49 protein-coding genes and 2 tRNA genes (2 of these 51 running past the window's edge) are annotated in these 55,880 nt (G+C 68.0%); 30 read left to right on the forward strand and 21 right to left on the reverse strand.

Features of this window, described 5'->3' with window-relative positions; translation table 11 throughout:
- Nucleotides 1–980 carry the 5' portion of a cytochrome c gene (locus ACF8ML_RS06885; RefSeq protein ID WP_154834651.1) on the reverse strand. The gene continues 361 nt to the left of window position 1, outside the view, so 980 of the gene's 1,341 nt are visible here — the first part of the coding sequence; its start codon is at nt 978–980; the stop codon falls past the left edge of the window.
- Nucleotides 977–1,804: a c-type cytochrome gene (locus ACF8ML_RS06890; protein ID WP_252651639.1), complete on the reverse strand. Its 828-nt coding sequence runs from the start codon at nt 1,802–1,804 to the stop codon at nt 977–979. Before ACF8ML_RS06890 ends, ACF8ML_RS06885 begins: the two co-directional genes overlap by 4 nt.
- A gap of 168 nt (nt 1,805–1,972) precedes the next feature.
- Here ACF8ML_RS06890 and ACF8ML_RS06895 point away from each other — a divergent pair, with 168 nt between their 5' ends.
- Nucleotides 1,973–2,962, forward strand: coding sequence for a DnaJ C-terminal domain-containing protein (locus tag ACF8ML_RS06895; protein ID WP_016448890.1), 990 nt, complete (start codon nt 1,973–1,975; stop codon nt 2,960–2,962).
- A complete protein-coding gene (locus ACF8ML_RS06900) occupies nt 2,959–3,294 on the forward strand; it encodes a hypothetical protein (protein ID WP_016448891.1) in 336 nt (111 codons plus the stop codon). The genes ACF8ML_RS06895 and ACF8ML_RS06900 overlap by 4 nt, the downstream gene beginning before the upstream one ends.
- An 89-nt stretch (nt 3,295–3,383) precedes the next feature.
- Here ACF8ML_RS06900 and ACF8ML_RS06905 read toward each other — a convergent pair whose 3' ends face one another.
- The gene (locus tag ACF8ML_RS06905) at nt 3,384–3,545 is read right to left on the reverse strand and encodes a hypothetical protein (RefSeq protein ID WP_012204826.1); all 162 of its coding nucleotides are present in this window, start codon (nt 3,543–3,545) and stop codon (nt 3,384–3,386) included.
- A gap of 246 nt (nt 3,546–3,791) precedes the next feature.
- Here ACF8ML_RS06905 and ACF8ML_RS06910 point away from each other — a divergent pair, with 246 nt between their 5' ends.
- The gene (locus tag ACF8ML_RS06910; protein WP_016448892.1) at nt 3,792–4,418 is read left to right on the forward strand and encodes a lipocalin family protein; all 627 of its coding nucleotides are present in this window, start codon (nt 3,792–3,794) and stop codon (nt 4,416–4,418) included.
- A 24-nt stretch (nt 4,419–4,442) separates the two neighbouring features.
- Here the strand turns inward: ACF8ML_RS06910 and ACF8ML_RS06915 are convergent, their stop codons facing one another.
- From ACF8ML_RS06915 to ACF8ML_RS06930, 4 genes are all read right to left on the reverse strand, one after another.
- Nucleotides 4,443–6,131 carry an ABC transporter ATP-binding protein gene (locus tag ACF8ML_RS06915; RefSeq protein WP_026062105.1) on the reverse strand — a complete coding sequence of 563 codons (1,689 nt, stop codon included), beginning with the start codon at nt 6,129–6,131 and terminating at the stop codon, nt 4,443–4,445.
- Nucleotides 6,128–7,270, reverse strand: a complete 1,143-nt coding sequence (locus ACF8ML_RS06920) for an ABC transporter permease (RefSeq protein WP_074924285.1) — start codon at nt 7,268–7,270, stop codon at nt 6,128–6,130. The genes ACF8ML_RS06915 and ACF8ML_RS06920 overlap by 4 nt, the downstream gene beginning before the upstream one ends.
- A gap of 104 nt (nt 7,271–7,374) precedes the next feature.
- Nucleotides 7,375–8,403, reverse strand: a complete 1,029-nt coding sequence (locus ACF8ML_RS06925) for a microcin C ABC transporter permease YejB (RefSeq protein WP_016448895.1) — start codon at nt 8,401–8,403, stop codon at nt 7,375–7,377.
- A gap of 96 nt (nt 8,404–8,499) precedes the next feature.
- Entirely contained in the window at nt 8,500–10,317 is a 1,818-nt protein-coding gene (locus ACF8ML_RS06930) for an extracellular solute-binding protein (RefSeq protein ID WP_016448896.1), read from the reverse strand.
- A 123-nt stretch (nt 10,318–10,440) separates the two neighbouring features.
- Here ACF8ML_RS06930 and fabI point away from each other — a divergent pair, with 123 nt between their 5' ends.
- From fabI to ACF8ML_RS06950, 4 genes are all read left to right on the forward strand, one after another.
- On the forward strand, nt 10,441–11,241 hold the full coding sequence (gene fabI, locus ACF8ML_RS06935) for an enoyl-ACP reductase FabI (protein ID WP_016448897.1): 801 nt from the start codon (nt 10,441–10,443) through the stop codon (nt 11,239–11,241).
- Nucleotides 11,242–11,456: 215 nt separating this feature from the next.
- Nucleotides 11,457–11,582: a hypothetical protein gene (locus ACF8ML_RS06940; protein ID WP_016448898.1), complete on the forward strand. Its 126-nt coding sequence runs from the start codon at nt 11,457–11,459 to the stop codon at nt 11,580–11,582.
- A 67-nt stretch (nt 11,583–11,649) separates the two neighbouring features.
- Nucleotides 11,650–12,285 carry a superoxide dismutase gene (locus tag ACF8ML_RS06945; protein ID WP_043790189.1) on the forward strand — a complete coding sequence of 212 codons (636 nt, stop codon included), beginning with the start codon at nt 11,650–11,652 and terminating at the stop codon, nt 12,283–12,285.
- Between the two features lie 45 nt (nt 12,286–12,330).
- Nucleotides 12,331–13,251 carry a ZIP family metal transporter gene (locus ACF8ML_RS06950; protein ID WP_016448900.1) on the forward strand — a complete coding sequence of 307 codons (921 nt, stop codon included), beginning with the start codon at nt 12,331–12,333 and terminating at the stop codon, nt 13,249–13,251.
- A 24-nt stretch (nt 13,252–13,275) separates the two neighbouring features.
- Here ACF8ML_RS06950 and ACF8ML_RS06955 read toward each other — a convergent pair whose 3' ends face one another.
- Nucleotides 13,276–14,007 carry an IclR family transcriptional regulator gene (locus ACF8ML_RS06955; RefSeq protein WP_034364346.1) on the reverse strand — a complete coding sequence of 244 codons (732 nt, stop codon included), beginning with the start codon at nt 14,005–14,007 and terminating at the stop codon, nt 13,276–13,278.
- 159 nt (nt 14,008–14,166) lie between these two features.
- Between ACF8ML_RS06955 and ACF8ML_RS06960 the strand changes: the two genes are divergently transcribed.
- From ACF8ML_RS06960 to ACF8ML_RS06970, 3 genes are all read left to right on the forward strand, one after another.
- Nucleotides 14,167–15,120 carry a hydroxymethylglutaryl-CoA lyase gene (locus tag ACF8ML_RS06960; protein WP_046240375.1) on the forward strand — a complete coding sequence of 318 codons (954 nt, stop codon included), beginning with the start codon at nt 14,167–14,169 and terminating at the stop codon, nt 15,118–15,120.
- A 39-nt stretch (nt 15,121–15,159) separates the two neighbouring features.
- On the forward strand, nt 15,160–16,407 hold the full coding sequence (locus ACF8ML_RS06965) for a CaiB/BaiF CoA-transferase family protein (RefSeq protein ID WP_074924282.1): 1,248 nt from the start codon (nt 15,160–15,162) through the stop codon (nt 16,405–16,407).
- A 145-nt stretch (nt 16,408–16,552) separates the two neighbouring features.
- Nucleotides 16,553–17,614 (forward strand): Bug family tripartite tricarboxylate transporter substrate binding protein, encoded by a 1,062-nt coding sequence (locus ACF8ML_RS06970; RefSeq protein ID WP_392406751.1) that lies wholly within the window; start codon nt 16,553–16,555, stop codon nt 17,612–17,614.
- An 87-nt stretch (nt 17,615–17,701) separates the two neighbouring features.
- Here ACF8ML_RS06970 and ACF8ML_RS06975 read toward each other — a convergent pair whose 3' ends face one another.
- Complete coding sequence (locus tag ACF8ML_RS06975) at nt 17,702–20,275, reverse strand: Orn/Lys/Arg decarboxylase N-terminal domain-containing protein (protein ID WP_392406752.1); 2,574 nt, start codon at nt 20,273–20,275, stop codon at nt 17,702–17,704.
- 151 nt (nt 20,276–20,426) lie between these two features.
- Between ACF8ML_RS06975 and ACF8ML_RS06980 the strand changes: the two genes are divergently transcribed.
- Both ACF8ML_RS06980 and ACF8ML_RS06985 read left to right on the forward strand, forming a co-directional pair.
- Nucleotides 20,427–20,852: an NfeD family protein gene (locus ACF8ML_RS06980; protein ID WP_016448906.1), complete on the forward strand. Its 426-nt coding sequence runs from the start codon at nt 20,427–20,429 to the stop codon at nt 20,850–20,852.
- A 127-nt stretch (nt 20,853–20,979) separates the two neighbouring features.
- Nucleotides 20,980–21,897 carry an SPFH domain-containing protein gene (locus ACF8ML_RS06985; protein WP_016448907.1) on the forward strand — a complete coding sequence of 306 codons (918 nt, stop codon included), beginning with the start codon at nt 20,980–20,982 and terminating at the stop codon, nt 21,895–21,897.
- A 68-nt stretch (nt 21,898–21,965) separates the two neighbouring features.
- Here the strand turns inward: ACF8ML_RS06985 and ACF8ML_RS06990 are convergent, their stop codons facing one another.
- The gene (locus ACF8ML_RS06990; protein ID WP_252651645.1) at nt 21,966–22,373 is read right to left on the reverse strand and encodes a tautomerase family protein; all 408 of its coding nucleotides are present in this window, start codon (nt 22,371–22,373) and stop codon (nt 21,966–21,968) included.
- A gap of 197 nt (nt 22,374–22,570) precedes the next feature.
- Here ACF8ML_RS06990 and ACF8ML_RS06995 point away from each other — a divergent pair, with 197 nt between their 5' ends.
- The 3 genes from ACF8ML_RS06995 to ACF8ML_RS07005 all read left to right on the forward strand — a co-directional run bounded on the left by ACF8ML_RS06995 (nt 22,571) and on the right by ACF8ML_RS07005 (nt 23,944).
- A complete protein-coding gene (locus ACF8ML_RS06995) occupies nt 22,571–23,530 on the forward strand; it encodes a LysR substrate-binding domain-containing protein (protein ID WP_017403991.1) in 960 nt (319 codons plus the stop codon).
- Between the two features lie 13 nt (nt 23,531–23,543).
- Nucleotides 23,544–23,633 (forward strand) — tRNA-Ser (locus ACF8ML_RS07000).
- Nucleotides 23,634–23,821: 188 nt separating this feature from the next.
- On the forward strand, nt 23,822–23,944 hold the full coding sequence (locus ACF8ML_RS07005) for a hypothetical protein (RefSeq protein WP_016448910.1): 123 nt from the start codon (nt 23,822–23,824) through the stop codon (nt 23,942–23,944).
- 33 nt (nt 23,945–23,977) lie between these two features.
- Here the strand turns inward: ACF8ML_RS07005 and ACF8ML_RS07010 are convergent, their stop codons facing one another.
- Nucleotides 23,978–25,915 (reverse strand): PAS domain S-box protein, encoded by a 1,938-nt coding sequence (locus tag ACF8ML_RS07010; RefSeq protein ID WP_392406755.1) that lies wholly within the window; start codon nt 25,913–25,915, stop codon nt 23,978–23,980.
- An 86-nt stretch (nt 25,916–26,001) separates the two neighbouring features.
- A complete protein-coding gene (locus ACF8ML_RS07015; protein ID WP_016448912.1) occupies nt 26,002–26,295 on the reverse strand; it encodes a DUF2789 domain-containing protein in 294 nt (97 codons plus the stop codon).
- Between the two features lie 202 nt (nt 26,296–26,497).
- Here ACF8ML_RS07015 and ACF8ML_RS07020 point away from each other — a divergent pair, with 202 nt between their 5' ends.
- Complete coding sequence (locus ACF8ML_RS07020; protein WP_016452405.1) at nt 26,498–26,761, forward strand: hypothetical protein; 264 nt, start codon at nt 26,498–26,500, stop codon at nt 26,759–26,761.
- Between the two features lie 181 nt (nt 26,762–26,942).
- Here the strand turns inward: ACF8ML_RS07020 and ACF8ML_RS07025 are convergent, their stop codons facing one another.
- Nucleotides 26,943–27,899, reverse strand: coding sequence for a LysR substrate-binding domain-containing protein (locus ACF8ML_RS07025; protein ID WP_392406758.1), 957 nt, complete (start codon nt 27,897–27,899; stop codon nt 26,943–26,945).
- A 106-nt stretch (nt 27,900–28,005) separates the two neighbouring features.
- Between ACF8ML_RS07025 and ACF8ML_RS07030 the strand changes: the two genes are divergently transcribed.
- Nucleotides 28,006–29,223, forward strand: a complete 1,218-nt coding sequence (locus ACF8ML_RS07030; protein ID WP_392406760.1) for an MFS transporter — start codon at nt 28,006–28,008, stop codon at nt 29,221–29,223.
- Nucleotides 29,224–29,274: 51 nt separating this feature from the next.
- Here ACF8ML_RS07030 and ACF8ML_RS07035 read toward each other — a convergent pair whose 3' ends face one another.
- From ACF8ML_RS07035 to ACF8ML_RS07050, 4 genes are all read right to left on the reverse strand, one after another.
- Entirely contained in the window at nt 29,275–29,688 is a 414-nt protein-coding gene (locus ACF8ML_RS07035) for a hypothetical protein (RefSeq protein ID WP_392406762.1), read from the reverse strand.
- Nucleotides 29,689–29,787: 99 nt separating this feature from the next.
- On the reverse strand, nt 29,788–31,080 hold the full coding sequence (locus ACF8ML_RS07040) for an SAM-dependent methyltransferase (RefSeq protein ID WP_392406764.1): 1,293 nt from the start codon (nt 31,078–31,080) through the stop codon (nt 29,788–29,790).
- Between the two features lie 70 nt (nt 31,081–31,150).
- The gene (locus tag ACF8ML_RS07045) at nt 31,151–32,251 is read right to left on the reverse strand and encodes a peptidoglycan-binding protein (RefSeq protein WP_034364978.1); all 1,101 of its coding nucleotides are present in this window, start codon (nt 32,249–32,251) and stop codon (nt 31,151–31,153) included.
- Between the two features lie 45 nt (nt 32,252–32,296).
- A complete protein-coding gene (locus tag ACF8ML_RS07050; RefSeq protein ID WP_272206221.1) occupies nt 32,297–33,319 on the reverse strand; it encodes a hypothetical protein in 1,023 nt (340 codons plus the stop codon).
- A gap of 592 nt (nt 33,320–33,911) precedes the next feature.
- Between ACF8ML_RS07050 and ACF8ML_RS07055 the strand changes: the two genes are divergently transcribed.
- The 12 genes from ACF8ML_RS07055 (at nt 33,912) to ACF8ML_RS07110 (ending at nt 50,234) form a co-directional block, all read left to right on the forward strand.
- Nucleotides 33,912–34,001: transfer RNA gene (locus ACF8ML_RS07055), tRNA-Ser, on the forward strand.
- A 583-nt stretch (nt 34,002–34,584) separates the two neighbouring features.
- Nucleotides 34,585–35,769 (forward strand): non-hydrolyzing UDP-N-acetylglucosamine 2-epimerase, encoded by a 1,185-nt coding sequence (gene wecB, locus ACF8ML_RS07060; RefSeq protein ID WP_016452411.1) that lies wholly within the window; start codon nt 34,585–34,587, stop codon nt 35,767–35,769.
- 99 nt (nt 35,770–35,868) lie between these two features.
- On the forward strand, nt 35,869–38,100 hold the full coding sequence (locus tag ACF8ML_RS07065; RefSeq protein ID WP_392406766.1) for a hypothetical protein: 2,232 nt from the start codon (nt 35,869–35,871) through the stop codon (nt 38,098–38,100).
- Between the two features lie 42 nt (nt 38,101–38,142).
- Nucleotides 38,143–39,864 (forward strand): glycosyl transferase family protein, encoded by a 1,722-nt coding sequence (locus ACF8ML_RS07070; RefSeq protein ID WP_392406767.1) that lies wholly within the window; start codon nt 38,143–38,145, stop codon nt 39,862–39,864.
- On the forward strand, nt 39,861–42,728 hold the full coding sequence (locus tag ACF8ML_RS07075) for a tetratricopeptide repeat protein (protein WP_392406768.1): 2,868 nt from the start codon (nt 39,861–39,863) through the stop codon (nt 42,726–42,728). The genes ACF8ML_RS07070 and ACF8ML_RS07075 overlap by 4 nt, the downstream gene beginning before the upstream one ends.
- A 54-nt stretch (nt 42,729–42,782) precedes the next feature.
- Nucleotides 42,783–43,817: a twin-arginine translocation pathway signal gene (locus tag ACF8ML_RS07080; protein WP_392406770.1), complete on the forward strand. Its 1,035-nt coding sequence runs from the start codon at nt 42,783–42,785 to the stop codon at nt 43,815–43,817.
- Between the two features lie 3 nt (nt 43,818–43,820).
- Nucleotides 43,821–44,954 (forward strand): cell division protein FtsQ, encoded by a 1,134-nt coding sequence (locus tag ACF8ML_RS07085; RefSeq protein WP_154834665.1) that lies wholly within the window; start codon nt 43,821–43,823, stop codon nt 44,952–44,954.
- A 13-nt stretch (nt 44,955–44,967) separates the two neighbouring features.
- Entirely contained in the window at nt 44,968–46,548 is a 1,581-nt protein-coding gene (locus ACF8ML_RS07090; protein ID WP_016452417.1) for an MBOAT family protein, read from the forward strand.
- A 22-nt stretch (nt 46,549–46,570) separates the two neighbouring features.
- Nucleotides 46,571–46,810 (forward strand): acyl carrier protein, encoded by a 240-nt coding sequence (locus ACF8ML_RS07095; protein ID WP_016449889.1) that lies wholly within the window; start codon nt 46,571–46,573, stop codon nt 46,808–46,810.
- Nucleotides 46,811–46,879: 69 nt separating this feature from the next.
- The gene (locus tag ACF8ML_RS07100) at nt 46,880–48,343 is read left to right on the forward strand and encodes an AMP-binding protein (protein WP_392406773.1); all 1,464 of its coding nucleotides are present in this window, start codon (nt 46,880–46,882) and stop codon (nt 48,341–48,343) included.
- 17 nt (nt 48,344–48,360) lie between these two features.
- On the forward strand, nt 48,361–49,062 hold the full coding sequence (locus ACF8ML_RS07105) for an alginate O-acetyltransferase AlgF (RefSeq protein WP_392406775.1): 702 nt from the start codon (nt 48,361–48,363) through the stop codon (nt 49,060–49,062).
- Nucleotides 49,063–49,088: 26 nt separating this feature from the next.
- Complete coding sequence (locus tag ACF8ML_RS07110) at nt 49,089–50,234, forward strand: acyl-CoA dehydrogenase family protein (protein WP_016452419.1); 1,146 nt, start codon at nt 49,089–49,091, stop codon at nt 50,232–50,234.
- Nucleotides 50,235–50,250: 16 nt separating this feature from the next.
- Here the strand turns inward: ACF8ML_RS07110 and ACF8ML_RS07115 are convergent, their stop codons facing one another.
- The 4 genes from ACF8ML_RS07115 to iolD form a co-directional block, all read right to left on the reverse strand.
- On the reverse strand, nt 50,251–51,225 hold the full coding sequence (locus ACF8ML_RS07115; RefSeq protein ID WP_016449893.1) for a DUF4434 domain-containing protein: 975 nt from the start codon (nt 51,223–51,225) through the stop codon (nt 50,251–50,253).
- 135 nt (nt 51,226–51,360) lie between these two features.
- Nucleotides 51,361–52,458 carry a porin gene (locus tag ACF8ML_RS07120; protein ID WP_392406777.1) on the reverse strand — a complete coding sequence of 366 codons (1,098 nt, stop codon included), beginning with the start codon at nt 52,456–52,458 and terminating at the stop codon, nt 51,361–51,363.
- A 44-nt stretch (nt 52,459–52,502) separates the two neighbouring features.
- Nucleotides 52,503–53,429: a myo-inosose-2 dehydratase gene (gene iolE, locus ACF8ML_RS07125; RefSeq protein ID WP_392406778.1), complete on the reverse strand. Its 927-nt coding sequence runs from the start codon at nt 53,427–53,429 to the stop codon at nt 52,503–52,505.
- Nucleotides 53,430–53,510: 81 nt separating this feature from the next.
- A complete protein-coding gene (iolD, locus tag ACF8ML_RS07130; protein ID WP_392406779.1) occupies nt 53,511–55,394 on the reverse strand; it encodes a 3D-(3,5/4)-trihydroxycyclohexane-1,2-dione acylhydrolase (decyclizing) in 1,884 nt (627 codons plus the stop codon).
- 219 nt (nt 55,395–55,613) lie between these two features.
- Here iolD and ACF8ML_RS07135 point away from each other — a divergent pair, with 219 nt between their 5' ends.
- Nucleotides 55,614–55,880: the 5' end (the start) of a sugar ABC transporter substrate-binding protein gene (locus ACF8ML_RS07135; RefSeq protein ID WP_016449897.1), read on the forward strand. The gene runs 714 nt beyond the window's last position; 267 of the gene's 981 nt are visible here — the first part of the coding sequence; it begins with the start codon at nt 55,614–55,616; its stop codon lies beyond the right edge, outside the window.

Consider the following 55,880-nt stretch of genomic DNA (forward strand, 5'->3'; position numbering starts at 1 on the left):
CCGTGCCCGTCTGTGCCGGCAGATGGGGCAGCAGCGCCCTGCTCCTGCAGATAGGAAGCCAGCGCCTGCAGATCCTTTGGCTGCCAGTGCTGGGTGCTGCGCGCCACGACTTCGGCCATGGGGCCCAGTGCCGAGCCTGAAGGGCCGGACCCCGTCTGCAGCAACTGCACCCAGGCGGATTCCTGGCCGGCACGCACACCCGCCTCGCCGGGATCGAGCAGCGAAGGCGCATACCAGGACTGCCCTGCCACAAAGCCGCCGGACATGGCCTGGCCGGAGGCACCCAGGCCATTGCGCGGCGCATGGCAGGCCGCGCAATGGCCCAGCCCCTGGGCAAGATAGGCGCCGCGATTCCAGGCCGGGGCCTTCCCTGGCTGGTCCTGCCAATCCTTCGGCGAGAAGAACAGCGCCCGCCAGACGGCCAGCGACCCCTGCCAGCCATAGGGAAAGTCCAGCGCATGCGGCGGCGTCTGCGCGCGCACGGCGGGCAGGCTTTGAAGATAGGCGAACAAGGCGTCCGAATCGGCGCGCGTCACGCGGGTGTAGCTGTCATACGGGAAGGCCGGATACAGCAGGCGCCCACCACGCGAGCGCCCGTTGTGCAGCGCACGCCAGAAGTCCTGCGCCGACCACAGCCCCAAGCCCGTCTCCTTGTCGGAGGTGAGATTGCTGGTGTACAGCGTGCCGAACGCGGTGGGCAAGCCCCGCCCGCCCGCATATTCGGCACCTCCCGCCGCCGTGTGGCAGCCAGCGCAGTTGCCTACCCGCGCAAGGTAGGCGCCGCGCTCGACCAGGGCGGCCTGTGTTTCGGTCGATCCCGACCAGCCGCCGTGGCCATAGGCATGAACCCCCTGCTCCCCCCGCAGGTTGAGCCAGACCAGCAGCAGCCCCACCAGGACCAGGGCCAGGACCACAAGAGCCAGCAGGGGCCACCGCCCGCGTACGCTCGCGCTGGCCGGATTTTCCACTTGGACACTCATGGCATGCCCTCCTGACCGCCCACAGCGGCCACCGCACCGCAGCGCAGCGGCAAGGAGCGCGCCAAGGCCTCGCGCCCTCCCGGCGTCGCCGATGCAGGCCGCGACGACAGCCATGCCGTGACGGCCACGACTTCCTGCGGCGTCAGCGCCTTGGCCACCTGGTCCATGCAATCGGGAGCGGCCGCCTGGCGCTGGCCCGAGCGCCAGGCGCCGATCTGGCTGTTGAGATAGTCGCGTGACAGGCCCAGCAGACCCGGGATATCGTCGCCCGCGCCCATGAGCCGCTGGCCATGGCAGGCAGCACAGGCGGGCAGGCCCCGCTGCGCGTCGCCCTGCAGCACCAGCTGCTCGCCACGCGCGAGGTCGGCGGGCGGCAGCTGCGCCGGCACGGGCGGCGCATAGGGCAGCTCAAGGCTTGCGAAATGCACGGCGATCTGGCGCAGATAGTCGTCCGACATGAATTCGATCAGCCGGTTCATGGCCGGATAGCTGCGGCGCCCCTGCTGGAAATTCTTGAGCTGGCGGTAAAGATAGCCCGCAGGCTTGCCCGCAATGCGAGGAAAGTAGCCGCTGGGTGTGGCCCGTCCCTCGGGACCATGGCAGGCCGTGCAGGCCAGCACCCTGGACGCCATGGAGCCCACATCGGGCAGAGGCGCACTGACCACGGCGGGGGGCAGGTCCGCCATCGGCACGCCCGGTGCCGGCTGGGCTGACTGCGCCATCACGCCGCATGCACAGGCCGCCAGCCATGCGCCCAGCAAGCTCCTTGCCCCCTTGACGCCTGAAAGCCCCGTCCCGTACCGCCATCGCCTGCCATGTGCCATGTCCGACGCCTCCTGTTGCGTCCTGCCGACGCGCGAATGTAGCAAACCCGTCACAAGATGCCAGTCCAGCGGGAAAAGGCCCATCGGTTGAGACCCTGCCATGACCGGGCTATGCTGGCTTCTGGCTTGTCCAGAACATCGCCCGCAAGGGCTGGAGGACGGAAATTCATGGAATACAAGGACTACTACCGCATCCTGGCCGTGGACCGGCAGGCCAGTGCTGACGAGATCAAGAAGGCCTACCGCAAGCTGGCGCGCAAGTACCACCCGGACATCAGCAAGGAAGCGGATGCCTCGCAACGCATGGCCGAGATCAATGAAGCCAACGCCGTGCTGTCCGATCCCGAAAAGCGTGCCGCCTACGACGCGCTGGCCGATGCGCCCCGCCGCAGCGCAGGCGCCGGCGGATTCCAGCCGCCACCGGACTGGGAAGGTCAGGACTTCCACTTTCGCAGCGGCGATGGCGCCATGCCGGACGGCGATGCGGATTTCAGCGAATTCTTCTCGCAGATGTTCGGCCAGGGCGCCCGCGCGCGCCATGCGGGCGGCGGGCAGCACCGACCTCCACCCGACCTGCGCGGGCAGGACCAGCACGCCAGCATCGAGCTGGACCTGCTGGACAGCTACCACGGCGCCCAGCGCAGCCTGCACCTGCGCAGCACGGTGCTGGATGAGGACGGGCGGCCGGTGGCGCGGGACAAGGAATTGCAGGTCAGCATTCCCAAGGGGGTGCGCGAAGGCCAGATGATCCGTCTGGCCGGCCAGGGCGGCCAGGGCCTGGGCAAGGGTCCTGCAGGCGACCTGCTGCTGCAGGTGCATCTGCGTCACGACCCGCGCTGGTGGGCCGAGGGCAAGGACGTCTATCAGCCCATCGCGCTCGCGCCCTGGGAAGCCGCGCTGGGCGGCACGGTCCGTCTCGCCACGATTGCCGGCGAATTCGATGTCGGCATCCCTGCCGGCAGCCGCGCAGGCCGCAAGCTGCGGATCAAGGGCAAGGGCTTGCCCGCCGCCACGCCAGGCGATCTGTATCTGGTGCTGGGCATCAGCCTGCCGGAGCCGCAGACCGACGCCCAGCGAAAGGCCTATGAGGCACTGGCCCAGGCCTTCCCCTCGTTCGATGCCCGCCAGCACGGCACGGGCCAAGGAGCCTCGCGATGAGCACGCCGCTGTATCCCTTCTACGAACCTGCAGAACTGCTGGATGAAGGCGCACTGGATCTGCACGATCTCGCCCGCCACTGCCAGCGCAACACCGCCTGGGTGGTGGAGCGCGTGCAGACCGGGGTGCTGTACTGCGAGAACGAGCCGGCCGGCGACGCGGCCGACGCGCAGGCACAGTGGCGCTTCAGCAGCCACATGCTGGTGCGTGCGCGCCGCATAGCCCATCTGGAGCACAGCTTCGATGCCGACCCTCAACTGGCCGCGCTGACGGCGGACCTGATCGAGGAAGTGCAGATGCTGCGCCGCAAGCTCCAGGCACTGCAGCACTGAGCGCATTCGCCCCAAAAGCAAAAGCCCTCTTTCGAGGGCTCTTGCTTTCAGAACGCGGCCGCGGCAGGCACGCACGCGGCCCGCCGTGCTCAGCGGTGACGCTTGCCGGGGTTCTTCTTGGTATGGGTGTGGGCGCCACGGGCGCGGCTCACGCGCTGGCCACGGCCGGGCGTCGGCAGGGTGACGCCGTTGGGCAGGGGAGGCTGGGGAGTGAACTTGCGGTCGGCTTCGGTAACGATCTTGTTGCCCATGGCATTTCCTTCTTCAAAAAAATGAGAACGCGCAATTAGGCCATAGACCTGCAGGCCCGCGCATAAAAAAACACATGGCCTGCTCCGGCATAGGGAAAGTTCCTGCGTTGCGCAGCCCGCACAGCCGCAGTTCCGGCAGCGCCGGCCTACACCGCGGCCCGGCGTTCTGTCCTAAAGTAGGAGCACGCTGCCAAGCGCACATGATGCCCCTGGCATGCGCTCTGCCTGAACACGGAGTTCCGCACGATGTCACCCCGCCAACCACGCACAGAAGTCACCACCCCGTCCACACCCCGCCCTGCCTGGGTTCGGCCCGCGGCAGGCCTGGCTGGGCTTGCCGTCGGGGCCGCTGCAGCCGCCTTGCTTTGGAAGGGCCTGCGCAACCCGCCCATTCCTGCCACAGTGGAGCCCGTACGCGGCTGGGACATCCAGCGCTACATGGGCCGCTGGTACGAAGTGGCCCGCATAGACCACCGCTTCGAAAAAGGCCTGGAGCGCACCCAGGCCGAATACACGCCGCTTCCCGATGGAAGCGTGCATGTGCTGAACCGGGGCTACGACGCAGGCCGCCGGCGCTGGAAGTCCGCTGAAGGCAAGGCCCGCACGGTGCATGGCCCCGGCGTTGCGGCGCTCAAGGTCTCGTTCTTCGGACCGTTCTACGGCGGCTACAACGTGGTGGCCCTGGATGCCGACTACCGCTGGGCCATGGTGGTCGGCTCGGACCTGCGCTATTTCTGGATTCTTTCGCGCACCCCTGAACTGCCCGATGGCGTGGCAGCGCGCCTGCTGGCCCAGGCCCGGCTGCTGGGCGTGCCCGTGGACAAGGTGCAGTGGATTCTTCAGGACGGGGTCAATCCCACAGGCAGCTGGTAGCGGCCCGGCGGCAGGCCGGCGAACTCAGAACCCTTCGGGCATGCCGTCACCCGAAAAGCCAGCAGCCTCCACCAGCCGCTGCGTATAGGCCTCACGCGGCGCGCCCAGCACCTGGGCCACGGGGCCGGATTCGACGATGGCACCATCCTTCATCACCACCACGTCATGGGCCATGGCGCGGATCACGTCCACATCGTGCGTGATGAGCAGATAGGCCAGGCCACGTTCGCGCTGCAGCCGCTGCAGCAGGCCCAGCACCTGCTGCTGAATGGTCACATCCAGCGCACTGGTGGGCTCGTCAAGCACCAGCACTTCAGGCTCCAGCACCAGGGCACGCGCAATGGCGATACGCTGGCGCTGGCCCCCGGAGAACTCATGCGGATAGCGATCGAGCAGACCGGGGAACTGCTCATCCGTCAGCCCGACGGCAGACAGCATGTCCACGACACGGTCACGGCGCTGCCGCCCCGTGAGCGCCGGGGCGTGCACGCGCAGGCCCTCGCCAACGATCTGCTCCAGCGTCAGCCGTGGCGACAGCGATGAATACGGGTCCTGGAACACCACTTGCACCTTGCGCCGCAGCGCAAGATTGGCCGGCGAGTTGCGCGTGGCCGGCTGCCTCCAGGCCTGGCCAGCGATGCGCAGCTGGCCTTCATGCGGCAGCAGTCCCAGCACGGCCTGGGCCAGCGTGGACTTGCCCGAGCCCGACTCCCCGACCACACCCACGGTGCGCCCGGGCATCAGGTCCAAGTCGGCGGACTGCACGGCAACAAAACGCCCCTGGCCAAACCAGCCGCGCACGCCCGTCAACGGCACCGGGTAGCTGACCTTGAGGCCCTGCGCATGGACCAGCGGCTCGGGAGCCGCCCCCGGTGTACCGGCCTGCGCCTCGACCAGATCGCGGCGCGGCACACTGGCCAGCAGCTTGCGCGTGTAGGCATGGCGCGGAGCTGCCATGACCGCCGGCACCTCGCCCTGCTCCACCAGCTGCCCGCGCTCCATCACCGCCACGCGATCGGCAAAGCGCCGCACCAGGTGCAGGTCGTGGGTGATCATCAGCACGGCCATGCCGGTCTGGCGTTGCAGGTCATCGAGCAATTGCAGGATCTGTCCGCGCAGCGTGACGTCGAGCGCCGTGGTCGGCTCATCGGCCAGCAGCAGGCGCGGGCTGCTGGCCAGTGCCATGGCGATCATGGCGCGCTGACGCTGGCCGCCGCTGAGCTGATGCGGAAAGGCGCGGGCACGGCGCACGGGCTCGGCAATGCCCGTGGTCGCCAGCAGTTCGGCCGCCTGGGCCAGGGACTGCGCCCGCGTCAGCCCCTGCTTGAGGCGCAGCACCTCGCCCACCTGTTCGCCCACGGTCATCAGCGGATTGAGCGCCGTCATGGGCTCCTGGAAGATCATGGCCACGTCGCCGCCGCGCACGGCCCGCATCTCGCGCTCGGGCAGGCGCAGGAGGTCGCGGCCGTCGAAAAGCGCCTGCCCGCCCAGCTGGGCGTCACCGGCCAGCCGCAGCAGGGACAGCGCCGTGATGGTCTTGCCCGAACCGGACTCACCCACCAGCGCCAGCTTCTCACCGGCCGCCAGATCGAAGCTCACGCCGTGCACCACGTCCTTGCTGCCAAAGCGCACGCGCAGGTTGCGCACAGACAGCAGCGTCCGGCCGCGACCGGGGGCGGAAGGCATGTCCATTGCCGGCTGCTCTGCGTTCATGCGGCGTCCTTCGCATCAACGGCCGGGGCTGCATCGGTGGCAGCGGCCTTGCGCGGGTCCAGCGCATCGCGCAGCGCATCGCCCATGAAGGTCAGCAGCAGCAGCGTCACCACCAGCACCGCAAAGGTGGACAGCGAGATCCACCAGGCATCGATGCTGTTCTTGCCCTGGCTCAGCAGCTCGCCCAGGCTGGGCGTATCGGGCGGAACGCCCAGGCCCAGGAAATCAAGCGAAGTCAGCGCCAGGATGGCTGCACTCATGCGAAACGGCAAAAAGGTGACCACGGGCGTCATGCTGTTGGGCAGCAGATGGCGCCAGATCAGCGCGCCATTGCCCACGCCCAGCGCACGCGCCGACTTCACGTAGTCGAGCTGGCGGTTGCGCAGGAATTCGGCCCGCACATAGTCCGACAGCCCCATCCAGCCGAACAGCGACAGCAGCACCAGCAGCAGCGAGACGCTGGGCGCCAGCACCGCGCTGAAGATGATCAGCAGATACAGCTCGGGCATGGAGCCCCAGATCTCGATGAAGCGCTGAAACGCCAGATCGGTCCTGCCGCCGAAAAAGCCCTGGATGGCCCCCGTCACCACGCCCAGCACCACGCCGGAGGCCGTCAGCGCCAGCGCGAACAGCACGCTCACGCGAAAGCCGTAGATCAGTTGCGCCAGCAGATCGCGCCCGCGATCGTCCGTGCCCAGCAGGTTCTCGCGCGAGGGCGGCGCCGGATTGGGCAAGCTCGCAAAGTAGTTGAGCGCCTGCGGCCCGTAGGGATTGAGCGTGTACAGCGCCCAGTTGCCACCCTGGCTCAGGCGATCCCGGATGTAGGGATCCAGATAGTCGGCCGCCGTCTCGAAGTCGCCGCCGAAGGTCTTCTCGGAATAATCGTTCCACAGCGGCCAGTAGGTCTGGCCTTCGTAGCGCACCACCAGGGGCCGGTCGTTGCTGATCAGCTCGGCGCCCAGGCTCAGCACCACCATCACGCAAAAAGCGACCAGGCTCCAATATCCCAGCCGATTGCGCCTGAACCGCAGCCAGGCCCGCCGCGCCGGCGAAACCGCCGCCGCCGCCAGCGGTGCAGGCGCCCCAGCCCCCGGCAGCCCCGTTCCAGAAACCACAACGGATTGCATTTCAGTGTCCATGTCGCTCCAGGAAACGAAGCCCGGCGCCACGCGCCGCCCGTCCGCCCCCCGCGATACAGGGCGCCGTGCATACCGGGCAAGCCGCGAAGCGGCTCGGAAGGTACCTAGTCAAACCGTACACGCGGATCCACCCACACATAACAAAGATCGCTGACCAGCTTGGTCACCAGGCCGATCAGCGTGAACAGGTACAGCGTGCCCAGCACCACGGGATAGTCGCGCCGTATCACGCTGTCATAGCTGAGCAGGCCCAGGCCGTCCAGCGAGAACAGCGTTTCTATCAGCAGCGAGCCCGTGAAGAAGGCACCGATGAAGGCGGCCGGAAAGCCGGTGACGATGGGAATCAGCGCATTGCGCAGCACATGCCGATAAAGCACCTGCCGCTCCGACAGGCCCTTGGCGCGGGCTGTCAGCACATATTGCTTGCGGATCTCTTCCAGAAAGGCATTCTTGGTGAGCATGGCGGTGATGGCGAAGCTGCCCGCCACCATGGCCGTGACCGGCAGCGCGATATGCCATAGATAGTCCACGATGCGCGCGCCCCAGGACAGCTCATCCCAGTTGGCCGAGGTCAGCCCGCGCAGCGGAAACCATTGCAGCTGCCCCCCGAAGATCACCAGCAGCGCCACGCCCAGCACAAAGCCCGGAATCGCATAGCCCACCAGGATCAGCAGCGTGGTGAAGAAGTCGAAACGCGAGCCGGCACGCACGGCCTTGGCAATGCCCAGGGGCACGGCCACGAGGTAGCTGATGAAAAAGGTCCACAGGCCCAGGCTGGCCGAGACCGGCAGCTTCTCCTTGATCAGCTGCCAGACATCCTTGTTCTGGAAGAAACTGCGCCCCAGGTCGAACCGCGCGAACTGCCCGAGCATCTGGAAGAAGCGCTCATGGGCCGGCTTGTCAAACCCGTAGAGGGCCTTGATCTGCTCTATGCGCTGGGGGTCCACCCCCTGGTTGCCACGGTAGGCCAGGCCACCGCCTTCGCCGCCACGGCCCACGCTGGCCTTGGCTTCGGCAAGGTACTGCTCCACCGGGCCACCGGGCACGAACTGCACGACCACGAAGGTCAGCAGCAGCACGCCCAGCAGGGTCGGCACCATCAGCAGCAAGCGTTTGAGTATGTAGGCCCACATAAGAAGTCCTGCATTATGTCGATTGCCGGGGGGCACCCCGGCCCGGGAGCGTGCCCATCATGCAACGGATCGCAACGATGCGGCGGCAGCGCCCGCTCATGGAGGCGGCGCGGTCAGCACCGGCATGCGGGCCCACCAGGTATCCATGGCCCAGCTCTCGCCCTTCGCGTAGGCGGGAACCACGGCGGGCCGCACCAGCCGCCAGGAGTCGTAGACCATGCGGTGCGTTCCCGCGCTCCACTGCGGAATCAGGTAGTGTCCATGCGCGATGACACGCTCCAATGCGTGGCACGCGGGCAACAGCTGCGCCTCGGTCTTGGCCTCGGTCATGCGCCGGATCAAGGCATCGACGGCGGGATTCTTGACTCCGGGAAAATTGCCCGAGCCGTCCGTGTCCGCCGCCCGACTGCCGAACAGGTCGGCGAATTCCTGGCCCGGGTTGTTCGTGCCCTGGTAGGCAATGGAGATGATGTCGTAGTCGAACTTCTCCACGCGCTGCTGGTACAGCGCGAAGTCCGCCGAACGAAAGCGCAGCCGTATGCCCAGCTTTTCCAGATTGCGTATCCAGGGCGAGACCTGGCGTATGCCCGACTCGCTGCTGTCCAGGTACTCCAGCTCCATGGCCTGGCCCCGCGCATTGCGCAGCACGCCATCCTGAATGGTCCAGCCGGCATCGGCCAGCAATTGCCGCGCCTGGCGCAGGTTGGCACGCAGCGAGTTGTTGCCATCGGTGCGCGGCGGCTCGGCCATGGGGCCGAAAGCCTCCGGCGGAATGCTCTTGCGCAGGGGCTCCATGAGCGCCAGCTCCTCTGGCGAGGGCTCGCCATGGGTCTCGCAGGCCGTGTTGCCGAACAGCCCGCGCACGCGCTGGTAGGAGCCGTAGAACATCTGCCGGTTCATCCATTCGTAGTCCAGGGCCAGGTCCAGCGCACGGCGAACGCGCACGTCCTGCAGCAAAGGGCGCCGGGTGTTGAGCACATAGCTCTGGAACCCCGAGGGCAGCTTGTTGCTGAATTCGCCCTTGACCAGCTCGCCCCGGTCGAAGCGCTTGCCGTACAGGCGCCGCGCCCAGTCGCCGGCGCTGTAAAAACGCATCAGGTCGAACTCGCCGGCCTTCAGCGCTTCCAGCTTCGCCGTGTTGTCGCGGTAGATTTTGACGGAGATGCGGTCGAAATTGGCCGTGCCCACGCGCGCGGGCAGATCGCGCCCCCAGTAGTCCGGGTCGCGCACATAGGTGATGTCCTTGCCGAAGCGCACAGGTCCTATCCTGTAGGGCCCACTGCCGATGGGCGTATCCGTCACCACCTGGTCGAAGGGCTTGGGCTTGCCGTTTTCCATGCCCCAGTCGCGGCTGAAGACGGGAATGGCGCCCACAACCAGCGGCAGTTCCCGGTTCGGCTGCTTGAAGCGAAAGCGCACCGTGCGTTCATCCAGCACGTCGACCCCCGCCACATCGAAGAACAGCGATCGGTAGCCAGGCAATGCGTGCGGCCCCACCAGCGTGTCATAGCTGAACTTGACATCGGCAGCCAGCACGGGCTTACCGTTGTGAAAGCGCGCTTGCGGCCGCAGCCGGAACGTGGCCGACAGGCCGTCGGGGGCAGCCTGCACATCCTCTGCCAGCAGTCCGTAGCCCGTGGCGGTCTCGTCCAGCGAGGGCCACAGCAGGGTGTCGAACATCAGTTCGGCCAGATAGGCCGGAGACGATCCCTTGATGGTGAACGGGTTGTACTTGTCAAAGGTGGAGATGCGCAGGTTGCTCACCAGGCGCAGTTCGCCGCCCTTGGGGGCCTTGGCGTTGACATAGTCGAAATGGCTGAAGCCCTCGGCATAGCGGGGCTCTCCCCACAGGGCATAGGCATGCGAGCCCCACGCCGGCACACACGCCGAGGCCAGCAGCAGCGAAGAAATCATCCAATGGCGCATGCGACAATTCTGCACCACGCAGCCAGCCGCCCGCTGGCAAACGCTGACGCGGGGCCCCGCCTTCGCCGCCAGCTGCTGCGCACTTCCACTCACTTCCTCTGGAGAACAACAATGGGCTTTCTCGCCGGTAAAAAACTGCTGATCACGGGCGTTCTGTCCAACCGCTCCATCGCCTACGGCATCGCCAAGGCCTGCCACGCACAGGGCGCGGAGCTGGCGTTCAGCTATGTAGGCGAGCGCTTCAAGGACCGCATCACCGAATTCGCTGCAGAATTCGACTCCAAGCTGATCTTTGACTGCGACGTGGCCGACGACGCCCAGATCGACAAGCTGTTCGCCGACCTGGGCGCCACCTGGGGCAAGTTCGACGGCTTCGTGCACAGCATCGGCTTCGCGCCGCGCGAGGCCATCGCCGGCAACTTCCTGGAAGGCCTGTCGCGCGAGGGCTTCAAGATCGCGCACGACATCAGCGCCTACAGCTTCCCCGCGATGGCCAAGGCGGCCCTGCCTTACCTCAACGACAAGTCCTCGCTGCTGACGCTGTCGTACCTGGGCGCGCTGCGCTCCATCCCCAACTACAACACCATGGGCCTGGCCAAGGCATCGCTGGAAGCCTCGGTGCGCTACCTGGCCGAGGCCGTGGGCCGCACGGCAGACGGCCGCGCCATCCGCGCCAACGGCATCTCGGCCGGTCCCATCAAGACGCTGGCCGCATCGGGTATCAAGGACTTCGGCAAGCTGCTGGGCCGCGTGGCCGATGCATCGCCGCTGCGCCGCAACGTGACCATCGAGGATGTGGGCAATGTGGCCGCCTTCCTGCTGTCCGACCTGGCCTCGGGCGTGACGGCTGAGATCACCTACGTGGACGGCGGCTTCAGCCAGACTGCAGGCCTGTCGGCCGACCAGGTCTAAGCGGCCACCGCCACCCGACCGGCCCCGCAGGCATTGCCGCCTGCGGGGCTTTTTTTCGCCCGGAACCCACGACTGCGGGTCCTGCCTGCACGCGCAAGGAAATACACATCGGCTTGACTGAGGTCATTTTTGTTTTGAATGAGAATGATTCTCATGAATAATACAATTCTCAGATCAATATCAAGGAATCTCTGAAACCCTCGGAGCCAGCAGAGATGCAAGCAACCCCTGACCTCAGCCTGCCCTCTCCCGTTCCAGCCCCCATCGATGCGGCACTGCAGGCCTCGTCCCGGGTCTTCGACATCGCGGCAACGGCCCTGCCCTCGCGGCTGGCGCACTGACTGCAGGTCTCGCCCCCACACGCCTTACGACGCACCGATTTCCCCCGTAGTCCCTGAAAGAAACCACATGAGCAACTACACCCTGCCTCCCCTGAACTACGCCTACGACGCGCTGGAGCCCCATATCGATGCGCAGACCATGGAGATCCACTACACCAAGCACCATCAGGCCTATGTGAACAACCTGAATGCCGCACTCAAGGACACGCCGCACGGCAGCCAGCCGGTGGAGCAGCTGATCGCCGACCTGTCCCTGCTGCCCGAAGGCGTGCGCGGCGCCGTGCGCAACAACGGCGGCGGCCATGCCAACCACAGCCTGTTCTGGACCGTGATGGCCCCGGCAGACCAGGGTGGCGGAGGCGCCCCCTCGGGCGAGCTGGCCCAGGCCATCGACAGGGAGCTGGGGGGCTTCGATGCCTTCAAGGCCGCCTTCACCCAGGCCGCGCTCACGCGCTTTGGCAGCGGCTGGGCGTGGCTCGTGGTGGGCAAGGACGGCAAGCTGGCCGTGGAAAGCAGCGGCAACCAGGACAGCCCGCTGATGGCCGGCATCGGCTCCGGAGCCACCCCCATCCTGGGCCTGGACGTGTGGGAACACGCCTACTACCTCAAGTACCAGAATCGCCGCCCCGAATACATCGCGGCGTTCTACAACGTAGTCAGCTGGGCCGAAGTGGCCCGCCGCTACGCCGCAGCCCGCGGCTGATCGGCCAAGCCTGCCCGCCAACGCCCCAACCCATTCCCGACCAGCATGGATCTGCCACAACGCTTCCGCTCCAAGACCAGCGTACGGTCCAACATCCGCCTGTGGATCGGCCTGGCCATCATGATGGCCGGCGCCTGGGCGCTCACCAGCCAGTTCTGGGCCTATGCCCAGAACCATCCGGTGGTCTTCCAGGCCCTGGCCGGCGGCTCGGCAGCCGCGCTGGCGACAGCCCTGGGCACCGTGCCCGTGATGCTGTCCCAGCGCCTGTCCGAGCGCACGCAGGACACCTTGTTCGGCTTTGGCGCCGGCGTCATGCTGGCGGCCTGCGCCTTCTCGCTGATCCTGCCGGGGCTGGAAGCGGTGCGTACGCAGGGCCTGTTTGGGGGCGGGGGCTGGGCGGCAGGCGCTGTCATCGGCACGGCAATCCTGCTGGGCGGCGCGGCGCTCATGCTCATGGACCGGCTGCTGCCGCACGAACACTTCATCAAGGGCCGCGAAGGCCTGGACCCGCAAGGCGCGCGCAAGCTGCAGCGCACCTGGCTGTTCGTCTTTGCCATTGCCCTGCACAACCTGCCCGAAGGCCTGGCCATCGGCGTGGGCTATGCGGGCAACGACGGACTGCGCGCAAATGCGCTGGCCACAGGCATTGCCATCCAGGATGTGCCCGAGGGCCTGGTGGTCGCCGTGGCCCTGCTGGCTGCGGGCTACAAGCGCAGCTTTGCTGTGGCGCTGGGCATGGCATCGGGCCTGGTGGAGCCGCTGGGCGCCGTGCTGGGCGCAGTCATCGTCAGCGGCTCGGCCGCGCTGCTTCCCTGGGGCCTGGGCTTTGCGGCAGGCGCCATGCTCTTCGTGATCAGCCACGAGATCATTCCCGAGTCGCACCGCAAGGGCCACGAGGCCTTTGCCACGGGCGGCCTCATGCTGGGCTTTGTGCTGATGATGGTGCTGGACACGGCGCTGGGCTGAGTCCGCGCACCGCGCACGCCTGGCTCAGGGCAGCAAGAGCCCCAGCTCCCGCGCCGCCGCCAGCACATGGCGGGCGTGGCGCTCCTCGTAGCGGTGGGCTGGCATGGTCAGTGTCAGTGCCGCTGCCAACTCTCCATCGCGCTTGAAGACCGGGGCAGAAATCCCGGCGATCTCCCGGTGCCTGTCTCCCACCATGGCGCAGTAGCCATCGGCGCGCACGCGGGCCAACTGCGTGCGGCTGCCGCCGCGCGATGCGGCGTACAGCTCGGCATCGAACGCGGACAGCACCCGCCCGCCCGCGCCCTGCCCCAGCGGCAGCAGATCGCCGGTGCGCGCATGGTCGCGCACGGGATGGGGCGAATCCACGCGGTACAGGCACAGCCGGTCCTGCCCCTGGCGCACGTGGTAGGCCGCACTTTCGCCCGTGGCCTGCACCAGGGTACGCAGCACGGGCATGACCACGCTGTCCAGCGAGAAATGCCGGGCATACACGGTGTTCAGCCGTGCCACGGCCGGGCCCACGGCATAGCGGCCATCATCCAGGCGCAACACCCAGCCGCCATGTTCGAGCGAAGCCAGCAGCCGCAGCACGGTGCTCTTGTACAGGCGCGTGCGTTCCGACAGCTGGGCCAGCGTCAGCCCGTCATCTCCGTCGCGAAAGGCGGCCAGCAGGCTCAAGGCCCGGTCCACCGCAGCCACGCCGCCCGGCGCGGCGTTCTCGTCGGCTACCGATTCCGTCACTGATTTGCGAGGCATATCGAAGGCACCCAAGGGAAAACCCCAGGCACGCAGGCTTGACGATGGCGCGTGCAGCAGGGAATATTTCAATAGAGAGAATAAAGTTCTATCTATTAGAACGACTCAAGCAACTGATGTCAACAGGCGAATCCTGCGGTCATCGTCACCCACCACCGGATGTCCCTGCCCATGTCCTCCCACCGTTTTGACGTACTCATCAGCGAAGTCGGCCCGCGCGATGGCCTGCAGTCCGTAGCCTCCACCATGTCCACAGCGCACAAGCTGGCGTGGATCGACGCCCTGGCCCATTCGGGCCTGCAGGAGATCGAGGTCGGCTCCTTCGTCTCGCCCAAGCTGCTGCCCCAGATGGCCGACGCGGCCGAGGTGGTCGCCCACGCCATCACGCTGCCCGGCGTCACCGTGATGGCCCTGGTCCCCAATCTGCGCGGTGCCGAGGCTGCGCTGCGCGCCGGCGTCCACAAGGTCACGCTGCCCGTATCGGCCAGCCCCGCGCACTCCATGGCCAATGTGCGCAAGACCCCGATGCAGATGGTGGACGAGGTGCGGGCCATTGCCGCGCTGCGCGACGAGATCGCACCGCATGCCCTGATCGAGGCGGGCATCTCCACGGCCTTCGGCTGCACGCTGCAGGGCCTGGTGCCCGAGGACGAAGTGATTGCACTGGCCCTGGCCTGCGTGGCAGCCGGCGCCGATGAATCGGGCCTGTCCGACACCACGGGCATGGCCAACCCGGCCCAGGTACGGCGCCTGTTCACACGGCTGCGGGCCGAGCTGGGCGAACAGGCAGGCGCGGCCCACATGCACAATACGCGCGGCCTGGGCCTGGCCAACTGCCTGGCCGCCTACGAGGCTGGCGCGCGCACCTTCGATGCCTCGCTGGCCGGCCTGGGTGGCTGCCCGTACGCGCCCGGTGCCTCGGGCAACGTGGTCACCGAAGACCTGGTCTTCATGTTCGAGGCCATGGGCATCCGCACCGGCGTGGACATCGATCGCCTGATCGCCGCCCGCCAGCCGCTGGCCGCAGGCCTGCCCGGCGAGGAGCTGCACGGTATGACGCCGCTGGCCGGACTGCCCAAGGGCTTTGCGCCCCACCCCTACGCACCGGCCTGAGCCGCGGCGACAACCCATACATTCATTCACCGTTTTCCCATGAGCCAACCCACCTCCCCCGACACGGCCGCAGGCCAGGCCACGCCACTGCCCTACGCAGGCATCCGCGTGGTCGAGTTCACCCACATGGTCATGGGTCCGTCCTGCGGCATGATGCTGGCCGACCTGGGCGCCGAAGTCATCAAGGTCGAGCCCGTGGGCCACGGCCGCGACGGCGATGCCACGCGCAAGCTGCTGGGTTCGGGCTCGGGCTTTTTCCCGCTGTTCAACCGCAACAAGAAGAGCGTGACGCTGGACCTGCAGACCGAGGAAGGCAAGCAGGCCGCGCTGCGCCTGATCGCCACGGCCGACGTGGTCTGCGAGAACTTCAAGCCCGGCACCATGCGCAAGCTGGGGCTGGACTACGACAGCCTCAAGGACCGCTTCGAGCGCCTCATCTACGTGAGCCACAAGGGCTTTCTGCCCGGCCCCTACGAGCACCGCACGGCGCTGGACGAGGTGGTGCAGATGATGGGTGGCCTGGCCTACATGACGGGCCGCCCCGGCGACCCGCTGCGCGCCGGTGCCAGCGTCAACGACATCATGGGCGGCATGTTCGGCGCCATGGGCGCGATGGCTGCCCTGGCCCAGCGCGAGAAGACCGGGCGCGGCCAGGAAGTGCAAAGCGCACTGTTCGAGAACAACATCTTCCTGGTCGCCCAGCACATGATGCAGTTCGCCGTCACCGGCAAGCCGGCCGCGCCCATGCCGGCACGCATCTCGGCCTGGGCCATCTACGACGTGTTCGAGGTCCAGGGCGGCGAGCAGATCTTCCTGGCCGTGGTCAGCGACGGCGCCTGGCGCCTGTTCTGCGATGCCTTCGGCCTGGGCGAGCTGCGCGACGATCCGCGCCTTGGCAGCAACAACGACCGCGTGCTGGCGCGCAGCTGGCTGATGCCGCTGCTGCGCGAGAAGATGGCCCCGCACAGCGCTGCCCACATTGCCGAGGTCTTCGAGAAGAACGGCCTGCCCTTCGCCCCCATCGCACGCCCGCAGGACCTGCTGCAAGACCCGCACCTGAACGCCACGGGCGCGCTGGCCCCCATCACCCTGCCCGATGGCCGCGAGACCAAGACCGTGCTGCTGCCCTTCACGCTGGACGGCAAGCGCCTGGATGTGCGCCTGTCGCCCCCGCGCCTGGGCGAGCACAGCCTGGAGATCCTCACCGCACTGGGCTACAGCAGCGAGCAGGCCCTGGCCCTGGCCCAGGGCGAGGCCACCGACAGCCACGCCAAGGCCTCCCATTGATGCCAGGCTGAGCCACTGAAGCCGCCGCCGTCCACCCGACGCGCGGCGCCCCTGCAACCTTGCACCCCATCCACCCCACACCGGACGACGCTTGCCGCGCGCCCGGCGGGGAGGCCTTTTCCCAAAAATTCCCGGAGACAACACCATGCCCGCCATCCACCGCAACCCGGCCGCCCAAAACCGGACACAGGCACTGACACAGACCCAGGCCCGCCCTTGTTCCGCCCCGCGCCGCCAGTTGCTGCTGTGCGCCCTGCCCGCATTGGCTGCCGCCCTGCTCCCGCTGGCGGCCCAGGCCCAGCCCGGCAACTGGCCCTCGCGCGCCGTGCGCATGGTCGTGCCCTACACGCCGGGCGGCGGCACGGACGCGGTCGCGCGCCAGATCAGCGAGCGCGTGGGCACGCTGAACCAATGGACCGTGGTGGTGGACAACAAGCCCGGCGCGGGCGGCAACATCGGGCTGGATGCGGTGGCCAAGTCCGCGCCGGATGGCTATACCTTCGGCATGGGCCAGACCGCCAACCTCGCCATCAACCCCGCCCTGCTGCCCAGCATGCCCTTCAACCCCCGCACCGACCTGATCCCCGTGGCCCTGGTCGCCGCCCAGCCCACGGTGCTGGTCGTGCCGCAGGACTCGCCATGGAAATCGGTGCAGGACCTGGTCAAGGCCGCCAAGGCCGACCCGGGCGGCATCCGCCAGGGACTGGCATCGACGGGCACGGTGGGCCACTTGGCCGGCGAGATGCTGGCCTTCAAGGCCGGCATCCAGGTGCTCAACGTGCCCTACAAGGGCGCAGCGCCGGCCGTGACCGACCTGCTGGGCAAGCAGACGCACTACATGTTCGGCACGCCCCAGGCCGTCTATCCGCTGCTCAAGGGCGGCAAGCTGCGCGCCCTGGCCGTGACCTCGGCCAGGCGCCTGCCCATCCTGCCGGAGGTGCCCACCGTGGCCGAGTCGGGCTATGCAGGCTTCGAGGCCGTGGACTGGAAGCTGATCGTCGCGCCCAAGGGCACGCCGGCCGCCATCGTGCAGAAGATGAATACCGCCGTGAACGCGGCCCTGCAGCAGCCCGCCGTGCAGCAGCAACTGCAGGCCGAGGGCAGCACGGCCCTGGGCGGCAGCATGCAGGATGCGGCCCGGTACCTGCTCAAGGAGCAGACGGACTGGGCCGCGCTGATCCGCGATGCCAGGATCCGCCTGGAGTGAGCGGCAAACAGCGGGCAAGAAAAAAGGCGCGGCGCCCCTTGCGGGCACCGCGCCTTTTTGACGGGCCGTCGTCAGCCGGCCAGCCGATCAGATCGTGCGGCCGAAGGGGCCATCATCGCCCACCTGCACCATCTTGCGGCCACGCGCCGGCTTGGCAGCCGTGCCGACTTCCGGCGCCGACCCGGCCTTGCGGGCCGCTGCGGGGCGCTTGGCCGGCGCCTTGACGGCAGCAGCCTTCACGGCCTTTTTGGCAGCGGGCTTTGCCGCAGCCTTGGCAGCCGGCTTGGCCGCAGCCTTGGCCGCTGCGGATTTTCCGGCCGCAGACTTGCCGGCAGCCGGCACCTTGCGGGCAGGAGCGGCCTGGGCCACGCAGTCGGCGTAGTAGCGCACCTCGCCGTCCGCGTCCTCCAGCTCCACCAGGCCATGGATGTCGGTCTCGAAGCCAGGGCACTCCTTGGCGAACTCACGCGCGAACAGCAGGTAATCCACGATCTTGCGGTTGAACACCTCGCCAGGGATCAGCAGCGGAATGCCGGGCGGGTACGGCGTGACCAGGCCCACGGTGATGCGGCCTTCCAGGTGGTCGATCTCCACGCGCTCGGTCTTGCGGTGCGCGATGTGGGCGTAGGCATCGCTGGGCTTCATCGCGGGCTTGAGGTCCGACAGATACATCTCGGTCGTCAGGCGGGCGATGTCGTACTTGGCGTACAGCTCGTGCACGTGCTGGCACAGGTCGCGCAGGCCCATGCGCTCGTAGCGGCGGTGCTGCTGGCAGAACTCGGGCAGGATGCGTGCCAGCGGCTGGTTGCGGTCGTAGTCGTCCTTGAACTGCTGCAGCGCCGTCAGCATGGTGTTCCAGCGGCCCTTGGTGATGCCGATGGTGAACATGATGAAGAACGAGTACAGGCCCGTCTTCTCCACCACCACGCCGTGCTCGGCAAGGTACTTGGTCACGATGGAGGCCGGGATGCCCGTGTCCGAGAAATCGCCGTCCAGGTCCAGGCCCGGCGTCACGATGGTGGACTTGATCGGGTCCAGCATGTTGAAGCCGTCGGCCAGCTCGCCAAAGCCGTGCCAGTTGTCGAACTCCTTGCCGTTCTTGGCCTTGGAGCGCTTGGGCGCCGCGTCCTGGCCGCGGATGATCCAGTCCTGGGCCGAGCCGACGCCTTCATCGGCCAGTTTCTCGGGACCCCAGACCTCGAACCACCAGTCGTCGTCGCCGAACTCGTCTTCGACCTTGCGCATGGCACGGCGGAAGTCCAGCGCCTCCAGAATCGACTCTTCCACCAGGGCCGTGCCGCCGGGCGGCTCCATCATCGCGGCGGCCACGTCGCAACTGGCGATGATGCTGTACTGGGGGCTGGTCGAGGTGTGCATCAGGTACGCCTCGTTGAACAGGTGGTGGTCCAGCTTTTCGGTCTGGCTGTCCTGCACCAGCACATGCGATGCCTGGCTGATGCCGGCCAGCAGCTTGTGGATGGACTGCGTGGCATACACCACCGAGTGCTTGGGGCGCGCGCGCTTCTTGCCCATGGCGTGGTAGCTGCCATAGAACGGGTGGAAGGCAGCGTGCGGCAGCCAGGCCTCATCGAAGTGCAGGTTGGCCACATAGCCGTCCAGCATGCTCTTGATGGTCTCGGTGTTGTAGAGCACGCCGTCGTAGGTGGACTGCGTCAGCGTCAGCACGCGGGGCTTGACCGTCTTGGCATCCACGCCCTTGAGCAGCGGATTGGCCGCGATCTTGGCCTGGATGGACTCCACCGAGAACTCGCTTTGCGGGATCGGGCCGATGATGCCGAAGTGGTTGCGCGTGGGCTTGAGGAACACCGGAATCGCACCCGTCATGATGATGGAGTGCAGGATGGACTTGTGGCAGTTGCGGTCCACCACGACCACGTCGCCGGGCGCCACGGCGTGGTGCCAGACGATCTTGTTCGACGTGGACGTGCCGTTGGTCACGAAATAGCAGTGATCGGCATTGAAGATGCGCGCGGCATTGCGCTCGCTCTCGCCGATGGCGCCGTTGTGGTCCAGCAATTGGCCCAGTTCCTCCACCGCGTTGCACACGTCGGCGCGCAGCATGTTCTCGCCGTAGAACTGGTGGTACATCTGGCCCACGGGGCTCTTGAGGAAGGCCACGCCGCCCGAGTGTCCGGGGCAGTGCCAGCTGTAGGAGCCGTCTTCCGCATAGTCCAGCAGCGCCTTGAAGAACGGCGGCTGCACGCCTTCCAGGTAGCTCTTGGCCTCGCGGATGATGTGCTTGGCCACGAACTCCGGCGTGTCCTCGAACATGTGGATGAAGCCGTGCAGCTCGCGCAGGATGTCGTTGGGCAGGTGGCGGCTGGTCTTGGTCTCGCCGTAGATGTAGATCGGCACATCGGCGTTCTTGCGGCGCACTTCGCCGATGAAGCTGCGCAGGCTGTGGATCACGGGATCGCTTTCGCCACCCAGCGAGAACTCCTCGTCATCGATGGACAGGATGAAGGCACTGGCCCGGCTTTGCTGCTGCGCGAACTGCGACAGGTCGCCGTAGCTGGTCACCCCCAGCACCTCGAAACCTTCTTGCTCGATGGCCTGTGCCAGGGCGCGGATGCCCAGGCCCGAGGTGTTCTCGGAACGGTAGTCCTCGTCGATGATGACGATGGGAAAGCGAAACTTCATGGGGGCAGCCTCCGTAACCTGAGCGGGCCTAAAAAACGAAACAGGCGCGAAGTGTAAGGAATATCCTTATTGCGCCTTTGAAGCGTGCGGCTTTTCACCCAGAATGTGGTGCACTAAACACAAGCAACCGTCATAAACAGGGAGTCTGGGAATGGAATATTCCACCATCTGGTGGCTCGTCGCCGGCGCATTGGTCATCGCCGAATTGCTGACTGGCAGCTTCTATCTGCTGATGCTGGCACTGGGCGCCATCGTCGGCGCGCTGTGCGCCCACATGGGCCTGGCGCCCATTGCCCAGCTCGTCATTGCCGCCGTGCTCGGCAGCGCCTTCGTACTGGCCTGCTACCTGGTGCGCCGGCGCCTGCCCAGCCGCCAGCCCGCCTCCAGCAACCGCGACGTCAACCTCGATGTCGGCGAATCCGTCATGGTCGAGCAATGGAACTCCGACGGCACGGCCCAGGTCCGCTACCGCGGAGCCCAATGGACCGTGATCAGCCGTCCGGGCAACCTGCCCTCTGCCGGCATGCACCGCGTAGCCGAGGTCGTCGGCAACCGGCTGCTGGTGGACAAACTCTGATTGCCCATCCCCACGCCCGCGCTTCACGGCGCGGGCATCTGCATCGGGCATAGTGGCAGGCACCATCCGCCAGCCGTCCCGCCGCCCTCTTGTTTCACCGAACGCCCCTCCGGGGCCTGGAGACACCATGGAAATCGCCATCGTCATTCTGGTCATCGCGGCCATCTTCATCGCACGGTCCATCAAGGTCGTGCCCCAGCAGCACGCCTGGGTCAAGGAACGCCTCGGCAAGTACGCCGGCACGCTCACGCCCGGCCTGAACTTCCTCGTGCCCTTCGTGGACCGCGTGGCCTACAAGCACAGCCTCAAGGAAATCCCGCTGGACGTGCCCAGCCAGGTCTGCATCACGCGCGACAACACCCAGCTGCAGGTGGATGGCATCCTCTACTTCCAGGTCACCGATCCCATGCGCGCCAGCTACGGCTCGTCCAACTACATCATGGCCGTCACCCAGCTGGCCCAGACCTCGCTGCGTTCCGTGATCGGCAAGCTCGAACTGGACAAGACCTTCGAGGAGCGCGACATGATCAACGCCCAGGTGGTCTCCGCCATCGACGAGGCCGCGCTCAACTGGGGCGTGAAGGTGCTGCGCTATGAAATCAAGGACCTGACGCCGCCGGCCGAAATCCTGCGCTCCATGCAGGCCCAGATCACGGCCGAGCGCGAAAAGCGCGCCCTGATCGCAGCCTCCGAAGGCCGCCGCCAGGAACAGATCAACATCGCCACGGGCGAGCGCGAAGCCTTTATCGCCCGCTCCGAAGGCGAGAAGCAGGCCGTCATCAACAAGGCCCAGGGCGAGGCCGAATCCATCAAGGCGGTCGCAGACGCCACGGCCCAGGCCATCGAACGCGTGGCCAACGCCATCCGCCAGCCCGGTGGCGAGCAGGCCGTGCAGCTCAAGGTCGCCGAAAAGGCCGTCGAGGCCTATGGCCAGGTCGCCTCTGATGCCACCACCACGCTGATCGTGCCCAGCAACATGACCGAAGTCTCCAGCCTGATCACCTCGGCCATGAAGATGATCCAGACCGGCCAGCGCACCAGCTGAGAGCCGCCGCCACGCCATGAACAACGGGCCATCGCGGCCCGTTTTTCATTGCAGCGGTGTTGTGCGGATCAGGCGGGTGCGCCCACCTGCTGCACCAGGCCCATGGCGAAGCGCCCGTGGCCCACGGACCAGTCCGAGTAGTCGTTCTCATGCATGAAGATGAACACGTCGGCCGGCGCAACCCCCGCCCCTTCGTGCAGATTGCGCGCAATGGCCGAATACAAGGCCTTCTTCATCGCATCGCTGCGCCCGCGCCGCATGGTGATCTCGACCACCACCACCGCATCCGAACGCGCCATCCCGTTGAAACTGCGGCTGAACGCGAACTGCCCTGGAGCGTACGGATGCACCATGTTGAACAGTTCGTCCTCGGGCATGCCGATGCCCTCCACCAGGGCCCGGTGAATGCCTTGCACGACGGCATCGCGCTGGGAAGTGGAGGTGGACTGGGGCAGATAGGTGTGGACGAAGGGCATGGTGCTATGTGCTTTGGGATCGAATGGAGATGGAAAGTCCGGCCAGAATCCACGCAGGATTGCCAGCCGAAGCGGCAAATCTACCGACCGGCCCATGGCCTGAAAAGCGATGATTCGGCCGGTTCTATGTACCTGGAACTCACATAGCCTCCACCCGCCCCGTGACCCGACCCATGACCCGACCCATGAACCGACCCATGACCCGCCGCCTGCCCCCGCTGGCCGCCCTGCGCGCCTTTGAAGCCGCCGCACGCCTGGGCCGCATGACGGCGGCGGCGGACGAGCTGTGCGTCTCGCCCGGCGCCGTCAGCCGCCAGGTCAGGCAGCTGGAGCAGCACCTGGGCCTGCCGCTGTTCGCAGGCACCAAGGCCCGCCCCACGCTCACCGCGGCAGCGCGCACCCTGCAGCCGGCGCTGACCCAGGCCTTCGAGCAGATCCATGAGGCGGTGCGCAGCCTGGGCGACGCCCACGAAGGCCCTCTGGACGTGGCCTGCTTCAGCACCTTCACCGTCAAATGGCTGATCCCCCGGCTGTTCGACTTTCACGCGCACCACCCCGGCATCGAGGTGCGCCTGCGCACTACCGACACCGGCACCGACGCTGCACGCGAAGGCTGCGACCTGCTCATCACGGCCATCACGCACGACAGCGGCGAGGCCCTTGCAGACAACGAGACGTCCCTGCCTCTTTTCGCCGAATACCTGGGCCCGGTGATGTCCCCGGCCATGGCAGGACGCCTCCAGCAACCTGAAGACCTGGCCAGCCTCCCCTTGCTGCACACACGCGGCCGGCGCAACGCCTGGGACCTGTGGGCCGCCTCCATGGACATGGCCCCGCCCGCAGCGGCCGGCCCCGTCTACGAGCACTACTACTTCACGCTGGAAGCGGCGCTGCGCGGCCTGGGCGCGGCCGTCGCCCCCTGGCACCTGGTGATGGACGACGTGCAGGCCGGTCGCCTGCTGGCGCCCTTCGGCTTCACGGCCTCCGGCTACCGCTACCTGGCGCTGCGCCGCAGCACTGCGGTGCAGACCCGGCTCGACATCTTCTGCAACTGGCTGCAGGCGCAGGCACGGGCCATGCCAGAAGCGCCAGCCGTCCAGGGCATATCGATCACGCATGCAGGAAACTTCGCGGCCACCCCAAAAAATCGATGCTAGAATCGCGGTCTTCGGAGAGGTGGATGAGCGGTTTAAGTCGCACGCCTGGAAAGCGTGTGTGGGCTAATCCCCACCGCGGGTTCGAATCCCGCCCTCTCCGCCAGACATGGCGCCAAGCCAGTGAAAAAGCCCTGACGACATTGGTCCCAGGGCTTTTTTTCGTCCACCCGATGCCTGCACGGCCGCACGCGGCGATGATGGCCCTCGATCAAGGGGGCCATGACAGGGTGTTACAGCAGCGCCCCTCTGCGCTGATAGATTGCCCGGTTCAGTCATTGCACCCGGAACGAGATGAAACCAAAAATCAACTTTATCGAGAGGGAGCGCCTCTTTCGCCGCGAGCTGAAGCGGCGCGGCGTCAAGTTCCTGCCCATGCAGGTACTGCGCCGGCTGTTCGAGAAGGCTGGTGTCTGAGGCCGGCTCAGGATCTCGCGGCTTACCAGGGGCTCAAGCCTTCCCGAGCTGATGAAGCAGCTGGCGTAGATCGTCCTGCGAATAGGGCTTGGCCAGCCGCGTCATTCCTGGTGGCAGCGCCGGTATGTCGGCAAAGCCGCTGGCCAGGATGAAGTTCAGGCCCGGGTATCGCGCTGCAATATGCCGGGCCAGCTCCACGCCGTTCATGCCGGGCATGGCGTAGTCGGAGATGACCACGTCGAAGCGCGCCTGCCGCGCAAGCAGGTCGATGGCCTCCTGCCCGGCGCCCAGGGTCGTGACGCGGTGGCCCAGGTCTTCCAGCAGGGCCGAGGCATTGGCCCTCACCAGCGGGTCGTCATCCACCAGCAGCACATCCAGGGGCCCCACGTCCTGCACGCTTTGCCCGCCCAGATGGCAGGCCGTGCTTTCGTCTTTGGAGACGGGCATCCACATCTCCACCGTGGTGCCGCTGCCCAGGGCGCTGTGCAGCACGAGCTTGCCGCCGGACTGGGCCACCAGCCCGTCCACCATGGCCAGGCCCAGGCCGGTGCCCTTGCCCACGCCCTTGGTGGTGAAGAAGGGCTCGACCACATGCGAGAGTGTCTGTTCGTCCATGCCCTCGCCGGTGTCCACCACGCGCACGCAGACATACGAGCCCGAGGCCAGGCCCGCAAGCTGGCGCGGCAGCGTGGTTTCCACGGCCGCCGTGATCTTGATGACGCCGCCGCCCGGCATGGCATCGCGCGCATTGGCAACCAGGCTGAGGATGCTGCTCTCGAACTGGCTGGGGTCGGTGGCGATGCGCGGCAGGTCTGAGGCCAGGGCCATCTTCAGAAAGATATGCGGGCCAGCCGTCTGCTGCAGCAGGCCTTGCATCCCGGTCAGCAGCACAGCGACGTCCACGGCCTGCGTCTTCAATTCCTGCTGCCGCGCAAAGGCCATCATGCGCTGGGTCAGCGAGGCACCGCGCTGTGCGCCGCGCGTGGCGATCTCCACCAGCGAACGCAGGCGATCGTCGGGCGGCATGCGCTTGCGCAGCAATTCCAGGCTGCTGAGCACGGCCATCAGCAGATTGTTGAAATCATGGGCCACCCCGCCCGTGAAGCGGCCGATGGCCTCCATCTTCAAGGCCTGGCGCAGCTGGGCCTCGGCAGCCTTGCGCTCCGTCACATCACGCGTGACCTTGGCAAAACCGATCAGCTGGCCCTCGTCGTAGATGGCATCGATCACGACCGATGCCCAAAAACGCGAGCCGTCCTTGCGCACGCGCAGGCCTTCGGCCTCCATGCGGCCGGTGCTGACGGCCGTGCGCAGTCCCGCCTGTGGCAGCCCCGCCTGCTGGTCCTCTGGTGTGTAAAAGCGCGAGAAATGGGTATGGAGGACCTCGTCCTCTTCATAGCCCTTGATGCGCTTGGCACCCAGGTTCCAGCTGACGATGCGGCCTTCGGGATCCAGCATGTAGATCGCACAGTCGGTCACGCTCTGCACCAGCAAGGCAAAGCTGCGCTCGGCGCTGGAAAGAGGGCTGGACCGGGAAGGCACGGCCAGCGCCTGCGATGCCCCGGACGGGGGTGCATCCGCCTCGCGCACACTCAGCAGCAGGGCCAGGCTGCCATCGCCGAGCCGTACGCGCGAGCTGCATGAGGCCACGGGCCGCTCGCGTCCCGTGCAGGTCAGCAAGGGCCAGAGTCTGGCCTGCCGTGCGGCGCCTGCGGGCTCGCACTGGCTGTTGAACCAGCCTGCACGCCCGCTGCTGGCGACGAAGCGGTCCTCGAAAACACTGCCCTCCAGGGCATCGCCGGAATGCTCCAGCAGGCTCAACGCATGGCGGTTGCAGCGCGCCAGTCGCCCATCGAGTCCGACGACGAAGACTGCGTCCGGAAAGGCCTCCAAAGCAGCAAGGCCCGGATCAAGGGGGAGTTGTGCGTCGGAGCCTGCAGGGGCCGGCGCCAGACCAGTCGAGGTCAGCATGTGAACGACTCCGTAGGCAAATGGGTTGAACGAGCCGGAAAAATTGTAAGCACCACGGGTTCATCGCAAGCGGTTGCATCACAGGATCAGGGACGAGCCTCCTGCTCGTGCCCGGCAATTGCGGGCGAACGCGCAGCCTGGAGGTCCGGCTCGGCATGCAAGGCCTCGCTGAGCTGGTCCACCACCAGCGCCCAGGTCGCATCGGCATGCCACTGCTGCGAGAACAGGGCACGTTGCGCGTCGGTCCAGAACGGTGCATCCACCAGCAGCGTGTCCTTTTCCAGCCGGTGCGAGAGGATGAACTGCTTGATGCCCTCCGGGCTGGAGTCCAGACCCAGCTGGTCGAAAAGATTGGTCATGGTGGGTTCGGCTGTGATCATGGGGGGTCCTTGTTGTGACGGGGTTGGCTCAAGGCTAGAAGCTCGGCCGGCGGCACCATGTCGGACACTGAAGCAAGCTGCCGTCGGCGGCCCTTCTGCGAGTGGGCCGCAGCGCCCGCGCCGTGCAAAGCCCTGCTCCTACACGGTTGCCTCGGCGGTCCGGCGCACCATGCAGCCATCTCATCACAGGACATTGCATTCCATGAAGAAACTGCTGCTTGCCACCGCCATTTCCTTCGCAGCTGCCGCTGCCCTGTCACCCGTCCATGCCCAGGTGGGCAAGGCTGCCTCCGAAGCCGCCGACGCTGCAGACCACAAGGTGAAGGAAAAGCAGGCCGACGCCAAGGCCAAGGACAGCGGGCCGGTCGGCAAGGCCGTGAACAACGTCAAGTCGGACTACCACAACAAGCGCTCCAAGCAGTCGGCAGAGAACGCCAAGGAATCGCTGAAGAAGGCGACCGAGTAGACGGCAACGCCCGGATAGACCAAGGCCCACTCGCGTGGGCCTTGGTCTTTTGGAGAAGCCCGGGGCCATGCCGGGCGCAGCCTCAGAAGCTGTGCCGCAGCGCCAACATCACACTGCGCGGCGCACCGGGCAGGTTCAGGTCGGGGCTGGTGCCGTGGGCGGACACGATGCAGCAAGCAACTCAGGGCAGCGGCGCGCGCATTCCCGTCAGGCCCGGCATGACTTCCCGCATGGCCGCAATGAAGGCGCGCAGCCGCGCCGGCTGGTGGCGCGCGGGTGGGTAGACCAGATGCACGGGCAGCGGCGCCGCCTGCCAGTCGGGCGCCAGATGCACCAGGCGGCCGGCCTCCAGATCCTCGCGCACGATCCAGGCCGAGGCCAGGGCCGCGCCCAGTCCGCCCAGGGCGGCGTTGCGCAGCGCATAAAGGCTGTCGGTGCTGAGCCGGGGCTCGAACTGCAGGCGCCAGGATTTGCAGACCCGCTCATCGCCCACGCGGTACAGCTCCAGCTCGCGCTGGTAGAAGGTGCGCAGCGCAATCCAGGGCAGGCCCTGCAGTTCGCGCGGGTGCTGGGGCACGCTGCCCTGCCCCAGCAAGGCAGGCGCGGCCACGGCAATGCGCGGCACCTCGGCCACGCGCAGCGCAATCACCGAAGGGTCGACCACGGTGCCGACCTGCACGGCGCAGTCGATGCCTTCGGCAATGAAGTCCGGCTGGCGGTCATGCAGCAGCCATTCGACCTTGACGGCCGGATGACGGTCCAGAAACGCCAGCAGCGGCGCCATGAGCTGGTCCTGGCCAAAGGCGTGGGGCGCGACCACGCGCAGCAGGCCGCGCGGCGTGTCCTGGGCGCCGCGCAGGTCGGACTCCAGCGCGTGCCATGCCTCCAGCAGCTCGCGCGCATGCTCCAGGCAGCGCTGGCCGTCGTCGGTCAGCGCCATGGCGTGGGTGGAGCGCCGCAGCAGGCGCAGGCCCAGCGCGCGCTCCAGCGTCTGCAGGCGCCGGCTGACCGTGGGCTGGGTGGTGGACATCTGCTGCGCAGCGGCCGAAAGACTGCCGCTTTCGACGATGCGCACAAAGGTCTGCAGCAGTTCGATGCGGTCAGCGCCAGAAGGCAGGGGAAGGTCGGCAAGGGTCATACGCCAAGCGTATATCGATTCTGCAGGCGCAGCCACTACCGTGGTGTGCTGCGCCGCACCACACTACGGCCATCGCTTTTCAACTGCGCCTGACAGGCGCCTCAACATGTCTTCTATTCAATCTACGCATATGCAAACCGCTGCGGGCGCGCAGGCTGCCGGCGTGCCGGCATCGCTGGTGCTGCTGATGGCGACCACGGCGGGCGTGGGCGTGGCCTCGCTCTACTACAGCCAGCCCATGCTGGGGGTGCTCGGCCCCGACCTGGGCGCAGGCGAACGCGCCGTGGGCTTTGTGCCCACGCTGACCCAGCTGGGCTATGCGCTGGGCATTTTGCTGCTGGCACCGCTGGGCGACCGCATGGACCGCCGGCGCATCATCCTGGCCAAGACCGCCGCGCTGATGCTGGCCCTGCTGGCCAGCGGGCTGGCTCCGGGCCTGGCGCCGCTGCTGGCTGCCAGCCTGGCCGTGGGCCTGGCCGCCACCCTGGCGCAGGACGTGGTGCCGGCCGCCGCCACGCTGGCGCCCGAGCACCAGCGCGGCAAGGTGGTGGGCACGGTGATGACGGGGCTGCTGCTGGGCATCTTGCTGTCGCGCGTGGTCAGCGGCCTGCTGGCCGAGCATGGGGGCTGGCGCAGCGTCTACCTGCTGGCCGCCGCTGCCATGGCACTGCTGGGGGTGGCCCTGTGGCGCGGGCTGCCCAGTTTCAAACCCACCACGCAACTGGGCTATGGCGCGCTGCTGGGCTCCATGGTGCAGCTGTGGCGCAGCCAGCCTGCGCTGCGCCGCGCGGCACTGGCACAGGGCCTGCTGTCGGTGGCCTTCAGCGCGTTCTGGTCCACGCTGGCCGTGATGCTGCATCAGCAGTTCCACATGGGCAGCGCCGCTGCCGGCGCCCTGGGCCTGGCGGGTGCGGCCGGTGCGCTGGCCGCCCCGCTGGCAGGCCGGCTGGCCGACCGCAGCGGCCCGCAGCGCGTGACCTGCCTGGGTGCGGGCCTGGCCCTGGCATCGTTCGCCGTGCTGGCACTGTCGCCCTGGCTGCCGGCCGGCGCACAGCTGCCGCTGCTGGTGGCCAGCGCCATCGGTTTCGACTTCGGCATCCAGGCCACGCTGGTGGCGCACCAGACCCTGGTGTACGGCCTGGAGCCTGCGGCGCGCAGCCGGCTCAATGCGCTGCTGTTCACGGGCGTGTTCATCGGCATGGCCTCGGGCTCCGCGCTGGGCGCGCTGGCCCTGGCGCAATGGGGCTGGAGCGGCGTGGTGGCCCTGGCCTGCGCGGCATCGGCGGCAGCGCTGGGCGTGCGGCTGGCCGGCCGCCAGCACTGAAGCTGGCAGGCCGGGCCGTTGGCGGGCCCGCCAGCCTATGCCCTGGCCTGCCTATGCCCCGGCCTGCAGACGCGCCGCGCGCTGCGCCAGCCGCTGCTGCTGCGAGGCACGCAGGGCAGCGATCTGCGCCAGGATCTGCTGCTGCTTTTCCATCAGGCGCTGCGTGTGCACGCCATGGGCATCTCCCGCCAGGCCCTGGGCGATGCAGGCGAGCGCGCGCCCCGGGTCGCCGCACTGCTGCCAGGTGTAGGCCAGGTTGAGCTGGGTGCGGGCATCGCGCGGGTCTATGCGCTCGGCCTGCAGGTAGGCGTCATGCGCGGCCGCGAACTGCTCCTGGCAGAACAGGCAGTCGCCCAGCACGTTCCACAGCCAGGTGCTGAGCCAGGGGTTGAGGTCCAGCGCGCTGCGCGCCAGCTCGATGCCAGCGGCAAAGTCCCGCAGTTGCAGGCCCACGAATTCGGCCACCTCGCCCAGCAGCCGCCAGTCGCGCGGGCTGCGGGTGATGGCCTGGCGGTAGCTGTCCAGCGCGGCGTCCTGCCGGCCCGACTCCAGGTGCGTGCGGGCCTAATGGGCCGAGGCCTCGAAGAACTGCTGCGCGTCGGCGCTGAAGCGGTTGAGAAAGGCGGCCGCCGTGCGCTCGCATCCCTCGCCGATCAGCAGCCGCGCATGGATGGCCCTTTGCGCATCGCCCGGAGGCGCCAGCACCTGCCAGCCCTCGCGCCCGAACAATTGCGCCAGCAGCGGGAAGTTCAGGCCGATGGCGCTGGTGCGGCCAAAACGCTGGGAGGCGCCCGACTGGGCCGCCGCCTCGGGCGTGCAGGCGCCGTAGTCGTTGATGAGCACCAAGCCCTTGGGCGCCAGCCGCTGCTGCAGCGTCTGCAGCGCGCCGAAGGCGCCGTGGTTGACCAGCAGGCGTGTCGCGTCCTGGCTGACGGACAGGGCGGCATCCACCCAGGGCGACAGTGCCGCGTCGCCGCAGTCGAAAAATCCCGTCTCCTGCTCGAACAGGCCCACCAGGGGCAGCAGGCGCGCGCGCTCGGCCGCATCCGCGTGATCCACCAGGGCGCGGATCTCATGCGGCGACAGCGCGGTGTACTGGCGCACGAGCTGGGCATCGTCCGTCAGGCGGGTGCGTATGCGCAGCTCCTGCACCGGCCCGCCGTTCTGGCGCCGCACGACGGTGGCGGGCAGCACATCCAGCACGTAGTTGCAGAACACGGCATGCAGCGGCGGCAGCGGCACCGTGCTGCCGTCGTGCAGCCGAACGGCCTCGGGGTGCATGGCGTCGCAGCAGCCTGCCACGACCTGGCCGCCAAACTCGGCAAACAGGCCGCGCTCGTGCCACTGCGCAACGGTGCGAGGCGAGCCGTCTGTCACGTAGCAGACCAGCCGCTGGTCGAAATCACGCCCTTCCTGCTGGCACAGGTGCCGGAAGGCCTGCAGGAACATGCGCGCAAACAGGCCGCAGCCGGCGCCCAATTCCAGCACGGCAATGGCGCCCTGCGGCGCCGTGTCCGCGCAGTGATGGAACAGCAGGGCCGCCGCATCTTGGGAGAGACGGCCGCTGTTGTTGACCACATAGGGCACCTCGTTCTCGGCAAAGGTCAACAGGCCCGCCTGCGCCCAATGCAGATGGCCCAGCTCCCACTCGATGCTTTCGGTGATGGGCCGAAAGTCCTGCAGCAGTTGCGAGGCGACGCGCACACCGGACAGCACGTCCTGCGGCGCACGGACCGCAGCGGGCGGCCCGGTGGGCGCACCGGCAGAGGCGGAAAGGGACAGGGAAACGGGCATGGACATGGACAGGGGCAAGGGCACGCGCAGCGCGGCCTCGCCCTTCGAATAGTCGGTTCTCAAGATGCTTTCTCCGGGAGATGCACGGCAGTGGCGCCTGCCCGCGCGGCAGGCGGCAGACGTCCGGCCGGGCTCAGGGCACGGGTGCCCACTTGGACCAGTTCAGGTCGGCCTGCTCGAAATCGGCCTTGAGCATGCGGCGCATGGCGGCCACCTCGTCCTGGGTGATCTGCGTTTCCTTCACCTGCTTGCCCGTGGCCAGGGTGCGGGCCTTGGCCAGATCGGCCTTGGTCACGGAGGCCGTTCCGGCCCAGATGGACTTGGCCGAACCCACGGTGACCCAGTGCTTGCCCTGGGACTGCAGGTCGGCCTGGTAGGCGGATTTCCAGCGCATGTTGTTCTGCGAAACGGCATTGAGCAGCTTGGCCAGCGAGCGCTGGTTGCTCACGCCTTCCTGGGCGAAGGCCTGCAGGTGCACGCGCTCGAACTTCAGCGGCAGCAGGCCCTGCTTGGCGGCCAGGCGGTCGCGCTCATCCCACCAGCGCGCGGCATCGGCCGCTTTGGCGGTATGCAGCTGGTTGAGCCAGTCGGCATCGGTGACGATGCTGCCGTCGCCCTTGACCCACTGGAAGCGCTTGAAGCCGATGTCGGCCGCCCGGCCGAAGTTGTGGTTGCTCTCGCCGGGGCCGGCCTTGGTCTGGGTCTCTGCCGCCTGCTGGGCAAAGGTGCGGCGGCGGCCGGTGGGCGTGATCCACAGCGCGATCTTGTGCGTGTCGTACATCTGCTGCACCAGGCTGGCCAGCTTGGCGCGGAAGGTGGGCTCGTACTCCGCATCGTTGGCAATGGCGGCCTTGCTGGTGGCCGCATCCTGGGCCTTGGCCTCGATATACACCGTCTTGGAGTTGTTCGCGGAGCGCATGTTCTGGTGCGATGCAGGCAGCATGGCGCTGAGCTTGGCCACCGTGGCGCCACCGGCTGCCGCCAGGCCCAGTGCCTCCTTGGCGCCACCGGCCTGCGGCTGGCCGGGCGCGGCCTTGGCCGCCGCCAGCTTGTGGTCGTTCTGGAAACGCTCCAGCGCGGCGCGCGTCTGCGCGCCGTAGCTGCCGTCGTAGTCCACGCCCAGATAGGGTGCATTCTTGGCGTCCTTCACCACGCGCAGCATGGCCTGCAGCAGGGCCACGTCATGGACCTGGTTGCTGCCGCCCTCGCCTACGCTGTCCTTGATGTCTGGCATGTGTCTTCCCTCTTTGCGGTTGTCGGTGTCACGCGCTGCACGGGCTCAGCGGGCGGGATCGGTCTTGCGTTCAGGTTTCCGGCCGGGCGCCTGTTCCGCCTTCGGCAGCAGATGCGCCAAAGGCACCGTGCGCGGCTGCAGCCTGGCCGAGCAGGCACGCAGCCGCAGCGATTCGGCATGCGCCTGTGCCATATCCGCGGCCACCTGCACCAGGGCGTGATGCGGCGCAGCTCCTGCGGGGCGTGTGAGCACCACGGCATAGCCTCCCAGGCAGTCGGCCTGCTGCGCGCGCGCTGCACGCGCGGCGGCCACGCCGGCATAGCGCGCAGCCACCACGGCCTGCACGGCAGCCGGCGGCGCCGATGCCTGTTCGGCAAACGCCTGCCGGCCTGCGTTCCAGCGCAGGCTGCGGGTCTCGATCTGGTCGGGGGCGTCGTCCTGCGGTGAGTCATAGCGCACCAGCAGCACCGGGATCCGGCCCGTGGGCGCCAGCACCCAGCTTTGGTAGCTGCCTGGAGGCTCTTCGTACTGCCAGGCCAGATGCGGTCCCTGGGCCGTGGCGACATAGAGCGCATGGCGGCGCTTGGGATGGTCGAAGCCGCCCATCTGCGTGACCAGCAAGGCGCGCGCCCCGCCTTGCACGCCGGGCAGGCGCAAGGTCCGCGCCGCGGCGGTGACCGTGCCTTCTTCCTCGCCAGTCGTCCAGACGCGCGTGCGCTGCGCGGCCTCGGACAAGGGATCTCCCACGCCGTACAGCGGATCGGATGGCGCCAGCTGGGCCTGCCCTCTTGAAGCAGGCCAGGCCAGCGCCGCTGGCTTGCCTTGCTCCATACCGGCACGCACCAGCCTCAGTTCGAAGGGACAGGCCGACGCCGTGCAGGCAGGCAGGGACAACTCATAGGCAGGCGCCCCCTTGGCCGTGCCGGACGGCAGGCTTTCCAGCACCTGCCGCTGCAGCCCGGCAGCGAACGCCGTCGTACCCAGCAGCGCCACAAGCCCGAAGGCCAGTGCGGGCAATACCGGCGTCTGGCGAAATGAAGAATCGGCACGCATTGAGTGGAAAGCCATGGTGATAGCGAGTTCCTATGATTTGCCAGACGGAAATCCGTTACTGCTGCATTTCATCGGCGCAGGCATTTTCCACAAGCTCCCATTCGATGTCTGTTGCAAAATGCATCCAACGCCGCATGAAGGTAATTCGTCCCCTGCATTGCCTGCCGGACCCCGTGCAAATACCAATTCATTGGCGGTGTTTTTTTCAAGAAACATCAACAATATCAATAGCTTGCACCAACGCAGATGGACAATGAAAATACCATCTTGTACACATGAAAAATGTCGCCACAGATGGACGGGCCGCACCGGAGATTCACACCGCATTCCGGCACCTTCCATTTACACGAACTCCATTACATTTTCCACCCTGAAAATCAGTGGATGACCACCAGGCGCAGGCATTGAACCCATCGCAAATCCGTCCCATGTCACGGTATTGCCTGCCGTCACTACCCGCCTGTCCGCGCCCGGACAGGCAACACCCGGCATTGCCACGGTTGCACTGCAGGCCCTGAGTGGGGCAACCATCGCCGCACGGGCCAGCGCAGCCGGCACCAGTTTCTTACCGTGGACGCCCGAAATCACTGCTACAATCGAGGGCTTCGGAGAGGTGGATGAGCGGTTTAAGTCGCACGCCTGGAAAGCGTGTGTGGGCTAATCCCCACCGCGGGTTCGAATCCCGCCCTCTCCGCCATACACCCAGCAAAACGGGCCCCTACACGGGGCCCGTTTTCGTTTCCGGGCCTGCATTCGGCCCGGGCCCTGCCCTGCGCAGCCTCGCGCCGCGTCCACCCGGCAGGCCGTCTGCGCATCAGGGAAAGTCACAGGCTGCACCTGCCCCTCAAGCCTTGCGCAGACCCCTGCCTGGGCATGCAATACGCAGGTGTCCGACAGGCACAGCCTTGTTTCAGTGATGTACTAGCTGCAACAAAGCACCCAGGCGCGCAGCTTTGTGCAACCGCAGCGCGGCGCGAACAAGCATTCAGGCCCAGCCGCAAGAGGCTGCAGGGTGAGAGATCCGACGGAGGTTCCAAATGGAAAGCAATGTCACAAAATCCCTTCAAGTCCTCTTAATTTCCGTCAATTTCACTCAATTGACGATAGTTTTCAATCAGAGACGCCAAGCCGATCGAAAAAGCCAAAAACCCGACGTATATTCCACACCGCCTTGCAGCCTGCCCGGCCCGCCCTCGGGCTGAGACGGCCCCCGCTCTCCGGGCGCGGAGCACCAGAACAACGCAGGAGCGAAGAGCACAAGAAGACGCAAAGGGGTTGGCATGAAAATTCTTTCGTTTTTCGGGACCCGTCCCGAGGCCATCAAGATGGCGCCGCTGGTGACGGCCCTGTCGCAGACGCGCGGCATCGAAAGCGTGGTGTGCGTGACGGGCCAGCATCGCCAGATGCTGGACCAGGTGATGGAGCTGTTCGGCCTGCAGGCCCGGCACGACCTGGCCGTCATGCAACCCAGCCAGACACTCAACGGCCTGTTCTCCCGCGTGGTGGCGGGCGCCGACGGCGTGCTGGAGCAGGAAAAGCCCGACTACGTGCTCGTGCACGGCGACACCAGCACGGCCACGGCCTGTGCGCTGGCAGCATTTCACCGGCGCATTCCCGTGGGCCATGTGGAAGCCGGCCTGCGCACGGGGGATCTGGCCCAGCCCTTTCCCGAGGAAATGAACCGCCGCGTGGTCGATGTGGTCAGCCAGTGGATGTTCGCGCCCACGCCCACGTCGCGTGCCAACCTGCTGCGCGAGAACCTGCAGGGCCGCATCGCCGTGACCGGCAATACCGTCATCGATGCGCTGGCCACGCTGTGCGACCGGCTCGATGCCCGGCCCGAGCTGGCCCGCGACATTGCCGGGCGCCATCCCTGGGTGGACGCGCAGCGCCCGCTGCTGCTGGTCACGGGCCACCGGCGCGAGAACTTCGGCGAAGGCTTCCAGAACATCTGCGCCGCGCTGGCCGAGCTGGCGCGGCGCCATCCGGACCTGCTCATCGTCTACCCGGTGCACTTCAATCCTGCCGTGCGCGAGGTGGTCATGCGTACGCTGGGCGGCATGGACAACATCCGCCTCATCGATCCGCTGGACTATGTGGACTTCGTCTGGTTCATGCAGCGGGCCCGCATCATCCTGACCGATTCCGGCGGAGTGCAGGAGGAAGCACCCTACCTGGGCAAGCCCGTGCTGGTGATGCGCGATGTGACCGAGCGGCCCGAGGCCGTATCGGCCGGCACCGTGCTGCTGGTGGGCACGCAGCGCGCGCGCATCGTGGCCGAGGTGAACCGCCTGCTGACCGATGAAGGCCACCGCGCCTCGTTCGCGCGCCGCATCAATCCCTATGGCGACGGACGGGCCTCGCAGCGCATCGTACGGGCCTTGCTGGGACAGCCCTTCGAGGAGTTTGCCGCCGGACCGGCAGGCATCCTCGCCACCATGGGCAAGGGCCTGGCGCCGGCCTGAAGGCCGCCAGTCCCAACGCAACGGCAGCCGCCCTGCAGCAACTGAACGTGTCACGAATCGCGTCACGAACCGAGCACCGAAGTGAAAAAGAGGCCCCCCATGCAACCGACCATCCACCGCCATTCGTTTTCCCGCACCGGGGCCCGCTGGGCGCTGGGTTCGCTGCTGGGCCTGGGCGCCCTGTTCGCCCAGACGGCATCCGCCTCGGCGCTGGGTGACGCCATACGGCAGCTGGGCGCCAGCGACGGGCTGCAGCGCAGCGTCACGCTCAAGGAGCTGGGCATTGTCGACCCGGTCGTGCTGGCCGGCACGGCCACCCAGGACTTCTACCTGCCCGTGCCGCGCGGCCTGCCTCTGGGCGATGCCAGCATCGCCTTCGATGGCCGCTACCTGAAGGGAGAGCCCGGGACCTCGACCGTGGTGATCTCGCTCAACGGTACGCCGGCCGTATCCCAGACCGTGCCGGACGGCGAAGGCACGCTGCAGCGCAACCTGCCCGTGGCCCAGCCTGCGCGCGCCAGCGACTTCGTTCGCCTGGGCGTGAACTGGCGCAACCGCAACAACAGCCAGCAGCGCTGCGACGAAAACCACTCCCTCGCCAACTCGCTGACCATCTCGCCGCAGACACGCCTGAGCTACCGCGTGGACCCGCGCGATGTGCGCACCATCGAGGATGTCTGGAACACCCTGCCCGTGCGCACCACCGTGCTGGTGTCGGGCAGGCAGCTGGAGCAGGCCTCGTTCGACAGCGCCTGGCGCATCGGCGCCAGCCTGCAGCGCAACAACAGGCGCATGCAGGTACGGGCCCTTCCTGCCGTGGGCGAGGTGATCGACCTGCGCGGCCTGGAGGTTCCCGCCGCCCTGGCCGGCGTGCCCGCCTTTGCCGCGCTGCGGGGCGCCGAGCCCCAGCACAAGCTGGCCAGTGACGCCGAACTGGGCGCGCTGCTCATGCTGGGGGCCGCCCAGGTCAGCGGCGACATCGTGGTGGCCGACAAGGCACTGCAGCAGCGCCTGACCGCCGCCTTCGCGGCCCTGCAGGCCCAGCTGGCGGCCGACCCCGATGCGGGCCAGGCGCTGCAGCAATGGCGTGCCCGCCGCGCGCCGCTGGCCAGCGAGGCGCTGGCCTCGCAGCAACTGCGAGCCTTGCCCATGGGCCGCCAGATGGTGCTGGCCGTGGCCTCCGATGCGGGTGCGCGCGTGGCCGGCCTGCAGGAGGCCGCCCTGCAGCGCCTGCTGGTCAGCGACAACGTGACGGTGGCTGCGGCCCAGCCCCCGCAATGGGACGAGGCCAAGGGCATACGCCTGTCCAGCCTGGGCGGCAGCCCCGACAGCTTCGACGTGCTGTCGCGCGGCGAGTGGACGATGAACTTCCCGCTGAGTGCCGTCGCCTCGCAGGGCCGGATGCCGGGCGAGATCACGCTGTACGTGGCCGCAGCCCCCGGCGCCTCGGCCACGCGCCCCGTGGCCACGCTGTTCTGGAACGGCATGCTGCTGTCGGCCCGCCAGCTGGACGCCAACGGCCAGCCCGAGCGCCTGCGCGCCCGCGTGCCCGGCTACGCGCTGGGCATCAACAACACCTTGCGCGTGTCGGTGCAGCGCCAGCCCTACTCGGCCGACTGCAACGAGATTCCCCAGCCCTATCCCGCCAGCGTGCTGCCGGCCATCAGCTATGTGACGCCCGGCAAGGCCGAGCCCAACGGCAGCTTCATCGGCCTGCTGCCCCTGCTGGGCGCCAGGTCGCAGCTGCTGGTGCCTGCCAGCTACCTGTCGGCCGCGCCGGCCGCGCTGGAGCGCATGGCCAACCTGGCAGCCGCCAGCGGCCTGTCGGCCTCGCAGGCCGAGCTGGTCGTGGCCCAGGCCGATGCGCCCGCCAAGCCTTCCATGCCCTTCGTGGCCATGGAGGTGCCGGTGGACGGCGCCAAGCCCCTGGTGACGGTCACGGACGGTCAGCAGCTGCGCATTCGCGGCAAGTCGCTGGACTGGCTGGAAATCAAGGGGCTGAAACAGCTGTCCTCGGCCGAAGTGGTCACTGCCGGCGGCCAGCAGGGCGTGCTGTGGCGTGCCATCGGCGAGTGGACTGGCGGCCTGGGCGAGCCCTTCCTGCTCAATCGCGGCAACATCGCCGTGATCGGCGGTGACGGCCCTCTGGCCTGGGTGGACAGCAGCAACCCCGATGCCGGCATTCCGTCCGGTCCGCGCGAAGGCGCCTTCCACGAATGGCGCAACTTCCTGTCCTGGAGCGTGCCCGGCATCGCCATTGCGCTGGTCGTGGTGGTGCTGCTGGTGCTGCTGGCCTGGGCGGTGGCGCGCAGCAAGCAGCCCAGGCACTGAGCCGGGCCCGAGCCACGATGACGACGGCATGAGGCGATCACCATGATCTCTTCCCTCTACTGGCCCTACCTGGTGGCCGACTACTACCACGCGCTGGAGATCACCAGCGCCGTGGTGGCCGTCATCATCCTGCTGTCCAGCATCGATGACCTGTTCATCGATGCCTGGTACTGGGTGCGCGAGGCCTGGCGCGCGCTGACCGTCAAGCGCCGCTACCAGCCGCTCAAGGCACAGCAGTTGCAGGAGGTCGAGGAAAAGCCGCTGGCCATCATGGTGCCGGCCTGGCTGGAGTACGACGTGATCGCGCCCATGCTCGAGAGCATGGTGGGCACGCTGGACTACAAGAACTACATGATCTTCGTGGGCACCTACCGCAACGACGAGCGCACCAAGAACGAGGTCGAGCGCATGCGCCGGCGCTACCGCCAGCTGGTCCGCGTGGAGGTGCCCCATGACGGCCCCACCTGCAAGGCCGACTGCCTCAACTGGATCGTGCAGGCCATCTTCCAGCAGAACACGCTGCAGCCAGAGCCCTTTGCCGGCGTGATCCTGCACGACAGCGAGGACGTGCTGCACCCGCTGGAGCTCAAGTACTACAACTACCTGCTGCCGCGCATGGACTTCATCCAGCTGCCCGTGACCTCCCTGGAGCGCGAGTGGTACGAGCTGGTGGCCGGCACCTACATGGACGAATTCGCCGAATGGCACACCAAGGACCTGGTGGTGCGCGAGAGCATGTCGCACATGGTGCCCTCGGCCGGCGTGGGCACCTGCTTTTCGCGCAAGGCGATGGAGGAGCTGGCGGCCGAGACCCACAACCAGCCCTTCAACACCGACACGCTGACCGAGGACTACGACATCGGCGCGCGGCTGGCGCGCCGGGGCATGAAGCAGATCTTCGGCAAATTCCCCGTGGACTACGTGATACGGCGCAAGCCGCTGTTCGGCCTGGGCAAGGAAAAGGTGTCCACGCTGACCATGCCGCTGGGCATACGCGAGTTCTTTCCCAACACCTTCAAGACCGCCTACCGGCAAAAGGCGCGCTGGACGCTGGGCATCGGCCTGCAGGGCTGGAGCCAGGTCGGCTGGGCCGGGCCGCTGTCCACCAAGTACCTGCTGTTCCGCGACCGCAAAGGGCTGGTGACCTCCTTCGTGGCCATCCTGGCCTATCTGCTGCTGCTGAACTTCCTGGTCTTCCTGCTGGCCGACCACATGGGCTGGTGGACGGTCTACTACCCCTCCCTGTTCGCCCCCAATGGCTGGCTGGTGACGCTGATGAGCATCAACGTTGTCGCCCTGCTGCTGCGCGTGGTGCAGCGCGCCTGGTTCGTCTCGCGCCTGTACGGCTGGGAGCACGCCTTGCTGTCCGTCCCGCGCATGGTGATCGGCAACTTCATCAATGCCATGGCAGCGGCGCGCGCCTGGAAGCTGTTCATCGCCCACCTGGTCACGGGCAAGCGCCTGGCCTGGGACAAGACCATGCACGACTTCCCCTCCACAGACCAGTTGGTGCACCAGCGCCAGCGCCTGGGCGAGCTGCTGCTGTCCTGGCAGGCCATCGACGAAACCCGGCTGGCCAGCGCGCTGGAGATCCAGCGGCGCGAACGCCGCCCGCTGGGCGCCATCCTCATGGAGCAAGGCTGGCTCGACGAGGCCACGCTGCGCGAGGCCATCAGCTTCCAGCAGGGGGAGCCCACCGATCCCCCGGCACATCCCGGCTTGGCCGCAACAGGCAATCCAAGCACACCAAGGGCCGGCATATGAAGCGTCTCGCACCCCTCGTTCGCCCACTCACCCTGGCCGCCCTGCTGGGCGCCGGCTGGAACGCGCCGCCGGCCTGGCCGCAGGCCGCAGCAGCCGTCAAGGCCGAGGCGCCGCTCAGGGGCCGCGCATGGCAGCTCGCCAACCAGGCCTATGCCCATTACCAGGCCGGCCGCTTTGCGCGGGCCGCCAGCGCCGCCGCATCGGCCATACAGCTGCGTCCCGACCTGTTGCGCCTGCGCATGCTGCTGATCTACTCGCTGCAAAGGCAGGGCAAGAACGAGGAAGCGCTCAAGGCCATCGCCTCGGCCCGCGCCGCCGGGATGGACGAGGCCACGCTGCAGCAGGCCGAGACGAATGTGCGCGCGGCTGCGGCAGGCGGGGCCGCCGCAGGTGGCGGCGCGGCCACGGCCTCCGAGGCCTACAACAAGGCCTTTCCCATCGCCACCGAGGCCTACGCCGACTACAACGCCAGGAACTACGCAGACAGCGCGCGCAAGGCCGAGCAGGCCTTTCGCCTGGACTCCACGCAAGGCCAATGGGCATTGCTGTGGATTGGTGCGCTGGAAGCCCAGGACCAGCTGGGAGCCGCCATCGAGGCCGCAGATGCCGCCCTGGCCCTGGAGCCTCCCAACAAAAGCGACCTGGTGGCCAAGCGCCAGACCCTGCGCCGCAGCCAGGCCGTGCTGCCCGCGCAAAAGGCCTACCAGGCGCTGATCGCCAACAACCCGGCGCAGGCCGTGCCCTTTGCGCGCGAGGCCGTGGCGCTGGCGCCGGGAACGGCATCGCACCGCTTGCTGCTGATCACCTCGCTCATGCTGGCCGAGCAACTGCCCGACGCGGAAAAGGCTGCCGACGAGGCACTGGCGCAGGACAACGAGGACACGGCCGCCCTGGGCATGCGCGGCTACATACGCCAGCGCCAGGGCAAGACCACGCTGGCCAACGAGGACTTCGACGACGTGCTCAAGCAGGACTGGCTGGACGAAAAGCAATCGGCCAACCTGCGCCTGATCGCGGCCGACGCAGCCCTGGCTGCGGGCGATGCGGCACGCGCCCGCGCGCTGCTGGCGCCCATGCCGGCACAGGATGAAGCCGTGGCCCGCCGCCTCAAGCAAGCCGATGGGCTTCGCCCGGGCCGCGACACGCCCATGGTGGCCGATACGCGCGGTGCCTCGCAGACCCTGGCCATGGCCGACTACCCGCCGCCGCTGCAGGACTGCCGCGACACGCCCTACGGAACGGTCTGCGAGCTGCAGCCCTCCGATGCCCAGGGCGCAGGCGGCCCCAGCGCCCAGGCCTATGCGGCCTACGCGCGCCAGGACTACAAGGCTGCCATCGAACATGCGCAAACGGCCGTGGAGCAGGACCCCGACAACGAGCAGCTGCAAAAGCTGCTGACCACCACGCTGGCCGCAGGCAACCGCGACCAGCAGGGCCAGGCCCTGCTGCGGCTGGACAAGTCCCTGTCCCTCACCCCCAACGACGCCCAGCTGCTGATGCAGCGCGGCTACCTGTACTCGCGCCAGGAAGAGCCGGCCAAGGCGCTGCAGGATTTTCGTGCCGCCCGCGCCACGGGCGAGGCACCTGCGGGCGCCATGCTGGACGAGGGCTATGCCCTGGCCGGCACCGGCGACAGCCGGGGCGCCGTGCGCACCTTCAAGCAAGCCATCGACCTGGACGATGCCGGCACCGCCAAGCTGACGCCGGGCCAGCGCGAGAACGCGCGCAGCGCCGTCTCCGGCTACTCGCGCGAATGGGGCGCCATCGTCTCCCTGGGCTACCGGGGCGCGCGGCCTGCGGGGCGCGCATTCTCGGACGGCATCCTCACCCAGGCCGGCGACGCCGTCTTCGGCACGGCCGAGGCCTACTGGCGCCCGTCCAACTTCCTCAACTCATCGACGCGCATCTTCGATGTCTACGGACGGCTGGGCAGCACCTTGCATGACGGGGGCGGCACCACGCTGGGCCAAAGCGCCATCGACCCCTGCACGGGCCTGCCCATCAATGTGCAGGCAGGCGACAACCGCGGCATCTCGGGCCTGCCCACCACCACGGGCTCGCTGGGCATGCGCTTCACGCCGTCCACCAAGTACGCGCTGACCTTCGGCATAGAGCGCCAGTTCAACATCGGCTCCGCCACGCGCTCGGGCTTCATCACGCCTGAATCGCCCCAGCTGCGCTGCCTGATGAGCGGGCGCGATCCGCTCAACCCCACGGGCCCGGCACTGGGCAATCCCATCTCGGCCAAGTACAGCGCGGGCGCGGGCCAGGGCGGCTGGCTGGCCTATGTCACCCACGGCTTCTACGAAGGCACGGGCCGGCGCACGGACCGCTCCAGCTGGTTCACCATGGAAGGCTACAGCCAGGCCGGCTATGCCAACCAGAGCATGGCCTCGCGCTTCACGCTGACAGACCAGACCAATGGCGCCGTGGTGGGCGACGGCTCGGGCCGCTACAAGCGCGAGCAATGGTTCTTCTCCACCGAGGCCCGCATCGGGCGCAGCTTCCGCGCCGACGGCATCAACCAGGGCCTGGTGATCTTCCCGTTCGGCGTGGTCGCGGCCGACTGGATCAAACAGAGGAACCGCGTGCAAGTGCGTTCCCTGCAGGCCGCCCCTGGCGCCACGCCCACCGCAGCCCAATTGGCCGCCCAGCAGGGACAGACCCTGGCCCTGCAAGGCAATGGCAGCAGCTGGTCGGCCAGCGCCGGCGTGGGCATCAGCCTGCGCCAATGGTTCCGCGAAAGCCACTACAGCACGGCCCAGTCCTATCTGGACTGGTCCATGCAGTACCGCTTCAACATCGGCGGCGGCCAGGCCGACCGCGCCAAGGGCCTGTTCATGACGCTGACGCTGTCCTATTGAAAGCCCCGCCCCGCCGCCGCCACCACACAGACAAGAGAAAAGGAGAAAGCTCCCATGGATTCGACCAAGCAAGCACCCCGCCCCGCCCTGCACGGACTGCGCTCGGGCATGGCGCGCGCCGCACGCGGGCTGGCCGGCTGCGCCCTGGTGCTGGGCGCGCTGGCAGCGCAGGGAACGGCACAGGCACAGGACAGCTCCTCCATCGTTCTCAGGGGCAAGGACGGCTGGCTGTTTCCGGGCTGGGGCAGCCTGACCCAGGTGGACCGCGCCGGCATCACGGAATCCACGCGGCTGATCACCGAGGCGCGCAACCTGCTGGCCGCGCGCGGCGTGAAGCTGCAGGTGCTGCTGCTGCCCGACAAGGTGCGCTTCTACGCTGACAAAATGCCCGATGGCAAGGCCATGAGCGCCGATGTCCAGGGCCGCTACAAGCAGGTGCTGCAGGCGCTGCAGGGCGCAGGCATTCCCAGCTTCGACGACGAGGCCGTGCTGCGCACCGTGCGCGACAGCGGCAAGGACGTGTTCTACCGCACCGACCAGCACTGGACCCAGGCGGCAGCCGACGCCACGGCCGAGGCCACCGCCCGCATGGTCCAGGGCGAGGTGCCCCAGCTGGCCGGCAGCGCCGGCAGCGGCCTGGCCCTGGGCGACACCGTCACCGAGCGCCGCTATGGCGACCTGGCCGAGCTCTTTCTCACCGCCGAAGAGCGCAAGCAGGTGGGCCGCGAGGTCTATACCGTGCGCCGCCAGGCTCCGGCCAAGGGCTTGCTCGACGACGAGCCCGCGCCTGTCCATGTGACGGGCCACAGCATGGTCCAGCCCTACTTCGGCTTTCCGCAAAAGCTCTCCAGCCTGCTGGACCGCCCCGTCTCGCTGAACTGGAAGCCCGGCAACGTGGGCCAGTGGACCATGCTGCTGGAGTACCTGGAGTCGCCGGCCTTCAAGTCCCACAAGCCCCAGGTGCTGGTGTGGCAGATGTTCGAGCCCACCTACAGCTACGGCCCCAACGCGGCCGGCCAGTGGGACAACGCCTCGCTCATGCCCAACGCCACCTGGCTGGAGCGGCTGCGCGCCGCACTCAAGGGCTGACCCGTGGACCAAGCCGCGCAAGACCTGCAAACCGACAAGGGCCACCGGCGCAATGCCTGGATCTGGGGCGCCCTGCTGCTGTCGGGCCTGGCCTGGGGTGGTTGGTCGCTGGCCCGCCACGGCCCCAAGGCCGGCGAGCTGCAGCTGTCGGCCTGGCTCGATGGCCGCGCGGGCACGGCGCTGAACAAGGGCCTGCGCCTGCCTGCGCAGTCCTCGCTGGAAACCGGCCAGGCCGCGCTGCGCTATCGCCTGCTGGGCGATACAGGCGCGCAGGTGGCCCTGGGCTGCCCGCAGTGGATGTTCTACCGCGACGGCCTGCGGCCCCAGCCCGGGGTAGGCGCCGCGCCCTTCGAGGCGCGCCAGCGCCTGCTGCGCCACTGGACACGGCAGTTGCAGGACAAGGGCATTGCCACCCTGGTGGTGGCCGTGCCCGACAAGTCGCGCATCGAGGCCGACCACCTGTGCGGCCTGCCCGTGGCACCCGTGATGCTCCAGCGCCTGGACCTGTGGCAGCAGCGCCTGCAGGCCGACGGCATTGCCTTTGCCGACCTGCGCCCCGCCCTGCAGGCCCAGGAGCAGACGCAGCCCGTGTTCTTTCGCACCGACGTGCACATGAACGCCGAGGGCGCACGCGCCGCCGCCCTGGCCGTGGCCCGGGCCGCGCTGCCGCTGCTGGGCGGGCAGCGCGGCAGCCAGGCCTTCGAGGAGTCTGCACCCGGGCCGCTGCAGCCCTTGCCCGGCGACCTGCTGGCCCTGGCCGGCCTGGCCGACGCACCGGCAGGCTGGCGCCCGCAGCGCGACGAAATACGCCCCCAGGCCATCACCCCCGTGCGCGGCGGCGGCCTGCTGGACGAGACGCCGCCCGTGCAGGTGCTGCTGGCCGGCAGCTCCAACGGCCTGCGCAGCAATTTCGCGCCACAGCTGGGCCGCGCGCTGGGCCATGAAGTCTGGAACCTCAGCATGGATGGCGGCCAGTTCAGCGGCGCCATGGTGTCCGCCCTCAAGCGCCGCGCCTCCTGGCCGGCCAGCCTGCGGCTGGTGATCTGGGAGTTCTCGGAAAACACCTTGTCCCTGCCCCTGACGGACGATGAAAAAGCGGCGCTCAAGGAGCTGGACGCCGCCTCCCCGCCTGCGTGAAACCGCCCGCTACATGCTGTTCAACTCCTATCTTTTCCTGCTGCTGTTCCTGCCCATCGCGCTGGCGGGCCACTACCTGGCCGGCGCCATCAGCCTGCGGCTGGCCGCGTTCTGGCTGTGCCTGACGTCCTTCGTCTTCTATGGCTGGTGGAACCCGCAGTTCGTCGCCCTGCTGGCCCTGTCCATTGCCTTCAACTACGTGGTGAGCCGGCTGATCCTGCGCTTTGCCGGCCATGCGCGGCTGCAGGGGCTGGTGACTGCGCTGGGCGTGGGCGCGGACCTGGCGGCACTGTTCCACTACAAGTACTTCGCCACCCTGTTCAACTTCCTGGGCGAATGGGGGCTGACGCAGGGCGGCATGCACGAGCTGATCCTGCCCCTGGGCATCTCGTTCTTCACCTTCACCCAGATCGGCTACCTGCTGGACTGCCGCTCGGGCATCGTCAAGGAACGCAGCCTGCTCAGCTACGTGCTGTTCGTGACCTTCTTCCCGCACCTGATCGCGGGGCCCATCCTGCACCACAAGGAAATGATGCCGCAGTTCGCGCAGCCGGATAACTACCGGTTCCGCGCGGACAACCTGTCCATCGGGGGCACGCTGTTCGTGATCGGCCTGGCCAAGAAGGTGCTGCTGGCCGACGAGATCGCACCCTATGCGGACGCCGGCTTCGCCGCGCCCGGCGAGCTGCAGTTCTGGGCCGCCTGGGGCGCCAGCCTCAGCTACGCGCTGCAGCTGTACTTCGACTTCTCGGGCTATTCGGACATGGCCCTGGGCCTGGCGCGCATGTTCGGCATCCGTTTCCCGCTGAACTTCAACTCGCCCTACAAGGCCGGCAGCATCATCGACTTCTGGGCGCGCTGGCACATGACGCTGACACGCTACCTCACGGCCTACCTGTACTACCCCGTGGCCATGGCCATCTCGCGCGCACGCGAAAAGCGCGGGCTGTCCGTGGGATCGAGCGCCGCGCGCACGCCGGGCGGCTTTGCGGCCACCATCGTCGTGCCCACGCTGTTCACCATGGGGCTGGCGGGCATCTGGCACGGCGCCGGCCTGCAGTACGTGATCTTCGGCCTGCTGCATGCCTTCTACCTGTCGGTCAACCATGCCTGGCGCATCTTCGTGGTCAGCCGCAAGCCGGCCGCCGCCCGCAAATCGGGCCGGGGCGTGCAGGCGCTGTGCGTTGTCATCACCTTCATCGCCGTGCTCATCGCCCAGACCTTCTTCCGCGCCCACGGCGTGGGCGACGCCATGCTGCTGCTCAAGGGCATGGCCGGCCTGCGCGGCGTGGAGGCGCTGGAGTCGCTGTCCCACGTCCAGGGACTGGCACTGGGCGATGCCATCCGCCTGGCCATAGGCCACCATATGCAGCTGGCCCTGGTGCTGCTGCTGCTGGCCATTGCCTGGTTCACGCCCAATGCCCACCAGATCCTGGGCCGCTTCTCGCCCGCCATGTTCAAGGTGCAGGAGGCGCCCCGGGCCTGGATGCGCTGGCGCCCCAGCGCGGGCTGGACGGCCGTGACCCTGGTCCTGCTCTTCCTGTGCCTGGTCAACCTGCACAAGGAAACCCGCTTCCTGTATTTCCAGTTCTGAAACGCCTGTTGGAGAAAAAAGCATGTCCCACAATGACATCGAAACCAAGATTGCCCAGATCATCGGAGCCATCATCCTGACCTCGGTCGAGCCCGATACGCTGCTGCTCGAATCGGGCCTGGTGGACTCGCTGTCCGCCGTGGACGTGGCCCTGGCCATCGAGAAGGAATTCGGCGTCAAGATACCGCCATCGGAGATCGACCTGCACCTGGAGTCCGTGCAAACGCTGGCGCAGTACGTGGCCGAGCAGCGCAAGGCGTGATGAGACGCCGGCACTGTCGGCACGGCCTGCGCAGCCATCCCCATCCACCCACCGCCGCAAGGAGCCCGCATGCGATTCAGTTTTGACCGCTTCGACTTCATCGAGCCCGACGCCGGCACGCAGCGGCCGGCCGTCATCGATGCCGCCGGCACGCTGAGCTGGCAGCAACTGGCCCAGGCCGTGGAGCAATGGGAGCAGCAGGCGCTGGCGCGCGGCGCTCGCCGCGACGAGCCGCTGCTGATCACGGGGCACAAGGAGACGGCCTTTCTCGTGGCCATCCTCGGCTGCCTGCGCCTGGGCGTGCCCTTTGTCCCCGTGGACGTGATCAACCCGGCCGAGCGCATGGCGCGCATCGCCACGCTGGTGCAGGCCGGCCTGCGCTACGACGCGCAGGCCCGCAGCTTTGTGGACACCAGCATCGCCGCGCAGCCGCTGCAGGAAAAATCGCTGGCCTACATCATGTTCACCTCGGGCAGCACGGGCGATCCCAAGGGCGTGCAGATCGGGCGCGAGAGCATGGGCCTGTTCGCCGGCTGGATACGCGACTGCCTGGCCCTGGGCGAGGCGCCGGTGTTCATGGACCAGATGCTGTTCAGCTTCGACTTTTCGCTGTTCAACTGGATGGGCGCCCTGGTCACGGGCGGTGCCTGCGTGCTGTGCGCGCGCGAGACCATTGCCGACCGCCAGGCCTTTGCCGCCTACCTGGCGCGCACCCATGTGAACGTCTGGGCATCCACGCCCTCCTTCGTGCGCCAGCAGCTGCTGGATGCCGACTTCGACCAGCAGCACCTGCCCGACCTGCGCGTCTTCGTCTTCGGCGCCGAATCGCTCACGCCCACCGTGGCCGAGGCGCTGTGGAGCCGCTTTCCCCAGGCGCGCATCATCAACTCCTACGGTCCCACCGAGGCCACCTGCTCCACCACCTGGGTGGAGATCGACCCCGCGCTGCGCCAGCGCGCGCCGCTGCCCTTTCCCATCGGCCGGGCCAAGCCCTATGCCGACGTCTTCCTGGACGAAGGCGAGATCTGCGTGGCCGGCGACCATGTGATGCGCGGCTACCTCAACCGCCCCGACCTGCACGCCACACGCATGTTCATGCGCAACGGCAAGCGCGGCTACCGCACGGGCGACCTGGGCGAGATCGACGGCGAGGGCCTGGTCACCTTCCACGGCCGGCGCGATGACCAGATCAAGATGCACGGCTACCGCATCGAGCTGGCCGAGGTCGATGCCGTGCTGGCCACCCTGCCCGGCGTGCGCGCGGGCGCGGCGGTGGCGCTCAAGCGGCCCGACGGCTTCATCGTGCGCATGATCGGCTTCGTGGACCTGGACCGCAGCGGCCCGCCCGGCATGCACCCCCTGCCCGAAGACCTGGCCGGATGGCGCGAACTGCTGGCCCAGCGCGTGCCGCCCTACATGATTCCATCGGAACTGCTGGCCTGCCATGGCTTTCCGCTGACCCAGACCGACAAGGCCGACCGCAAGCAACTGGAGCGCATGTACCTCGACTCGCGCATGCGCCCCGCCCAATGAAACAAGGATCTGCAGGCATGACTTCCGTTTTTTCCGCTGTGAGGCGCCAAGCACTGTTCACCCTGGCCGGGCTGGCGGCCCTGTCCTGCCTGCCTGCAGCGCATGCCGAAGGCACGCTGGCCCAGCTGTACGCCGCGCGCCCCCCCGCAGGCTCGTCCTTCGTGCGCGTGGTCCACCCCGACGCGGGCAGCCTGCGCGTGAAGATCGCCGACGGCCCCGAGCAGACGCTGTCCGGCAGCAAGCCGGCCAGCAGCTACGCCATCGTCAAGGGCGACACGCCCTTTGCCATCCAGCTGGACGGCAAGAGCGCCGGCAGCATGAAGGTGGCGCCGGGCAGCTTCACCACCCTGGTGCCGCAGCGCCAGGGCAAGAACGCGGCCGCGCGCTTCACGGCCATCGACGACTCCGGCGGCAGCCAGGACGCGCTCAAGGCCGAGCTGCGCTTCTACAACCTGATCGACGATTGCACCGAAGGCGGGCTCAAGATCGCCGGGACGGGCACGCCGCTGTTCACGGGCGTGGCGCCCGCCAGGTCGGCCAGCCGCTCCATCAACCCGGTCAGCGCCCAGCTCGCCGCCACATGCGCCACTGCGGCCAGCGCGCCGCTGGCACTGCCCCAGCTGCAGCCGGGCGACCACTACAGCCTGTTCATGACGGGTACGGCCGCCTCCCCCGTGCTGCGCGGCCAGGCCAGCGCCACCGACACCTATCGCCCCTGACCCGGCCCAAGGAGACCGACACAGACATGCGAACCCGCTCCGTATTGCGTGAAGACCACCTGCTGTTCAAGGAACAGGTGGACCGATTCGTGGCCACCGAGATCCTGCCCCACATCAATGACTGGGAGGCCGAGGGCATCACGCCGCGCGCCCTGTGGCGCAAGGCCGGCGACAGCGGCCTGCTCAACTGCGACCTGCCCCCGCCCTACGGCCAGGGCGGGGACTTCGGCCACGCGGCCGTGGTCATCGAGGCGCTGGCGCGCGCCAACTGCCTGGGCATCGGCTTTTCCATCCATTCCGACATGGTGGCCCCCTATCTCTGGAACTTCGGCACGCAGGTGCAGAAGGACCGCTGGCTGCCGCGCATGGCCACAGGCGAGCTGATAGGCGCCATCGCCCTGACCGAGCCCGGCGCGGGCAGCGACCTCAAGGCCGTGCGCACGCGCGCCCGCCGCAAGAGCGAGAGTGAGGGCGGCGGCTACGTGCTCAACGGCCAGAAAACCTTCATCACCAACGGCGTCAACGCCGGCCTGATGGTGGTGCTGGCCAGCACCGAGCCCGACCTGGGCGCGCGCGGCCTGTCGCTGTTCGTGGTGGAAGAAGGCATGAAGGGTCTGGGCAAGGGACCGGCACTGCGCAAGATAGGCCAGCACAGCCAGGACACCTGCGAGCTGTTCTTCGACGAACTGCACCTGCCGGCCGACCACCTGCTGGGGCGCGAGAACGCCGCCTTCGAGCATGTGACGCAGGAGCTGGCGCAGGAGCGGCTGGCGATCGCGCTGCGTGCGGCGGCCTCCACCGAAGGCATGCTGGACGAGGCTGCCGAGTTCGTGCGCAACCGCAAGGTCTTCGGGCGCCGCGTGCTCGACTACCAGAACACCCGCTTCAAGTTCGCCGACGCCCTGGCCAGGACCACCATGCTGCGCGTCTTCCTGGACGACTGCCTGGCCCAGCACATGGAAGGCTCGCTGGACTCCGTCACCGCCGCCATGGCCAAGCTCAACGCCACCGAGCTGCAGGGCCAGGTGCTGGACGAGCTGCTGCAGCTGCACGGCGGCTACGGCTACATGGCGGAATACGGCATCGGCCGTGCCTGGGCCGATGCAAGGGCACTGCGCATCTTCGGCGGAAGCAGCGAGATCCTGCGAGAGATCATCGCCAAGCGCTTCTGACCCGGCCGCCTGCCGCTCAGCGCGCGGCGGATTTCCACCCGCGTAGCAGTTGCCGGGCTTCGGGCGTGTCGTTCAGCACCCAGGGATCGATGGCGAAGGCAACGACGCGCTGGGCGCCGTAGTCGCGGGCCACGTCCCATTGGCGACGCACGCGCTCGAAGCTGGCCGTGCGCGCCTGGAAGTCCGAGCCATCGGGCCGCGCGGGCGGCAGTTGCTCGAACAGCTCCACGATGAGATCGAACGGCGCCCTGCGCTCGAGCAGCATCTGCTGCAGCGGCGCCAGCGCCTCGTAGTTGCCCAGGCCCGCCACGCCCACGCCGTCCTGCACCATGGGGCGCAGGGACACGCGGTCCAGCAGGATGCTCCACAGCGTGGGCAGGCTGCCCAGGGTCTGCAGCTGGCTGAAATAGGTGGAGATGCCGGGCACCTGGCCGGATGTGGCCGCTGCCGCCTGGGCCAGCGGTTGCAGCGCGCTCACCAGCAGCTCGATGCGCTCGGGCGCGGCCCAGTGGTACTGCTCCAGCTCGTAGGGGATGTACCAGCCGCGAAAGGCCGCATGGCGCGGCCAGGTGCTGGCGTACATGTGGCTGGCGCCCAGCTCGGCGATATGCGCCAGGTAGGGCGCAGGGCCTGCGGCGTTGTCAAGGCTGATCTGCTTCCACCAGCGCTCGTCATAGGGCAGGCCCAGGTGCACGCCCATGCCCAGTTCGGTGCAGATGTCCAGCAGGTCGGCGATCTGCGCGTCGGCCAGCATCCAGCTGTCCGCCTCGGTATCGCCCAGCAGGCCGCTCCATTGCACGAACAGCTCGCGGCAGCCCAGCGCCTGGGTGGCGGCCAGGCGCTGGCGCCATTGGTCGCGCGGCATCTCCAGATGGCTGCGCCACGGCTGCAGGAAACTGCCCGACACGGGCGCCGAGGCCGCGCAACCGACCAGCGAGGCACAGGCGGCGGCCACGCCGGCGCCGAGGAATTCGCGTCTGGACAAATGCATGTTGGGGACGGCCGCAAGGCTGCGTGAAGGCAAGCGCCAAGAATACAGCCAAGCGGCACCGCCCCGCCCCAAGGGGGCCGGCCCAGCGGGGGTTGACCCGGCCGGGCTGAGGGTTGATGCGCGGCAAAGGCGGCTTCAGAACGAGTGCACGACGCCCGCGTAAAGCCCCTGCTGGCCGGAGCCGGGCAGCGGCTTGCCGCTGTTGGCCTCCACCGAGAACGAGGCTGTGCCCCCGTTGGAGAGGGTGCCGACCGTGCCATACAGCATGGTGCGCCGGGAAAGATGGTAATTGGCACCCAGGCTCAGCAGGCTGGCGCCGCCGCCACTGCGGTTGGCGCGGTAGGCGCCGCCCACCAGCACCAGCGCCGGCGTGGCCTGGTAGTTGGCGCCCATCCAGTAGGTCTGCTGCCTGCGGGCGCCTGCCGGGTTGTCGGCGTCGGCCACCGTCAGGAGGCCTGACCGGATCTGGCTGTAGCCCGTGAACAGCTTGAGGCCGCCCACGCGGTAGGTTGCGCCCACCGTGTAAAGGCGCGATGCCGTGTAGAGCGAACTGAACGCGCCGTTGCCGTCGCGGATTTCCTCGTAGAAGGCCTTGAGCACCAGCGGCCCCTGCTCATAGCCCACGCTGGCGGCGGCCTGGCGCCAGGCCCGGGAACGGCCCGCCTCCCCGTTCAGCCCCAGCTGGGTGCGAAACGAGAGCCCGCCCCAGGCCGGCGACTGGTAGCTGATGGCATTGGGGCGCGACCCCCAGGTCCGGTTGCCCTGCAGCGTGCCCGCGCCCATGGCCTGCAGGCCCATGGGGTCCAGCGCCCAGACCTCGCCGTCCGGAATGCCCATGGCCCGGCCCAGCAGCAGCGTGCCGTATGTCTGGCTTCGCAGGCCGACCACCGCATAGCGGCTGAAGAAGCTGTCGCCCACCGTGCCGTCGTCGGCGGAGAACTGGCTTTCGAGATGGAAGACGGCGCTCAGGCCGCCACCCAGGTCCTCGGCCCCGCGCAGCCCCCACCAGGTCGCGCCCCATTGCCCGGCGTGCCGGAGTTGATCGGAAGACCGGCCCGGCCCCTCGGCAATGCGGTTCATATAGTCGACACCGCTGACGATGCGCCCATACAGCGTGACGCTGCCTTGCGCCGCGGCCAGACTGGCTGCGCCGGCCAGCGCCGCAGCGCACAGGCAAGGTACGGTGGCCCGGGCCGCAGGGCCCCGCAGGGCGTGGTGGATTGCAGATGTCATGACGTTGTCCTCCCTTGGTTTTCATGCCTCGATGCCGGATGGCCTCAGGCGCCCAGCCGCTCCACGAGCGCGCGCAGCGTCTCGTAGCCCTTTTTCGCGTATGCGTAGCCGGGCGCGATGGCGGGGTCCTGCTCGGCCTCGACCACGAGCCAGCCCTGGTAGCCGGCATCCCTGAGCGTGCGCAGCACCGCCTCGAAGTCGAGCGCGCCGTCACCCGGCACCGTGAAGATGCCGTTGACCACGCCCTGCAGAAAGCTCCAGTCGCCCTGGCGCGCCTGGGCAATCACCTGGGGACGCACATCCTTGCAATGCACATGCGCCACGCGCGCCACATGTTTTTTCAGCAGCGCCGCCGGATCGGCCGCGCCGCCGTAGTAGGCATGGCCGGTATCGAACAGCAGAAAGACCTTGCGCGGATCGGTCAGCGCCATCAGGCGGTCCACATCCTGCGGGGATTCCACCTGGGCGCCCATGTGGTGGTGATAGGCCAGCCGGATGCCGTAACACTCCAGCAGGTGCGCGCCAAAGGCATCCAGCCGCCACGCATAGCGCTGCCAGGCCGCATCGTCGGCAAAGCGCGGGCGCCGGGACACAGGCGTGCCGATCTGCCCCTGGACCGTGCCCGCGCATTCGCCATAGACCACCACGTCGACGCCGTTGTGGCGCAGCCTGTCCATGTGGGGCTTGCAGCGCTCGGCCTCGGCGGCAAGGGCCTGGTCGTCGCTGCCCGCATCGGCCTGCGCCAGAAAGCCCGAGTACCAGCCGGAGACGCAGGCCAGCCCGTACGCGTCGAGCCTGGCCTTGAGCGCGGGGCCGGTTTTCGGAAACTTGTTGCCCAGCTCGAAACCCGCGTAGCCGATCTCGGCGCCCTCCTTCAGTGCCGTGTCCAGCGGCGTATCGCCCCCCAGCGAAGGGAGGTCGTCGTTCATCCAGGACAGGGGATTGATACCGATGCGAACCTTCCAGTTCATGCGAGTCCTCCTTGGGGCAGATAGGCGCCTAGACAGTTAGGCAGATGGGTAGAAGTCGGGCGGGGCGACGGTGGCGCGGCGTCAGCGCCGCTGGCCTGCCTTGTGGTGCAGGTACTCGCGCCGCGCGCCCTGGACCTCGGGGCGGCCCGAGACCTCGGGCACGGCAACCTCCCACCAGGCGCCGCCGTCGGCCGTGGTGCGGTGGTGGGTGGTGTCTATCACCAGCACCTGGCTGCGGCGGGACGCCCGCGCACGCAGCATTTCGCGGCGCAGTTCCTGCACACCGCCCACGTGGACGGCCTCGGCCCCCATCGCAGCGGCATGGCGGGCGAAATCGATGGACGAGCGCTCGCCGCCCTCGGGCACGCAGTCGTCGAGCATGTTGTTGAAGCTGGCGCCGCCGCAGCGGATCTGCAGCCGCTCTATGCAGCCGTAGCCACGGTTGTCCAGCACCACGACGATGATCTTTCGGCCCAGCAGCACCGAGGTGGCCAGCTCGGCGTTGAGCATCATGTAGGAGCCATCGCCCACGACCACGATGACCTCGCGCTCGGGCCTTGCCAGCTTCACGCCCAGGCCGCCCGCGATCTCGTAGCCCATGCAGGAATACGCATAGTCCACGTGGTAGTTGCCCGGCAGGCCGCTGCGCCACAGCTTGTGCAGCTCGGCCGGCAGCGTGCCGGCCGCGCAGACCACGACGTCATTGCGGGCGCTGTCCAGCCCTGAGTCGGCGGCAGACTCGCGCAAGGCCCCGATCACCTCGGCGTCACAGGGCAGCTCGCCCTGGGGCGCGTGCAATGTCAGCTCCGCCACGCGCTGTGCCCAGGCTGAGGCCCGGGCGCGCAGCTCTTCGGTCCACCGTGGATCGGCCCGCCAGCCGGCCAATCCTGCACCCAGCTGGGCCAGGCCAATACGGGCATCGGCCACCAGTTGGCGGCCACGCTTTCTGGCGGCATCGAAGGGCTGCACGTTCAGGCCCAGCACCGTGGCCTGGCTGTACAGCGCCTGCGAGCCGCTGGTGAAATCCTGCTGCCGCGTGCCGATGGCCAGCAGCACATCGCAGTGCCGGGCCGCGTGGTTGGCAGCCGGCGAGCCGGTCACGCCGATGGCGCCCAGGTTGAGGGCATGGTCCCAGGCCAGGCTGCCCTTGCCGGCCTGCGACTCGGCCACCGGCACGCCATGCGTTTCGGCAAACACGCGCAAGGCCTCCCAGGCCTGGCTGTACAGCACGCCGCCGCCCGCCACGATCAGCGGCCTTTTGGCGCAGGCCAGCAAGGCCACGGCCTGCTCCAGCTCGGCGGCATCGGCCGGCGGGCGACGCTGGAGGATCAGCGGCGGGTGGAAGAAATCCATGGGCCAGTCGAAGGCCTGGGTCTGCACGTCCTGCGGCAGCGCAAGGCAGGCGGGGCCGCACTGCGCCGGGTCGGTCATGACCTGGATGGCGCGCGGCAAGGCCGCCAGCAATTGCCCGGGCTGCATGATGCGGTCGAAGTAGCGCGTGACCGGGCGCAGGCAGTCGTTGGCGCTCAGATCACCCTGCTCGAAGCTCTCCACCTGCTGCAGAACGGGATCGGGCAGGCGCGAGGCAAAGATGTCCCCGGGCAGCAGCAGCAGCGGCAGGCGCGCCACATGCGCCAGCGCGGCGGAGGTCACCAGGTTGGTGGCGCCGGGGCCGATGCTGGAGGTCACGGCCATCATGCGCTGGCGGAAATGGGTCTTGGCAAAGGCCACGGCCGCATGGGCCATGCCCTGTTCGCTGTGGGCGCGAAAGGTGGGCAGCCTGTGCCTGTCGGCATGCAGGGCCTCGCCCAGCCCGGCCACGTTGCCATGCCCAAAGATGGCGAACACGCCGCCGCAATAGGGCTGGATGGAGGTGCTGCCGTCCGGCTGCATGACCTCGGCCCGCAAGGCCGCCAGGTAGCGGACCAGCGCCTGGCTGACGGTCAATCTCACAGTGCTTGTCATGGCTTGCCTTGTCTCCGATGCCCGCCGTTCAGAACATGGTCGAAAGATTAAAACTATTGGAAATTATTTTCCTTAGGTGTAATTACTTAGAAATTAATTTCCAAAATTTCACGGCGCGGAACTACAGTTCCCCTCACGGTCCGGTGCAATCCGGTGTGTGGCGAGTCCATGCGGGGCCTGCATGCGCCCCGCTGCCGCTCAGGAACAAGGAGACGAGGGATGAGTAAAAGACACCTGCTGGCTGCCATTGCCGCAGCCCTTCTGGCCGCCCTGCCGTTGCATGGCCAGGCTCAGGCTCAGCCACGGGCAGCGCAGGCCCAGGCCCCGGTGCAGCCCCTCAGGATCGGCGTGGCGATGGCGCTGTTTGACGACACGGGCCTGACCATCCTGCGCAACGGCATCGTCGATGCAGCGAAAAAGCACGGAGCCGGCGTGCAGATCGAGGACGCCAGCAACGACGTGGGCAAGCAGCTGAGCCAGATCCAG

It is taken from the genome of Delftia sp. WSY_10, assembly GCF_043104705.1.
Classification (GTDB): Bacteria; Pseudomonadota; Gammaproteobacteria; order Burkholderiales; family Burkholderiaceae_C; genus Comamonas; species Comamonas tsuruhatensis.

Excerpts from the sequence above, each read along its gene's own strand:
- ACF8ML_RS06890 (WP_252651639.1), bottom strand. The coding sequence starts at position 1,804 with ATGGCACATGGCAGGCGATGGCGGTACGGGACGGGGCTTTCAGGCGTC.
- ACF8ML_RS06895 (WP_016448890.1), top strand. The coding sequence starts at position 1,973 with ATGGAATACAAGGACTACTACCGCATCCTGGCCGTGGACCGGCAGGCC.
- ACF8ML_RS06900 (WP_016448891.1), top strand. The coding sequence starts at position 2,959 with ATGAGCACGCCGCTGTATCCCTTCTACGAACCTGCAGAACTGCTGGAT.
- ACF8ML_RS06905 (WP_012204826.1), bottom strand. The coding sequence starts at position 3,545 with ATGGGCAACAAGATCGTTACCGAAGCCGACCGCAAGTTCACTCCCCAG.
- ACF8ML_RS06910 (WP_016448892.1), top strand. The coding sequence starts at position 3,792 with ATGTCACCCCGCCAACCACGCACAGAAGTCACCACCCCGTCCACACCC.
- ACF8ML_RS06915 (WP_026062105.1), bottom strand. The coding sequence starts at position 6,131 with ATGAACGCAGAGCAGCCGGCAATGGACATGCCTTCCGCCCCCGGTCGC.
- ACF8ML_RS06920 (WP_074924285.1), bottom strand. The coding sequence starts at position 7,270 with ATGGACACTGAAATGCAATCCGTTGTGGTTTCTGGAACGGGGCTGCCG.
- ACF8ML_RS06925 (WP_016448895.1), bottom strand. The coding sequence starts at position 8,403 with ATGTGGGCCTACATACTCAAACGCTTGCTGCTGATGGTGCCGACCCTG.
- ACF8ML_RS06930 (WP_016448896.1), bottom strand. The coding sequence starts at position 10,317 with ATGATTTCTTCGCTGCTGCTGGCCTCGGCGTGTGTGCCGGCGTGGGGC.
- fabI (WP_016448897.1), top strand. The coding sequence starts at position 10,441 with ATGGGCTTTCTCGCCGGTAAAAAACTGCTGATCACGGGCGTTCTGTCC.
- ACF8ML_RS06940 (WP_016448898.1), top strand. The coding sequence starts at position 11,457 with ATGCAAGCAACCCCTGACCTCAGCCTGCCCTCTCCCGTTCCAGCCCCC.
- ACF8ML_RS06945 (WP_043790189.1), top strand. The coding sequence starts at position 11,650 with ATGAGCAACTACACCCTGCCTCCCCTGAACTACGCCTACGACGCGCTG.
- ACF8ML_RS06950 (WP_016448900.1), top strand. The coding sequence starts at position 12,331 with ATGGATCTGCCACAACGCTTCCGCTCCAAGACCAGCGTACGGTCCAAC.
- ACF8ML_RS06955 (WP_034364346.1), bottom strand. The coding sequence starts at position 14,007 with ATGCCTCGCAAATCAGTGACGGAATCGGTAGCCGACGAGAACGCCGCG.
- ACF8ML_RS06960 (WP_046240375.1), top strand. The coding sequence starts at position 14,167 with ATGTCCCTGCCCATGTCCTCCCACCGTTTTGACGTACTCATCAGCGAA.
- ACF8ML_RS06965 (WP_074924282.1), top strand. The coding sequence starts at position 15,160 with ATGAGCCAACCCACCTCCCCCGACACGGCCGCAGGCCAGGCCACGCCA.
- ACF8ML_RS06970 (WP_392406751.1), top strand. The coding sequence starts at position 16,553 with ATGCCCGCCATCCACCGCAACCCGGCCGCCCAAAACCGGACACAGGCA.
- ACF8ML_RS06975 (WP_392406752.1), bottom strand. The coding sequence starts at position 20,275 with ATGAAGTTTCGCTTTCCCATCGTCATCATCGACGAGGACTACCGTTCC.
- ACF8ML_RS06980 (WP_016448906.1), top strand. The coding sequence starts at position 20,427 with ATGGAATATTCCACCATCTGGTGGCTCGTCGCCGGCGCATTGGTCATC.
- ACF8ML_RS06985 (WP_016448907.1), top strand. The coding sequence starts at position 20,980 with ATGGAAATCGCCATCGTCATTCTGGTCATCGCGGCCATCTTCATCGCA.
- ACF8ML_RS06990 (WP_252651645.1), bottom strand. The coding sequence starts at position 22,373 with ATGCCCTTCGTCCACACCTATCTGCCCCAGTCCACCTCCACTTCCCAG.
- ACF8ML_RS06995 (WP_017403991.1), top strand. The coding sequence starts at position 22,571 with ATGACCCGCCGCCTGCCCCCGCTGGCCGCCCTGCGCGCCTTTGAAGCC.
- ACF8ML_RS07005 (WP_016448910.1), top strand. The coding sequence starts at position 23,822 with ATGAAACCAAAAATCAACTTTATCGAGAGGGAGCGCCTCTTTCGCCGC.
- ACF8ML_RS07010 (WP_392406755.1), bottom strand. The coding sequence starts at position 25,915 with ATGCTGACCTCGACTGGTCTGGCGCCGGCCCCTGCAGGCTCCGACGCA.
- ACF8ML_RS07015 (WP_016448912.1), bottom strand. The coding sequence starts at position 26,295 with ATGATCACAGCCGAACCCACCATGACCAATCTTTTCGACCAGCTGGGT.
- ACF8ML_RS07020 (WP_016452405.1), top strand. The coding sequence starts at position 26,498 with ATGAAGAAACTGCTGCTTGCCACCGCCATTTCCTTCGCAGCTGCCGCT.
- ACF8ML_RS07025 (WP_392406758.1), bottom strand. The coding sequence starts at position 27,899 with ATGACCCTTGCCGACCTTCCCCTGCCTTCTGGCGCTGACCGCATCGAA.
- ACF8ML_RS07030 (WP_392406760.1), top strand. The coding sequence starts at position 28,006 with ATGTCTTCTATTCAATCTACGCATATGCAAACCGCTGCGGGCGCGCAG.
- ACF8ML_RS07045 (WP_034364978.1), bottom strand. The coding sequence starts at position 32,251 with ATGCCAGACATCAAGGACAGCGTAGGCGAGGGCGGCAGCAACCAGGTC.
- ACF8ML_RS07050 (WP_272206221.1), bottom strand. The coding sequence starts at position 33,319 with ATGGCTTTCCACTCAATGCGTGCCGATTCTTCATTTCGCCAGACGCCG.
- wecB (WP_016452411.1), top strand. The coding sequence starts at position 34,585 with ATGAAAATTCTTTCGTTTTTCGGGACCCGTCCCGAGGCCATCAAGATG.
- ACF8ML_RS07065 (WP_392406766.1), top strand. The coding sequence starts at position 35,869 with ATGCAACCGACCATCCACCGCCATTCGTTTTCCCGCACCGGGGCCCGC.
- ACF8ML_RS07070 (WP_392406767.1), top strand. The coding sequence starts at position 38,143 with ATGATCTCTTCCCTCTACTGGCCCTACCTGGTGGCCGACTACTACCAC.
- ACF8ML_RS07075 (WP_392406768.1), top strand. The coding sequence starts at position 39,861 with ATGAAGCGTCTCGCACCCCTCGTTCGCCCACTCACCCTGGCCGCCCTG.
- ACF8ML_RS07080 (WP_392406770.1), top strand. The coding sequence starts at position 42,783 with ATGGATTCGACCAAGCAAGCACCCCGCCCCGCCCTGCACGGACTGCGC.
- ACF8ML_RS07090 (WP_016452417.1), top strand. The coding sequence starts at position 44,968 with ATGCTGTTCAACTCCTATCTTTTCCTGCTGCTGTTCCTGCCCATCGCG.
- ACF8ML_RS07095 (WP_016449889.1), top strand. The coding sequence starts at position 46,571 with ATGTCCCACAATGACATCGAAACCAAGATTGCCCAGATCATCGGAGCC.
- ACF8ML_RS07100 (WP_392406773.1), top strand. The coding sequence starts at position 46,880 with ATGCGATTCAGTTTTGACCGCTTCGACTTCATCGAGCCCGACGCCGGC.
- ACF8ML_RS07105 (WP_392406775.1), top strand. The coding sequence starts at position 48,361 with ATGACTTCCGTTTTTTCCGCTGTGAGGCGCCAAGCACTGTTCACCCTG.
- ACF8ML_RS07110 (WP_016452419.1), top strand. The coding sequence starts at position 49,089 with ATGCGAACCCGCTCCGTATTGCGTGAAGACCACCTGCTGTTCAAGGAA.
- ACF8ML_RS07115 (WP_016449893.1), bottom strand. The coding sequence starts at position 51,225 with ATGCATTTGTCCAGACGCGAATTCCTCGGCGCCGGCGTGGCCGCCGCC.
- ACF8ML_RS07120 (WP_392406777.1), bottom strand. The coding sequence starts at position 52,458 with ATGACATCTGCAATCCACCACGCCCTGCGGGGCCCTGCGGCCCGGGCC.
- iolE (WP_392406778.1), bottom strand. The coding sequence starts at position 53,429 with ATGAACTGGAAGGTTCGCATCGGTATCAATCCCCTGTCCTGGATGAAC.
- iolD (WP_392406779.1), bottom strand. The coding sequence starts at position 55,394 with ATGACAAGCACTGTGAGATTGACCGTCAGCCAGGCGCTGGTCCGCTAC.